Origin of the sequence: Algoriphagus boritolerans DSM 17298 = JCM 18970 (assembly GCF_900108085.1) — a bacterium.
GTDB classification, from domain to species: Bacteria; Bacteroidota; Bacteroidia; order Cytophagales; family Cyclobacteriaceae; genus Algoriphagus; species Algoriphagus boritolerans.
On record NZ_FNVR01000001.1, the window covers coordinates 178,055 to 235,725 of the forward strand.

Consider the following 57,671-nt stretch of genomic DNA (forward strand, 5'->3'; position numbering starts at 1 on the left):
TTTGATTCACCCGATTTTGGTTGGCGAAAATGTCCATGGCAGGTGCGGTGGTGGAGCCCTGGAAGATGGTGACATAGGCTGCAGGGGGCAACTCCGGAGATTCAAGATTGTCAAGACAGCTACTCAAGAGAAGGGATCCGGCTAGCAAGCCCGAAACCATTAGGATTCCCCTGCGGGTAATAGATTTGCTTAATGATGAAAAGCGCATAAGTGATGGGTTTAGTTTTTAAATACACCCCCAAGACGTAAAATGGCGTTTTTTCGCTTCAACTTCTTTCAAAAAATCCTGAAAATCTCTCAATTCAGGAAAAACAGATTCTGATCCAAGCACATATATTTAAGATTTTTTAAAGAAAAAAGCCGATAACTTGAATTCGAATACATCCTTTGAATCTAAGAATTCGGAAATTGCAATAAATCCTAAAAACCCTATGTCTGATTCCCTTAAGGAAATAAAAAGTCAACTGACTGCACTTCATCAATCCATGGCTGAGGTACAGGAGGAATTTGCGAGTCTGCTGAAAAGTATCCACCCTGTCAACCGAGAATCAGGGCTCAATTTCCTGAAATACCTGATTTTGAGAAAAACGGATGTTCGTGACCTGCAGCTTTTACTTCATGAGAATGGACTTTCCTCCCTTGCAAGTTGCGAAAGTCATACCCATCGTCAGATACAAGTAACTCTTCAGCATTTGGGGTCCAAATTTGGGGAACTGGATCCTTGTACCATGGAGCTTGGGACGAAAAAAATCGAAGAAAACAGTCAGCGTCTTTTTGGAGAAAAGTCCGAAAATTGGCCATCAGCCGTCATGGTAACCTTTGATGCTTCCTTTTTAAAAGAAAAAGACCTGATTTCAAAACTTCTGAAAAAAGGCATGGGTACTGCCCGTATCAATTGTGCACATGACGATGAGTCTGTCTGGCAGGAAATGGTCGATAGAATCCGACTGGCCAGTAAGGAAACCGGGATTCCCTGCAAGATCCATGTGGATCTGGCAGGTCCGAAAATCAGAACCAAATTACTTGCTAAGGGTAGGAAAAAGGGTAGGGTAAAAATAGAAAATGGCCAAACTGTATGGCTTTCCAATACCTCAAAGGGATTCAGAGCCAAGGATACCGTAATCAGTCCTAATGAGCCTGGTGTGATTGAAGGTTTAAAACCCGGCGATCGGGTTTTTATAGATGATGGATTGATCCTGGCCGTGGTAGAAAAGGCGGAAAAGGATAAGGCAGAACTCAAGATCACACGGATTTCCTCCAAAAAGCCATTTATAAAAAACGAAAAGGGTATCAATTTTCCGGATTGCTCACTGCAGATTTCTTCCCTTACCGATTTTGATCGGGAATGCCTCAATTTTGTCTGCGCCAATGCGGATACTGTTGGGTTTTCTTTTGTGCGCTCCGCTCATGATATTGCCGACTTACGTCTTGCACTACAGGAAATTGTAGCGGATATTCCTTTTATAATCCTTAAAATAGAAACCCATGAAGCGGTCAAAAACCTTCCTTCATTGCTTTTGGAAGCAATGAAGGATGAAGTTTGTGGAGTGATGATCGCAAGGGGCGATTTGGCTGTGGAGATTGGATTTGAACGACTGGTGGAGATTCAGGATGAGATACTCTGGCTTTGTGAAGCGGCTCACGTTCCGGTGATTTGGGCAACTCAGGTGCTGGAAAATCTACATAAATCAGGGGTGGCCACACGGGCTGAGGTGACGGATGCCGGACATGCAGCCCGAGCTGAATGTATTATGATCAACAAAGGCATCCACACCATCGAAGTCCTCAAAACACTCCGAGATATTTCCCAGCGTAGTGTGGCCCTTCGTATCAAAAATCGGCTCGTTTTCCGTCCATTGAATATTGCGAAAGATTTTTTTTAAAAATACTAAAGGGAGATAGATAGGCTTCGCGAAATACGCTATGCGAAATAAATACCTCGTTCCTCGGTATGAATTATGCCCCCTGCTGTCGCGAAATAGGCTTGGTGAGAAAGACTCTCGGTTGCCAAATCATTTCTATCTGCGCAGCATATTTCAGTTGTATTTCACCTAGCATATCTCCATTTTATCTCGCAAAGCCTATTTCAATAGTATTTAGTTATTCACCTTCGTTGTATCAGGCTTTGCTTTAGGCTTTAAGATTAATCCTTTCAGCAGCGTTTTAGCTTCATCCACTGCCTTACCTGCGGACTGATTGACTTTTTTCTCCAATTCCTTCTTCACACTGTCCTGTGCAAGTTCAGCTTTTAGTTTGATTTCCTGCTTGATACTATCCTGTGCGGCCTGAAACTCTTCTGTGGCCTTTGCCTGTAGGTTTTGCTTCTCCGAATCAAACCTCGACTTCAAGGCATTGGTCAACAGGGTCTCGATACTGTTACCTCCGGCCAGACTGATTTTTGGCTGATTGTACGTGCCGGATAAGTTTATTGCCAAAGGAATCAAAGTCGATGCATTGGTTTCAGTGCCAGATAGGGTACTCAAAATCGAATTAGCCTGTGCACCGAATTGTCCTGCAGGCACTTGCATGTTTAGCAGATAATTGATCGAACCGTCAAAACCTGCAGTTCCTTGGATGTTGGTTTCATAGTCCCAAAGTTTCAGGTCGAAAGGTTTGACTTCTATTCTTCCATCCTCGATCACAATGGGAATGGAAAGATTTCTAAGTTGGATAAGATTAGCATCTTTGAGGCGGGTCAAACTAGTGATTTCTGACAAAATTTTACTGTCCTTAAGCGCAGCTTCCGCCACTTTCAGAATTCCCTGTACATCGATGGAGGAAAGAACCGGCATCATGTTCTGGGACAATAAGCCCGAAAAACTGATGTTGGTCGATACTTTTCCTGTGATTTCACTGGCAATGGGTGCAAAGGCTTTGACAGTTTCCAGACTTTGAAAAGCCTTGGCTATACTCAGTTCGGAAATGTCCATAGTGAAATCAAACAGTGGGGCTGCCAGATTTCTTGGATCGTAGTTTCCGTTCAGTTTTATTCGGCCATCCAGCGTTTTCATTCCTGTTTCTGAGAAAGAAAGGACTCCGTTTCTCAAAATCATGTTTCCGCTGACCTCCTTTAGATTCAGATTTTCATAGATCACCTCATCGGCCACCATACTCATGCTGAAGTCGATGTTTTCGGGAAGTGGAATGACTTCCAACTCGGTACTGTCAGTGCTTGCATCGCTGCTGCTCATCCATTCATTTACATCAAATCTTGTGCTTTTCAGGGCGAGTTGCCCTTTCAAAACTCCTTTGTCAGAAAGTAAATAATCCATGTAATTGGAGAGGAAGCCGGTAGCTTCCAGCGGGCTTTTTCCCAGTTGGGATCTGAATTGGGTAAGGTTTGCCCGCTGTGGGTTGAAGTCCCCATGAGCCTCAAGGATCCTAACTCCCTGAGGATATTCCGTGGAAGAAAAGAACAAATCCCGGATGTCCATCGTGCCGGAGGCCTGCAGACGATCGTAGCGCTCTTTTTCGACATCGGCGTAGGAACCCGAGCTTTGGAGATCTGCCTTGATTAAGCCTTCAAGCTGGGTGTCGGCAATCGGGAAAATTGCAGTCAGTTTCTTTAAATCCACTCCGCCGTTTACGGCACCATTCCAGTTGAGTGCTTCAAAATCACTGATTTTCAGGTTTCCTTCGATTTTTTCACCCTCCAGGTCAAAACCAAAGCTGCTGATATCCATCAGGAAATCCTGCATCGTTCCTTTCTGATTCAGGATCGTTGCCTTTGCATGAAGTCGCTCCAAAGGAACAGGGTAGTCTGTGTTTTGTATGAAACCATTTTCCAGATTTAAGCGGATATCCATACTTGGTAGGACTTTCAGCGTCGAATCATAGCGCCCTTTCGCACTGGCATTAAAATCCAGAATACCTGCCAGTTGGGTTTTTTCAATAGGAAACACAGCCGTCAATTCCTTCAGGTTAAGCCTTCCGTTTAATTTCCCTTCCAGGTCATAATCCCGGAGATTTGCGAGTTTGAAATCCCCTGACAGCGGATTGGAACCCACATTCATGGAAAAAATCGGAAGGGTAACACTGGTGTTCTCGATTTGAGAACTTTCATTTTTAGCCTGAAAGCTCAAATTGATGTCCTTCACCGGAAGCGGCAAGTCCGGATATTGAAACATCCCGTCTTTCACCTCCAAATTCACATCAAAAGCCGGATAGGTATCCTCGCCGTAGAGCCCTTTGACAAAACCTCCAAAAGAAAGTGTTCCTGTGGTATTGATGGAAGAAAAGCTCTCCGTGTAAATCCCCGGAACGAGCGAAAGGATGTTTTTGAAATCCGTCTGTTCGGTGCCGAAAGTAAGGTCGAGTGCGATTCCTTCTTCAGGCAATCCAATGATACCATTCAGGTCGAAAAGAAATTCATTGATTCCGAATTTGCTCTCAGCAAGGGTGAATTTCATTTGCTCCAAGTCTACCTGCAGCAATGTTTCCCCTCTGAATTTTTTATTGCTCAGGTAATGAACACCATCATAGTTTAAATCGACGATTGTCGCCTTGAGCTGTAATGGTAGATCGTAGACATCCATAGTAAATTCACCACTGCCTTTAGCCTCGATTTCTGCCAAGGCCATGACAAACTTCAAAGACCTGTCATCGTAGATTAAGTTGACATTGTTGATCTCGATCATGTCAACTCCCAGTTTGAAATTACTGGCTACCTCAGGCTCAGTGGAGGTGGATTCTTTTGTGATATCGTAGTTGGCACGACCATCTTCCAGCACTTTGAGGTAAAGATCGCCGCCGTTTAAGTGAAGGCCGGTTAATGTTGGATAGTCATCAAAAAGGATAGATCTCAGGTTGAAATCCAGGGAAAGTTCGTCCGCATGAACCAAAGTGTCATTTTCAAATGGTTCCAAACCAACAATTCCGAAATCACCTAGACCCGCACTGACAGCCGGGAAATTCCGAAACAAGCTCAGTGAAATTTGATCCGGATCATAAAAAATCTTTGCATTAAAAGCTTGGTCCAGTTCCTGATTGACACGGGCTATGATTTTGTCCTTGAATAAAAAGGGAATGGCCACAGCGGTCCCAAGGAGTAAAACCAGAATTCCCAGAAATATAACGATGAACTTCTTCATAAGTCTCTTTTCACTTTTACAGATTAACAACGGACGAAGGTTGGAATTAATTCAGTGGAGGTATGCAACGTCCGTTCCTTTTTGTTGTAGGAAGGGAGATTTTAAAGAAAATTGGGGAATTGAAATAGAATGCACTGTCCAAGTGTAGGTTTCACTTACATCGTTTTATTTTATAGACTCTATGTGAGGTGAATGCAAATCGTTTAATAGATCTACTTCAATTCCTTTTTCAGGAATTCCATGACCTTGATACGTACCTCATTTGAGTCAAATATCTGCCCAAAATGCGGTGCATTCGGTACGATGATTAGTTCATTTGGTACACCTTTCAATGTGAGCCAAGAGCTGAGTAATTGGGAATGTCTTGGATCCACACTCTCGTCTTTTTCACCATGGATAATCAGAAAGGGTGGATCATTTTTATCGATGTAAGTGATGGGACTTGCGATTTTTGCCAAATCCGGACGTTGGATCGGAGTGGCACCAATCAGCAAGGATTCCGGGGATTTTGGATCGATGGCACCCGGGAAAAGTGTGAGGTCCATTGGACCATAAAAATCTATCACGGCTTTGATCTTAAAAGACTTCGTAGGTTCTGACATGAAAAACGAATCAATCTCGTCATTTCTTGAAAGTCCTACCATCGAAGCAAGGTGTCCCCCTGAGGAAAATCCCATCAAGGCAAATCGATCGGTATCAAAACCATATTCCTCTGCTTGATCATAGAGAAAAGAAATGCCAGCGTTAATATCAATTACCTGTGCAGGAAAAGGCGCCTGTGAACTCCATCGGTGATCAATAGAAGCCAATGCATATCCTTGGTTGATGATTTCTGCAATGGTCTGCTTCATGTAACCCATGTCTGCATATTTATCATTGACTAGCCAACCTCCGCCATGAACCCAAATCACCAACGGGACTTTAGCGGATGCATTCGGAGGTAAGTAAATATCGAGCAAGTGTTTTTTGAGCGTGTCATTTGAATAGGGAATATTTCCGTGGAGTTTAGTTCCTTCCGGAAAAAAATCCATGACCCGATTGGGTTGGGAAAAGCCAGGGTTTGCCAAAAAGCCGATAAAGGCCGTTGTAAAAAGGAAGAATTGTTTCATGGATAGGGTTTTAGGTTTAAGTTAATTTTTGGAAAAGATAAATTTTCTTCTCCGTATTCCCTTATAGCTTTTGATGAATTACAATTTTTCGAAATAGCCCTAAGGGTAATATTTTGCATTTTAATGTTCTGGGTGTGCTAAATCGTGACTTGAAACCTACCAGCCTGCCCAATGTTAAAAAACTTCATGCGTCAGATTTTTTCATTCAGCTCCTTTTTTAACGATATATGGCCTTTCGGGGAATCAAACAAAAGAAGCCCGAGATTTCTCTCAGGCTGCCTGTATTAAAATTGAATTTTCATCGCTAAGTCACATTATTGCCCTACATCTTCAAATTCTGCATCTCCAGCTGAGGAGCAAAAGGCTGCTCGTAGTAGCGCTTGCCAGTCGCTTTGTATAAGGAATTGGCCAAGGCAGCAAACACCGGAGGGAAGAACGGTTCGCCCAGTCCGGTCGGATCTTCTTTGCTGTCAACAAAGTGAATTTCAATGGATTTTGGAGTTTCTTTTTGTCGGATCATGCGGTATTTGTCGAAATTGGTTTTCGTTGGTACTCCGTTTTCAAAGGCCAATTCCCCGAAAAAGGCATTGCCAATTCCATCTACAATCGCTCCTTCGCCCATATTGGTGGCTGCATCCGGATTGACTACTATTCCGCAGTCCACGGCGGCATAGACTTTTTCGACTACAGGTTTGGAATCTACAATTTTGGTATCCACCACCTCTGCCACGTAAGAATTGTGACAGAAATAGGCCGAGACGCCCCGGTGAACACCTGTAGCCGGAGTGTTCCAGTTGGACTTTTCGCGTACAAGTTCGAGCACGCCCGCATAGCGCTTGGCATCGTAGTCGTTATTTTCACCTACCGGATTGATCTCAGCCCGCTTGAGCAATTCCAAACGGAATTCGATCGGATCTTTATCCATCACTTCTGCCAATTCATCCAAGAAACTTTGCTCAGCCCCAGCGATAAAATTAGATCTTGGGGCTCGGAAGGCTCCAATGGTGATGTTGGATGGGATGTCCCAGCTTTCTGCCAAGTAATTGTCTAATGCTCCCGCTGGGAAGCGGTTGGCATGTATTGGGGATTCAGGAATTCCACCGGCCTTCACATGCAGCGCCAGCAAATTGTTGTTTTCATCCAAAGCCGCCCGGTAGGTCGCAGAATAAGTGGGTCGGTAAACTCCTGCCGTCATATCATCTTCCCGGGTATAGACCATTTTGACAGGGGCCTGGATTTTTTGGGAAATCAAAGCCGCTTCGGTCATGTGATGGCTATAGGCTCTTCGACCAAATCCGCCACCCATCCGGGCAAGGTTGATCTGAATATTTTCTTTGGGAATCCCTAAGGCTTGTACCAAAGTTCCCATAATCATTTCAGGAGCTTGTGTAGGTCCATAAATCACAGCTTTGTCACCTTTGACATCTGCAAAGCAGTTCATCGGCTCCATGGTGTTATGCGCCAAAAAAGGAGCGGAATAGGTTTTTTCGATGATCTTGGCAGCTTTTTTAAACATTCCCTCCGGGTCACCGTCTCGTCTGACGACATTTCCCGGTTTGGTGATGAATTCCTTCATTTGCTCTTTGTGGCGATTGGTGTTTTCCAAACCCGATAGGACAGTCACTTTTGTATTTGGGCGACCACCAAATCCTCCCACTTCAAAACTGGATTCAGATGCATTCTCCCATTCCACAGCTAAATTTTTCTTTGCCTGCATCACTTCCCAGGTGGAATTGCCTACGATGGCGAGAATTTCAGGAAAAGTAGTCGTGTCAAAGAAATTTCGCTCGTAATCTTCTTTAAATAACCGGATAGGGAATACATCCACAATTCCCGACATCCCGGCTATAGAACTTTTGTCAAAGGACTTCAACTTCATTCCAAAGGCGGGAGGATGCACGATAGCCGCATACTTCATTCCTTCTACTTTGTGGTCAATACTGAAAAGCGGCTTACCGGTGACAATCTTTTGAGCATCTACATTCTTTTTGGAGCTACCGACGATTTTGAAATCTTTGGTTTCTTTCAAAGTCACTTGTTCCGGCAATTCCATTGTAGCGGCTAAAGAAGCCATCTCTCCGTAGTGGGCTTTCTTGCCACTTCCCTTGTGTTCCAATACGCCAGCAGATGTAGTGATTTCGGTAGGGGATACATTCCAAGTTTTTGCAGCAGCAGCAACCAACATGGCGCGAGCTGTAGCACCGGCAGTTCTAAGGGGTTTCCAGCCTTGACGGATGCCTTGGCTACCTCCTGTAAATTGACGATCGAATCGCTCAGGATAAAAATCCGCCTGCTCTACGATCACTTTTTTCCAGTCTGTATCCAACTCTTCTGCCAAGATCATCGGCATCGAAGTCTTGACATTGGAGCCAAATTCCGGATTTGGTGAGAAAAGTGTGACGGCTCCGTTTTCCCCGATTTTGATGTAGCTGTTGAGCTCAAACCATTCCTTTGGCATCGCCAAAAGCTCTTCCTCGGTGATAGGCTTGCATCCTGCCAGCCAGCTAAAGCTCAATACCATGCCTCCGCCCGCCAAGGCTGAGACTTTCAAAAATGACCTTCGGTCCAATTTTTTATCTAAAGTTGCCATAGTTGTGTTGAATTAAAGGTTTTGAGAAGCAGTTTTCACAGCAGCCTTGATTCGGGTATAAGTTCCACAGCGGCAAATGTTACCATTCATTGCATTTTCAATATCCTCGTCAGAAGGATTTGGATTTTGCTGTAGCAAAGCAGCCGCTGTCATGATCTGACCAGCCTGGCAATACCCACACTGAGGCACATCGTGCTCCATCCAGGCTTTTTGTACCGGGTGATCTCCTTGTTCAGAAAGTCCCTCAATCGTGGTAATCGAGGCTCCTTCAGCTGCCGAAACGGGTAGCTGACAGGATCGAACTGCATTGCCGTTCATGTGTATGGTACAGGCGCCACACTGAGCGATTCCGCAACCAAATTTGGTTCCGACTAAATCCAGGTGGTCGCGAAGCACCCAAAGCATGGGGGTGCTTGGATCGACATCGACCTGCTGGGAAGTTCCGTTGATGGTAAGATTGAAAGTGGCCATAGTTGTTGAAATTAGAATTTAAATTTAGGGATTTCCGATGGGGTCACCTTACGGAAATCAAACAGAAAGCTTTATGAATCAAATGGTTCTGCGGGGAAAGCCACAGACCTGCCTGCCGCAGGCAGGTGCATAGATAATTCTCTTGTTGTGGTCTGTGGTTTTACATACCACTTGGTTAATCAGGCTGGTCGTGAATCGCAACCTTGTTTTCAACTAAGTTCAACCCCATTCGGGGTTGTTGTCCTTCGTTTACATTCATCCTTAGGTTGCACCTAGGGCTATTGAAAGGTTCGACGGATTCACCGTCGGTTTTTCAAAACTGGAATAATTCATTTTTAAGACCCCGGAAAGGGGTCAAACTTCTCAATAGCCACGGGTGAAACCCGCGGTTGAGATCAAAATTAAAATTTCCCTTGACCCTGAAAGGGTCGAACTTTTCCATTTTATTTTTATCCTTTTTCGCCCAAGTGAATGTCCCCACTCACTTGCATTGTTCATGTTTGGGAAGCACTAACCGAGGGAAAAATTCTAAGGATATAAGTTCGGAACTGTAAATTTAGAGCAGCACTACATTAAAGTTTGACGGGTTTTATAGGTTTGAGTTTAAACTAAAAGGTTTTAGGTTCAAAACTGTCAGGTTTCGCCGATCTTACTTCTCAATCTCATGCGTATCCCGCACGCTGCTGAAAGTCAAGGCTAGCATTTTCCAAACCGAGCCTTCTTTTTGGTAGACTTCCGTCACGGTAAACTCAGTCACGACATCACTGCCTCGGACATTGGCCGTCAGGGTAATTCGATTCCAGACGATGGCGGTATTTCCCACGATCTCGATCGCGGTATCTTTTATGTCAGCTTTCTTGTACCAAATGCTGCCCGTTTCAATGATTTCGAGTTCGCGTGCAGTCGTCCAAGTCCCACTCATATGGACAAACTTTGCCTGTGGGTGAAATAGAGGTGTGAGTTTGGCGATGTCTTTGTCGGCCATCCACTGCCACTTTTCCAGAGAGAGTTTTTTGATTTCCCGCTCAGGGGAGGACTGAGCGAAGGTGAAACCTACGTTGAGAAGAATCAGAGCGAATAAGAAGAGTTGCTTTTTCATTTGTATAGGTTCAATTTTTGGTAAGGCTATTTTATGTTAGTACCTATCCCGGAAGCACCCAGACTGGTACTGAGGCCAAGTTAGATGTGATTTCAAAAACAAAGCTGGTAAACTTCACCTCGATCTACTAACCGGAATCAAACAAAAGCTTATTGAAATCAAACATGAATTGAGTCTGGAAGCTAGTACTTTAAGGAGGGTAAAGTTTTTTTCGATTCTTGTACTTGGGTATCTTTATCTAGGCCTTGGTTTTCCATCCAATTGTTTGAAAAACATAAGTTTTCATTTGATTAAAATGAAAGGAAAGTAAGAGACTTTTCTGACTTTTGTGCCGAAATCATACCTAAATCACCCCATGTCAACCAATTCTATTCCTTCAGAATCAATCGGTTCCCGGTTTAAGCCGAGTGTTCCAAAGTGTGCAAGCCTCATTTTGATCTTCGTAAGCCTAATATTCAATTCCTACACTTTTGCGCAAGAGAACACTGTGGAGCAGCCCAATAGACAAATCAGTGGGGTCATCACCGCGACCAACAATGGGGTTTCGATTATTCCATCCTTCACTTTGGGCAGACCTGCGGTGTTTTTTGATCTCAGCATGGGAGGGGAGCGATTTTCCTTTGATCCGATGCTGCGTTTTGGGATGGACGGGAAGCCATGGAACTTCGTGCTATGGGGCAGGTATAAAGTGATCAAAGACAGCAGGTTTACCCTTACGATTGGAGGACATCCGGCATTCCTTTTTCAGGAGGTGGACATTATGGTCGATGGCAAGCCACATAAAATGATGGTAAGCAACCGATACCTGGCGGGGGAGGCAGTGACCAATTACGAGTTTTCTGAAAAATTCAGCATGGGACTCTATTACCTACGTGGAACTGGAGTTCAAGTCCTTGGTGCTCGAAATACCGATTTTCTGGCTCTCAATTCTCAGATTTCCAATCTCCAGCTGGTCAAGGATTTTAAACTTCGAATCAATCCGCAGCTTTTCTTTCTGAAAGTGGATGAAAATTCCGGTTTCTATGTCAACTCCGCGCTGACCTTGAGCAAAGGGGATTTTCCAGTGGAATTCCAGGGGTTTTTCAATCAGAAAATCAGATCCGAAGTAGCTGGCGATGATCTGGTGTGGAATATGAGTCTGCTTTACAAGTTTTCAAACACCTTTTCTAAAAAATAATTCTGATGGAAAAAGCTGAATCCCTGGAGGAATTTTACAAGCGAAAATTCAATTGGATTCCTGAGAACCTGAAACAGGACTTAGGGCATTTCAACCTGTTCAATTTGGAACCTTACCTGGAGGGAAAAATGAAAGCCGTTCCTTATCGGCGAAGGGATTTTTATAAAGTAATGCTGTTTAAAGGGGCAAGCACAGTCCATTATGCCGACCGGGTTTATGAAGTTAAAAAACAGGCGCTCTCCTTTTCCAATCCGCTGGTGCCGTATAAGTGGGATCACCTGAGTGCCAACGCTTCGGGAAAGTATTGCATCTTCAACCCCCATTTCTTTATGAATTTTGGCCAAATCCAACAATATGAGGTGTTTCAGCCCAACGGAACCCACGTTTTTGAATTGACCGATGAGGAAACCAAGAAAGTCGAGGATATATTCAGTCGGATGCAGGAAGAATTTGATTCTGAATACAAATACAAGTACGATTCTCTTCGAAATTTGGTGTTTGAACTCATCCATTTTGGGATGAAGCTGCAGCCGGCTGCAGTACAGCAGATTCAGCACGGCAATGCCTCATTGCGAATAGCTTCCATTTTTCTCGAATTGCTGGAGCGTCAATTTCCAATAGATGAGATCCATAATTCGATTCAACTCAGGGCGGCCTCGGATTTTGCCGATCAGCTCAATGTCCACGTCAACCATCTGAATCGTGCAATCAAGGAAATGACCGGAAAAACTACCACCCAACTCATCGGTGAGCGAATCCTTCAGGAGGCAAAGTTGCTGCTCAAACACAGCTCTTGGAACGTGTCGGAAGTTGCTTATTCCTTAGGTTTCAACGAAGTGACGCATTTCAATAATTTCTTCAAAAAGCAACTGAATCAAAGTCCGACCCAATTCAGAAAAGGAATTTCGAGTTAAAAATAAATAGATAGATTGGTTAACAAGAAAGCCTGGATCCGATGGGTTCGGGGTTTTTGATTCTTCACAGGGAAAATTTAAAGTCAAAATTTGGAAAATAGATAAGGCATAAATTCAATTAGAGTTTCATTCCAGTCTTTCTATTCTTAATATCGCATATGCTTCAAGACAGCTTCGGACGTATTCACGATTACCTGAGGATTTCGCTCACGGATCACTGCAATTTTCGTTGCAGTTATTGCATGCCTGTGGAGGAAATGGAGTGGATGCCTTCGTCCAAGCTGATGAGTAAAGATGAGATTCTAAATCTTGCAGAGACTTTCATCTCGCTAGGAGTTAAGAAAATCCGGTTGACAGGCGGAGAACCTTTGGTCAGAAAAGAATTTCCGGAAATTTTGGAGCGACTTGCTTCTTTTCCTGTCGAGCTCACCCTGACCACCAATGGTGTTTTGATCGATAAACATATCGAAAACCTGAAAAAAGCAGGCGTCCGATCAGTCAATGTCAGTTTGGATACCCTCAATCGGGAGAAGTTTTTGAAACTCACGCGACGGGATCAGTTTGATCAGGTGTGGAACAATATTTTACTCCTCCTGCAGGAAGATTTTCGGGTCAAAGTCAATGCTGTTGCCATTCATGGAGTGATCGAGGAAGAAATCTGTGATTTCCTGAAGATCACCGAAAAGCTCCCGCTTCATGTTCGTTTCATCGAATTTATGCCTTTTGCAGGCAATCACTGGCAAAGCAAAAAGGTAGTGACCGCCGCCCAAATGTTGGAATTAGTAAAGAAGGACTTGGAAGTCATCAAGCTGGAGGATAAAAAGCACGATACCGCCAAGAAATATCAAGTGCCGGGGTTTGCAGGAACCTTTGCCTTCATTACCACGATGAGTGAGCACTTCTGCGGAGAGTGTAACCGAATGAGACTGACTGCCGACGGCAAAATCAAAAATTGTCTTTTTGGCAAAGAAGAACTGGATTTGCTAGGGGCTTTGCGAAAAGGGGAAGCGGTGGAATCACTGATCCGTTTGGCTGTCTCACGAAAGCATGCGGCTTTGGGGGGTCAGTTTTCTCAGGATTATTTGCAGGCAAATCCCGACTCCATCGAAAACCGCAGTATGATCAATATTGGAGGTTAATATGAAGGAGTTTATTACCGTCACTGAAGCTAAAACCATCCTCAAATCACAAAGAATAAAGGGAAAAACTGCTGTTTTACCTTTAAGTGAGAGTTTAGGAAAATTCACTTCCTCAGCTGTTTTGGCGCCAATGGATGTCCCTTCCTTTGATAACTCAGGCATGGATGGCTATGCGATCGCCTGGGATGAAACCGGGGAAGGAAGAGAAGTCACAGAAGTCATTCAGGCGGGTGCCAATCCTGATTTTGTGTTGGGAAAAGGTAAGGCTGTACGGATTTTTACCGGAGCCCCGGTTCCTCAGGGTGCTGATACGGTGATACCGCAAGAACACATCACAAGGACTGATAACATGATTTTTTTTGATTCCGCTGTTTTTTTCAGGGGAGCAAATGTCCGTAGAAGGGGAGTACAATGTAAAGTGGGATGGGAAGTAGTCCCCTTGGGAACCAAAATATCCCCCGGAACGATCGGGTTACTCGCTTCACTTGGCATCACGGAAGTCGAGGTATTCCCAAGTCCAAAAGTATCCCTGATTCTTACAGGAGACGAAATTATTGATTTGGGTAATCCACTTCAGCCAGGTCAGATCTACAATGCCAACGGACCTGCTTTGATTGCTTATCTTGAACTGATGGGGATTGCCGATTGCCAAATCTATAAAGTCAAAGATGAGGAAAGCGAGGTAACAAGGATAGTTAGTGAAGCATTGGTTAATTCAGATTTTGTGTTGCTCACAGGAGGAATTTCGGTTGGAGATTTTGATTTTGTCAAAGGAAGTTTGGAAAAGAACGGGGTAGAGCAGCTCTTCTATAAACTAAAGCAGCGACCCGGAAAGCCACTTTTTGTAGGAAGAAAGAGTGAAAAGCTGGTTTTTGCCTTGCCTGGAAATCCTGCTTCTGTCTTGTCTTGCTTTATCCAATATGTCAAGCCCTCTCTATTGGAATGGATGGGGAATCCGGATGCCTGGACAGAACCGCAGCTTTTTCCTATTGAGAAGGATTTTGACAAAAAAGTTCCCCTTACTTTTTTCCTGAAGGCCAAAGTTCAGGAGGGAAAAATCCATCTTCTTCCCGGTCAGGAATCCTTTAATCTTTTGCCTTTTGGTGTGGCAGACGGATTGGTGGAAATCCCCCAAGACGCAGAACATCTCGAGGAGGGGAGTTCGGTGGCTTTTTATCCCTGGTAACTGAATGGGTTTCTGGGATATTTTCCTTTATTTTCTGATGCCCTTTGCGGCATTTATGTACGCTTCCGTAGGTCATGGTGGGGCGAGCAGCTACTTGATGATTTTGGCTTTGCTGGGATTTGCTCCGGAGGAGATCCGGCCATCGGCGTTGATGCTGAACATGTTCGTTTCGATGATTTCCTTTTTGAACTATCGCAAATCGGGAGTTTTTCCCCTCAAATTGCTCCTGTCTCTGATTGTTTTCTCGATTCCTTCAGCCTATCTGGGCGGAACGATTTTGTTGGAAACAGGGATTTATAGACAGATTTTGGGGGTCTTGTTGATTTTTCCCGTGCTTAAATTTGCCGGTATATTTCCGGTCTCTGAGAGCTCCAAATTGGAACAAAAATGGTGGATGACTCCGATTCTTGGGATTGGGATAGGTTTGCTATCCGGGATGATAGGGATAGGTGGAGGAATTATCCTTTCACCGATTATTTTGATGTTGGGTTGGGCGGGAGTGAAGGAAACTGCCGCGCTGAGTGCGCTGTTTATCTTTCTCAATTCTGTTGCAGGTTTTCTGGGAGCTTCCGTATTTCATATTGAATTTTCGCAGCAACTCAGGATTTTGCTTCCACTCACAGTGGCGGGAGGAGCCTTGGGAGCCTATTTGGGCGCCCAAAAGTTCAGCCCAAAAGTCCTGAAGTATTTATTGGCCTTTGTGTTGGCTTTTGCAGCGGTGAAGTTGATTATTGGATGATTTTTCACCGCAGAGGCAGAGAGAGCGCAGAGATTTTATTCATAAATAGTATATCTAATGACCCATTCAGCCGTAAAGTTGAATATCAAAAAAATCCCGCCGACCTGACTTCCGTCAGGCAAGTTTTCCGAAGAAAAAGCCAAAAACCTGTCTTCCGGTTGGGAGATTTCCGTAGATTTTTTTCTATGAAAATCTGTGATCAGATCTGTGTCAATCTGTGTGGGAAAAAACATACGAAACCTTAACTTAGTAATTGAATTAAATCAAAAATGCCCACAACAATTCACATCAAAGCTTTTGGAATGGTCGCCGAGAAAATCGGGACAAACGAAATGTCTATTGATCATATCGGGGATTCCGTCAAACTGCTGGATGCTTTGCTTGTTAAATTTCCCGAACTTAAAACCGTCAAGTTTAGCTTGGCAATAAATAAAATGCTGGTCAGCGAAAATCAGAAAATCCCTGAAAATGCTGAAATTGCGCTCTTACCCCCATTTTCAGGAGGATAATATGAGTCGATTCGAAAGACAAATTATTTTGACAGGTTTTGGCATTGAAGGTCAGACGAAACTCCGTAATTCCTCCATATTACTCATTGGTGCAGGAGGATTGGGTTGCCCGATATTGCTTTATCTCGCCGCTGCCGGAGTCGGGAAAATCGGAGTAGTGGATGGGGATTCAGTGGCTGTTTCCAACCTGAACCGGCAGGTGCTTTTTGGGGAAAAGGATCTGGGAAAAAACAAAGCTGAGGCGGCTGTCCGTCAGTTTTATGAAAAATACAGCGGGATCAAATGGGAAGTTTATCCGGAATTTATCGGCGTAGAAAATGCGCAGGAGTTGCTATCCGGTTATGATTTGATCATCGACGGATCAGATAATTTTCCCACTCGATATCTGGTCAATGATGCCTGTGTTTTGCTCGGCAAGCCTCTTGTCTTTGGGGCTATTTATCAGCATGAGGGGCAGGTATCCGTGTTTAATTATGGACAAAATGCCTGCAATTATCGGGATGTATATCCGCAAATGCCCGCTGCTTCGGAAGTTCCCAATTGCTCAGAAACAGGTGTGTTGGGCGTGCTTCCGGGAATAATCGGAAACCTGATGGCTTTGGAAGCGATCAAGGTTTTGAGTGGATATGGAAAGCCGCTGGTAAATAGGATGTTGTTTTTTAACAGTCTCAGCTCCCAAACTTATGAGGTGGAGATTTCTCCAAATCCTCAAAGTCGTGAGGCGATTCCGGCCTCCCTGACTTCCTTTGAATTGATGGATTACGAGTTGGCCTGTGAGGGAGTCAAACAGTTGACCTGGGATCAGGCTATGAGTAAAATGGGGATGGATATTGCCTTTGTGGATGTCCGTGAGCCCGGCGAAATGCCTCCATTGGAATGTACAGGGCTGATGAAGATTCCACTCTCGGTTCTAGGGGATCAACTCCTAAAACTGGAGGATTTCGAGGAAATATTGTTTTTTTGCCAAAGTGGGATCCGAAGCCAAAAGGCTGCACAGCAACTCCAAAATGAATACCCGGAAAAACGGATTTATTCCATTAAAGGTGGAATAAACGCCTTGAAAACCAACTAATCAGATCATGGAAAAAGAGCGCAGGCCTAAAAATATATTTGTTCAGGGACCTATTTCACCGGAGTCTATCGCCAAATCCATCGCCAATCACGGCTCAAAAACGGACATTGGAGGGCATTCCATTTTTTTGGGGCAAGTCAGGGCTGATGCCAAGGCGGAAGGCAATGTGATTGCTATCGATTATTCGGCTTATGAAGCAATGGCTTTGGAAAAAGCCTTTGAAATCCGGGAGGCCGTTTTTGCCAAATACCCATTGAACTGCATGCATATTTATCACAGCCTGGGTGAAGTTAAAGTCGGGGAACTTTGCCTGTTTGTCTTTACCTCTTCCAAGCATCGCAAGGCGGCCATGGATGCCTGTGATGAACTTGTGGAGCGAATCAAGGCTGAATTGCCTGTTTGGGGCAAGGAAATCCTGGATACTCAAGGTCACGTCTGGAAATTAAACACCTAAAGTAAAAATGCCCATTCAGGGCATTTTTACTTTAGGATCTTAAGGCCAACAGCTTCGATTCCGGCGATATTTTCCTGGCGCATATACTGAAGGTATATCAGTCTGCTCGTGCTTTCTGAAATCTGAAAAGGCAACGTATCATAAAAAGTAAAGGTGTTGCCGAAACCATTTCCTTTCGGTTTGCCAGTTTTAGAGTCAAAAAGCGGGATATTGATCAATTTGTTGTCCAATTCGATCCCGGATGAATCCTGACCGATCACACGGATATATAAATTGGAAAAGGGGAAATCTTCTGTAAATCTTACCCCAATTAAATTTTTACCGCTTTTTTCCTTCAAATCACTGAGGTCAAATACAATACTGTCCCTATCATTCCAAGAAGAGGTGTTGATCGAATGAAATTCCTCAAAAACCCGATCCCCTGAACAGGAACTTGCTACTATCAATACGACTAAACCGATCCAAGTAGTCAGCTTATTCATTGCCATCATTATTTGGCCCTTGATTTCTTCTTGGTGGAAATTTACGATTACCCTGCGTTTTATTTTCTACTGCCTTGCCTACCTGATTTTGTGCTTTGGGACCGACCTCCTGATTTGAGTTTGGCTTGGGCCGATTTCGGTTTTTGTTTCTTTTTTTCCTTGCTTCATTACCTTCCCTTGAATCTTGTTTTGGTGCTGAAGGCTGCGCTTTTTGAGGAGAAGGGTTTTCGGCAACATTTCGACGATTCTGAGCTTTCGGAGTCTGTAGTCTCTGTGATGGGGTAGGTAGAGTCGGAGTTTGCCTTGGAGCGTCACCTGCGTTTTGCCCTTCTCCCCGAGGCTTGTTTCGTGACTTTTTCTTTTTCTTTTTGGTAAACTTCTTGTCCAAAAGTTCCAGTTCTCGTGTGGATTGTGCCGCGAGGTCAACCAAGTCTGAAGAATTGTCCACTTGGAGATTGAAGACTTTTATTCCTTTTTCGTTTAATTCCTGAATTTCCCTGACACGATCACAGCTGATGCTTTGCCAGTCGTTGTCGTTGTTGTAGCTGAACCACATCAATTTTCGGAAAATGTCTGTTTTCTGCAGTTTTGCAGGGCCTGATTCTGTCAACAGTGGTTTTTCTACCTGAGGGATGTCTTTGATCGCATCCATGTAGGTGTCCAATTCATAATTGAGACAGCATTTGAGGCGGCCACATTGACCGCTGAGTTTTCCGGGATTCAGTGAAAGATTCTGATACCTTGCGGCAGCGGTAGTGACGTTCTTGAAATCCACCAACCAAGTTGAGCAACACAGTTCCCGTCCGCAAACGCCAACTCCTCCAAGTCTTCCCGCCTCCTGACGGAGTGAAATCTGACGCATCTCTACCCGGATTTTAAATTCCCCGGCAAGTGATTTGATTAGCTCTCTGAAGTCAACCCGATCTTCTGCAGAATAGTAAAAGGTGGCTTTGGAATTATCCGCCTGATATTCCACATCGGACATTTTCATCTTCAGATTAAATTCTTCTACGATCTGTCGGCATCTGTAAAGCGTCGGAATTTCCCTGTTTCGGGCTTCTTCCCACTTTTCCATATCCTTTTGATTGGCAATCCGGTAGATTCGGGTGATGTTGTCATCATCACGAACTTTTCGCTTCTGCATTTGTAGCCGAACCAATTCTCCCTGAAGCGATACATAACCAATATGATGACCACTCGGGACATCCACTACTACCGGGTCCCCGGTAGTGAGGTCTAGGTAATCCACATTCCGGAAATACTCTTTACGACCTCCTTTGAATTTGACTTCGACAATATCAAAATTGTCAACCTGTGGAATTCCCATGTGGGAAAGCCAGTCAAATGAGTTCATTTTATTGCAATCGCTCGTGCCGCAGCTGCCATTGTTTTGGCATCCACCGGTACCTCCTGAGGAGGTGGAGCAGGTATTACATCCAGCCATAGTATATTTTTAGGGCTTTCGCCTCGTTTAGTTCTTTGGGTTTAATTAAATCCGTTTCTAATTTTTAAAAGCTCCTCTCCCATGCAACCTTCAGCACATCGGTAAAATCTCAACAGGCAGTTTATCCATCCACAGATTTTTCCGGCAGGTTAGCTCGATTTCATCAATTTTAAGATATCCTGACCGATATCTTTTCTGTGATATGCCTTGTTCCAGCTTATTTTTCCCACGGTCTCGAAAGCATTTGCCAAGGCCTCATTCAGCTCGCCTCCAAATCCCGTCACGGCGATCACCCGACCTCCTTGGGTCACCAGTTCTCCTGCGGAATTTCTAGCTGTTCCTGCATGAAAAATCACACTTCGCTCAGTGGCTGAAGGTAGCGAAATCGGGAAACCTTTTTCATACGATTCAGGATAACCGCCACTTACCATCACTACTGTGGTGGCGTATTTCGGAGATATGTTGAGCTTGTATTCTGATAAAGTCCCGGTGGCAATTCCCTTTAAGAGGTCGACAAAATCGCTTTCGATGCGCGGTAGTACCGCTTCGGTTTCAGGATCACCCATCCTAACATTGTATTCAATTACCGAAGGTTCTCCTCCATCATTCATCAAACCAATGAAAAGGAAGCCTTTGAAGTCTATGTTTTCTTTTTCCAGCCCGGCAATGGTCGGTTTGACGATCTTTTCCTCGACCTTTTTCAGGAATTCTTCATCTGCGAAAATCACGGGACTTACCGCGCCCATTCCACCGGTATTCAAACCTGTATCGCCTTCACCGATTCGCTTGTAATCTTTGGCTTCCGGCAAAATCTTATAGCTTTTACCGTCAGTTGCCACAAAAACCGAAAGTTCGATCCCTTGGAGGAATTCTTCCACCACTACTTTTGAAGAGGCATCTCCAAATTTGGCTTCGAGCAACATTTCTTTCAGCGATGCCTTCGCTTCTTCCAAAGTCAGGCAAATCAAAACTCCTTTTCCTGCTGCCAAACCATCGGCTTTGAGTACGATTGGAAGTTTTTGTTTCTCCAGATAAGCCAATCCAGCTGAAATCTCTCCTGCGGTAAAGGTCTCATAGGCTGCTGTAGGGATATGGTTTCGCTGCATAAAACGCTTGGAGAAATCCTTGCTTCCCTCCAGGGTAGCACCAAGTTGAGAGGGGCCTACGATGGGTAAATTAGCAGTATCCGGTTTGGATTGAAGAAAATCGACCAGGCCTTTGACCAAGGGTTCTTCAGGGCCTACGACTACCATATCGATGGTATTTTCCAGAATGAATTGGTGAATGCCAAGAAAATCAGTGACTGAAAGTGGGATATTATGTGCAATTTCGGCAGTTCCGGCATTTCCAGGAGCTACAAAAAGCCGGGAGCATTGAGGACTTTGTACGATCTTCCAGGCGAAGGCATGCTCTCTTCCTCCGCTACCCAATAAGAGTATATTCATTGACTTGTTTCGTTTTTAATTGGCATGCTCTGAGATAAACTTGATCCGATAGACCCGCAGTTCGTCTTCTGCAAAATCTTCTTCTCCCAGTTCTTCCAGGGCAGCTTTTATATGATCGCTTTCTGCATTCATGAAGTAATCGTGAAGGATGTCTTCCCGTTCCTCATCCATGATGTGATGAATGTAGTAGTCGATGTTAAGTTTAGTTCCGCTATAGGTGATTTGCTCGATTTCCTGAAGCAATTCACCCATGGTAATATTGAGATTCTCTGCGATCTCATCCAGGTCGATTTTGCGGTCAATCTGCTGGATTATCGAAATTTTCACCTTGGATCGGGTTCCGGCGGTTTTTACAACTACCTCTGCAGCTGTTTCAATTTCGTTTTCTTCTACGTAGTTAGAGATAAGTTTGAGAAAAGGCGCACCAAACTTGGTTACTTTTCCCATTCCCACGCCGTTGATTTGCGCAAGTTCTTCTTTTGTCGTAGGATAGGTGGTAGCCATCTCCTCCAGTGAAGGATCTTGGAAAATAATGTAAGGAGGAAGGTTTTTGGACTTGGCTACACGCTTTCGCTCTGCCTTGAGCAGTTCAAAGAGCTTCTCATCATAAGCGGCAGCTGTATTGATCAGCATATCCTGTCTCTCTGCTTCAGATTCCTTTTCGAAGTCATGATCCTTAAACAAATCTACCGAATAAGGCGAATCCATGAAATCCAATCCTTTCTGTGTGAGTCGAAGAATCCCATAGTTCTCGATGTCTTTTTCCAAAAGCGCAGTAATCATGGCCTGCCTGATAACAGAAGTCCAGTGTTTTCCGGATTCTCCTTTTCCTTTTCCAAAGACGTCAAGCGTGTCATGCTTATAGCTTTCGATGTATTCGTCCATCTCTCCCAAGATCACTTTGACCAGGTGGTCCATACTGAATCGTTCGTTGGTTTTTTGGACTGCCTCTAAGGCTATCAAGAGGTAATCCATGCCTTCAAACGTCTCTCTTTCTCTCTTGCAATTATCACAGAAACCGCAATCCTCATTAAGGATCTCTCCAAAGTAATTGAGAATAAATTTTCGCCGACAAACTCCGGTTTCGGCAAAAGCCGCCATCTCCTGAAGCAGGAGTTTGGCATTTTCTCGCTCAGTTACGGCTTTATCCTTGTTGAACTTGTCCAGCTTGACGATGTCCTCCTGTCGGAAAAACATCAGGCAATGTCCTTCCAGGCCATCCCGACCTGCCCGGCCTGTCTCTTGGTAATATCCCTCAAGTGACTTGGGCACATCGTAGTGAATCACATATCGGACATCCGGCTTATCGATTCCCATTCCAAAAGCAATAGTGGCTACGATCACATCCAATTCTTCATTGAGGAAGTCATCCTGGGTTTTGATTCGAACTGAAGAATCAAGACCCGCATGATAAGGGGCGGCATTGATCTGGTTTACTTTCAGCAGTTCGGCGATTTCTTCTACTTTTTTTCTGCTGAGGCAATAGATAATTCCTGACTTTCCTTTGTGTCCTTTGATGAATTTGATCAGCGCCTTTTTGGATTCATTCTTCAACTTAGGCCTTACCTCATAGAAAAGGTTGGTTCGGTTAAATGAAGATTTGAACAAATCTGCCTCTTCCATTTGAAGATTGCGCTGGATATCCTGCTGTACTTTTGGTGTAGCCGTGGCAGTCAGCGCTATAATCGGAAGATTTGGGGCAATTTGTGCGATGATAGACTTGATTCGTCGATATTCAGGTCTGAAATCATGTCCCCATTCGGAGATGCAATGTGCCTCATCGATGGCCACAAAACTGAGATGCGCCGATTTAAGAAAGGCGATATTCTCTTCTTTGGTCAAAGATTCCGGTGCTACATATAGTAACTTGGTGATTTTCTTCAGAACCTCGCTCTTCACCTTTGTTGCCTCAGCTTTTGTTAAGGTGGAATTAAGAAAATGGGCATTTACTCCCACTGCATTCAGCTGGTCCACCTGATTTTTCATCAAGGCAATCAAAGGAGAAATCACAATAGCTGTTCCCTCCGATACTACCGCCGGGAGCTGATAGCACAGCGACTTGCCAGCCCCGGTAGGCATGATCACAAATGTATTTCGTTGATTCAGCAGGTTGTCTACGATGAGTTTCTGGTTTCCCCGAAACTGGCTGAATCCGAAGATTTTCTTAAGATCTGCTTTTACTTTTTCTTCCACGAGAAGAATTGGCTTAGTAGGTGAAAATTGCCTGTAAACAGGAATGAACGATTAGTTTTTTACCTTTGTACAAAATTAGTGATTAACGCAGGTAAAATTGAAATTAGCTAAAAATATTAGAAATACAGCCACTCGGGTTTTGCAAAATGAAGCAAATGCCATTTTAAATCTGATCGATGGGTTGGACGGTGATTTTGAAGCTTCTGTGGAGCATATTCTGAATTCCAAAGGACGCGTGGTGATTACGGGAGTTGGCAAAAGTGCCATCATTGCAAATAAAATAGTTGCTACGTTGAATTCTACCGGGACACCTGCACTTTTTATGCATGCCGGAGATGCGATTCATGGCGACCTTGGGATGATTCTGGAAAATGATATCGTTATCTGTATCTCAAAATCCGGTAATACCCCTGAGATTAAAGTGCTTGTTCCCTTATTGAAAAAGCTGGGATCGATCTTGGTAGCGATGGTATCCAATACGAATTCCTACCTCGCAGAGCAGGCAGATTTTGTGCTCAATGCCACGATTGGAGAAGAGGCCTGTCCGCACAATCTGGCGCCTACAACGAGTACCACGGCTCATTTGGCTTTAGGAGATGCCCTGGCAGTTTGCCTGCTTGAGGCTAGAGGATTTACTCCCGATGATTTTGCCAAATATCATCCTGGTGGATCCCTGGGCAAACAGCTATATCTGAAAGTAGGGGATGTGCTTTCGAAGGGAGTGATTCCTGTAGTGGCTGAAGATGCAGGCGTGACTGAGGTTATTATTGAGATTTCGGGAAAAAGATTGGGCGCAACAGCGGTAATTGATGCGCAGGGAAAATTGACAGGCATCATTACCGATGGCGATTTGAGACGGATGCTGGAGCGAACGTTGGATATCCAGGGGCTTCAAGCCAAAGACATCATGACTATGAACCCAAAGACTATCTCAAAGGATGAGTTTGCCATTCGTGCCCTGAATCAGATGCGTAATCACAATATTACACAATTAGTGGCCATGGATGGGGAAAAAATCGCGGGATTTGTCCATATTCATGATCTGATGAAAGAAGGAATAGTATAACCCATCATGCAGGATAAACCCTACGTCGTGATTATGGCGGGAGGAATCGGATCAAGATTCTGGCCCTACAGCAGAAATAATCGCCCCAAACAATTTCTGGACATCCTAGGTACAGGCCGTAGCTTGCTCCAGATGACTTATGACAGATTTCGGGAAATCGCTGAACCGAAACAGTTTATTGTGGTCACCAATCAAAATTACCTGGACATTGTTCGCGAACAATTACCGGAGTTGAAGGTGAGCCAAATACTGACAGAGCCCCTACGAAGAAACACAGCTACCTGCGTAGCCTATGCGGCCTATAAAATCCATGCTTTTGATCCCGAGGCGATGCTGATTGTCACTCCGGCTGATCATTTAATTTTGCAGGAAAAGAAGTTTATAAACACCATTTCCAGAGCTCTTCAAGCAGCTCAGGAGGCAGGAAGGCTGATTACCATTGGGATCAAGCCCAATCGGCCTGAGACGGGATACGGCTATATTCAATACCTGGAAGGTGACAATGGAACTCCAGCTTTGAAAGTGAAAACTTTCACTGAAAAGCCAAATTCCAAACTCGCAAAGACATTTTTGGACAGCGGGGATTTTGTCTGGAATTCGGGAATGTTTGTTTGGAAAGTGACCAGTTTACTGGATGCGTTCTCGGAGAATATGCCTGACGTCGCTGAAGTGTTTGAGGATGGAGATTCACATTTTGGTAAGCCAACAGAGCAGGAGTTTATCAATAGGGCCTACTCCATGGTGAAAAATGTATCCATAGACTATGGAATCATGGAAAAGTCAGACAAGGTCTATGTCATTTTGGGAGACTTTGGTTGGTCAGATTTGGGTTCTTGGCATAGCATTCATGAATTGCAGGAAAAAGACGAGAACAACAATGTGGTCGAGGCCAATGCTTTGCTCTATGATACCAAAAATTCCTATCTGAAAATGGACAGTGAAAAACTGGTAGTGGTGGAGGGGCTCGACAATTACCTGATCAATGAAACCGATAATGTCCTCCTGATCTGCAAGCTTGGTGGGGAAAAGAAATTCCGGGATTTTGTAGCCAATGCCAAAAAGAAAGGGGAAGACTTTGTTTGAATTTAGTTATCTCAATTTTTCATAGCATTAGGTTTTTATCTTGTATGATTATCTTCAATGACACCACTAGGCAAATTAAATTAGTAGATATGAAGGTCAATTTTTGGTAGCCTAAGATCCGAAGGATCGTAACAATTCATAACCCCTAGTGTAGCTGGGTGCAAAGTCAATATAATAGAAAAAGAGCCCTGAAGGGGTGACATGGTGAAGTTTCACCCTTTCAGGACTCAAAGGAGGGGGATTTTCAATGGCTACCCTGCACTTCGTACAGGGTCATGAATGGTTTGGCTCCTTCGGAGCTACTTAAGAAGGAGAATTGAAATTTTGTAAAAATATCGACTTCATGAATCTTATCCTGCTTTCACTTTAGTGCTGATGCAATTGCGGATATACATATTATCTTGTTTCAACGTTCAATTCTCAATTGCTAAAAATCAAATTTCAAGTTTTGAAATAAAGCAATTTGAAAATTGCTCATTGCTGATTGCTCATTTTTTTCGCTGTCTGATCGCCTCATAGATCGCAATACCTGCTGAAACTGACACATTCAAACTCTCAATATGGCCTGCCATTGGGATTTTTACTTTGTCGTCCACAATTCCAAAAATTTCCTGAGAAATCCCGTCTTCTTCTGATCCCATGATCAAGGCCACAGGAGAAGAAAAATCAGCCTCATACATCGTTTTTTCGGTTTTCTCTGTGATAGCCACCAGAGTCAAGCCCATTTTCTGCAAATCTCTGCAAGTGTAAAACAGATTTTTCACTCTAGCCACAGGCAGAAAATTGAGTGCTCCGGATGAGGTTTTGATGGCATCGGAGTTGATTTGAGCACTTCCTTTTTCCGGAATGACGATGGCATCCACACCGGCACATTCAGCGGTTCGGGCGATCGCACCAAAATTTCTCACATCGGTAATATGATCCAAAACCAAAATCAAGGGCGATTTTCCCTCCGCAAAGCAGTTGTCGATGACATTATCAAGCGATGCATAGACGATGGAGGACATCTGGGCGACGACACCCTGATGATTTTTACGGGTGATACGATTGAGTTTCGCATCCGGAACTCTGACGACAGGGATCTTTTCTGCTTTGCAAAGCTGAAGTAATTCCTTGATCAGGTCGCTGTTCAGCTCTTTCTGAACGAGTACTTTGTCGATTTCCTTGCCGGCATGAATGGACTCCATGACTGCTCGGGTACCAAAAATAAAATCTTTTTCGGCGGCTCTTTTTTCGATTAGAAAGCCATCCTTCCGCTTCTCCATTGGGAAATGTTTTTGAACCAAACCGGCTGATAAGCGCGAGATCTGTTCAGGGTGTAGAAATGTGGGCTAAGTATTGTTTTAGCCCGCGCAAAGGTAAACCTAATTTTCGAGGTTGCGTCCATTCCTGCATAGGACCAGACCTCACGGTCCAGGTAAAAGTTTACTTCCTGAGGAGGTCCCATGACGATGTAGACCATTCCCCGATCCGTTTTCCAGCCTTCTTTGAAGTCGGTGAATAGAATATTTGAAAACTCAACCATTCGGAAGTAATTGCGAATTAGCTCCTTGGCTGTTTCAGGATTTCGGGCCAGATTGATCCAATATTCATCCAATGCCCTTTTTTTATCTTCTGCCAAAAGCAGGGCTTCGTGTTCTTTTCGGGTGGAGATGTAGGTGACCATTTGTACCATTTCTTCCCAGTCCTTGACTTTGGGAAAGGACTCATGGGTTGTCTTCAGTAGAAGTCCTGTGGAAGCAGCGGTATCAGTTTGGAAAAAATAATACCCCTCTTCATTTAGATCTTTTGGGATGTTGGCCAGAAAATCGCCCATATTAATTACGTTGAGTTCCTTAGGAATGTCTGCCGGTCTCGTTTCCATGGGAGGAAAAGGAACATCAAACTTCATAGGATAAAAGAACGAATGAATTGTGGGCGATTTTACCGTTTTGAAGAGCAAGGATTCACCCTTATTCAGGTAGTTTTGGTCGAAAGGGATTTCATTGGCATAGTAGGCTCCAAAATCCGGTTGATCCAATACATAGGGGCTTTTTAAGTCGGTATGAAAGACGTATTCATCACCCTGTCGGGTATCCAGGACCGTTAATAGGGCTATTGCTGTTTTCTGGCTTTGTGGGATTTCCACCGTTTTTTCAAAAATCCAATGTCTTTCAGAATTAGCGGTGAGGTCATTTTCGGTGAGTAGATTAGTTTGATCGGAGAGAATTTCCTGCTCGTAGGAATTCAAGATAGCATAGCTGAAACTGAAATTGTTAAACGCAGGGTTTTCCTCGATTTTTTCAATCACAAACTGCACTTTAAAACTTTCCTCGCTGGTTTTGACCGGGATGATTTTCAGCCCCAATCTGGAATAGAGTGAGTAGCGCAGCGCCTGATCAATGGAGGAAAGAGTTTTTTGAGCTAGTGCTAGGTTGACTGAAAATAAAGAAGTGACTACCAAAAGGAGAATTGAGCAGCGGATTCGATTCATTAGGTCTTGATCTCGGTTTTTAAAAATTAGACTTACTTTTGCCAAAATACTAAAATTTAGAATGGCTACCTATACAACGGAAATCGCTTCGGACAAGTTGATCAGCGACAATCCAATTCATCAGCGTCTTTTGAAAGCCTACATCGCGGCTAAGCCTTGGATAGCAGGAGACTTGTTGGAAGTCGGCTGTGGTGAGGGGAGAGGAGTGGAGGAGCTTTTGCCCCTGTCGGATAGCTACATCGGTCTGGATAAAATCGGAGAGGTGATCGATATGCTGAAGGCTAAATTTCCCGGAGTGGATTTTCGTCAGACCGTTATTCCACCTTTTGTCGATTTCAAAGAAAATTCTTTTGATACCATTGTGAGTTTCCAGGTAATTGAACATATCCCAAATGATAAACTTTTTCTTCAGGAAATCTATCGAATGCTGAAACCGGGAGGTAAAGCGATCATTTCTACCCCAAATATTACCCACACGCTCTCCCGCAATCCCTGGCACGAGCGGGAGTATAAGCCCCAGGAATTGATCGATCTGGCGGCCGGTATTTTCGATCAGGTGGAGGCCAAAGGTATAGGCGGCAATGACAAAGTTTGGGCTTATCATGATGCTAATCGCAAGTCGGTTCAGCGGATCATGCGTTTTGATATTTTTGATCTTCAGTACAAGCTCCCGGCTGCTGTTTTGAGAGCTCCTTATGAGATTCTCAATCGGTTGAACCGAAATAAATTGCACAAGCAACAGGGGAGATCCGTAGTGGAAATCACGCATCAAGACTATCCGCTCGTGGAGGATCCTGCAAAGGGTTTGGATTTGTTTTATGTCCTTTGGAAAAAGTAGGTTTTTTGCTGCCAAGACACTAAGACATGAAGTTTGTTAAGTTTGGTTCGTGATTACTAGCAAAGAAAAAATATATTAAAGTTTAAAAAGGTAAAAACTCAGAAATTCAAGGAAAGACCTTTAAAGTTTTGAATCACTTGCGGACTTTTTTTAGAAAATCTGTGAGAATCTGTGTCTTTTTCTGCGTAAATCTGCGGGAAAATTTTAATCACAAAAAAGGCGAGAATCAAATCCTCGCCTTTTACTTTTTATTATATATCGCAATTACCTTCTTTCCAAAACTCCAGGTTCGGCGCTTTCAGTTCCGATCAGACTTTCCAGTCTGAGTTTTAGCGTTTGAGCTTCTTCTTGATAGCCTCTTTCTTCCAGCAGAGGGATGAAGTATTTGACCATTTCGATAGAGATCATCATGTCTCTGTCATAGCCTCGGTCTTCCCTTTGATAAAACTCGATCATGTCGAGCGATCGCTTGGAGATCTTATCGATGATGTCCAGTGCTTTTTCGTCTTCACCCACTTCAAAGAATAACGGTACCGACTGTCCGCTGCTCAGGTCATACGGCATCGCCTCATGAGGGATGGTTTCCAGACCATAGTTTAGCAAAGTAGCAGCCTGCTCCATTTTGTCCTCATCCAACAGGGCCATGGCGATGGTATTAAGCGAACTTCTGTGGTTGGAAGCAAATCGTCTGTATTCCTCGTCCAGGTAAGCGTTCGGGTCATTCATTCCACGGAAGGCAAAATTCTCCATGTAATTCTTATAGGCAAGGTCCGTATTGACCAATTCTTCACGGATGAAGTCCGGCTTTCGAATCGGCAAAAGTCGATACGTCATTCCTTCCATGACCACATGATCTTCTATATTAATTCCAATGGAAGAAAGTGAGGTGTTATTGAAGTAGATCGGCCGCTCCCAGTTGTTGCTCACAATCAGGTCTATCAGCATCAACGTGCCTTTTGTGACGTATTGGCCTTTTACCTGAAGGTTTATTTGTGGGGTAAACAGCTCCTTGAATTGAGGCGGTACTAGCTCATCATTAGTCGCGAAGCTACTGTCCACTTCCAGGATCAAATTGCGGGAAGGAACCATATTGACCACACTTTTTCCTCCTGTTTTCATTTTAAGCAGATCTGAGCCTGAGTTTAGAAGCTTAAGGTATTCTGAAGCGGAGATGGCATTCAGGTTTTCCTGCTCCATGACATAAAGCACGTCATTGGTTCCTTTTTGGTAGCGCTCAGGTATTAATGAAAATGGAAGCGGCTCAGACTCATTGACCGGTCGGGTCATCTGCTGCACGTACCAATCCGTGTCGAAATAGCTCAAGACAATGACGCGGACGTCAGTTCGGAAATTCTCCACTTCCTGCACGTACCAAAGCGGGAAGGTGTCGTTGTCGCCACCGGTGAAGAGAATCGCGTTAGGAGCACAAGAGGCCAGGAAGTTTCGAGCCGAATCCACAGAGAAGTAGCGTCCCTTTCTGTTGTGATCGTCCCAGTTTTGTGCGCCCATAAGTCCAGGTACAGGCAGCGTAATCAAGGTCGCAATGACTGCTCCAGTCGAGAGGTTTTTGGTCGCTTTTCCAATCCCATGTGCGATTGCCAGCACGCCCAGTCCGGCCCAGATTGCAAATGCATAGAAACTACCGACGTAGATGTAATCCCGCTCACGTGGTTCGATAGGGGGGGAGTTGAGATAGAGTATCAATACTACACCCATCATCAGGAATAGCATCAGATTGACGTAGAAATATTTCGGGTCTTTTTTGGCCTGAAAGAAAATTCCGATCAATCCAAGGATCAGAGGCAACATCAAGTAGTTGTTATGTCCCTTATTTTCCTTGATGTAATCCGGGTATTTGTCGCCAAAGGCATCTGTCAGACCAATCCAGGGAGCATCCATGAAATCACTTTCCCTACCTGAAAAATTCCACATGAAATAGCGCCAGTACATGTGTCCCAACTGATGGCTAAACATGAAGTAGAGGTTGTCTCCGAAGGTCGGTTCTTGACCTTCTCTCAACCCAAGCTTTGATCGATAGATTCGCTTGTGATTTTCCTGAGTGGAGTAGATTCTTGGTAGAATGGTCGTCTTGGCAGGATCGTAGGTATTTTTCAGTTCGTAATCGACAATCTCATACTTGTCTTTGCCTTTCATGTAGATCGGATCTCCCTCTACCTGATCGACGAGTTGCGCGGTGAAGTACTGTCCGTGAAGCAGGGGACGGTAACCATACTGCTCCCGCTTTAGGTATGAGACAAAGCTGATGACATCTTTTGGTGCATTTTCATTGATGACCGGATCCTGATTGGATCGCACGATGATCAAAGTATAGCTACCGTAGCCAATCAGGATAAAAACCAAAGACAGCAAAGCCGTATTGAGGAGTACTTTTTCTTTTTGAATCGAGTAGCGAATGGCAAATACCAATGTACCGAGAAAAAGAATGATGAAAAAAATGATACCCGACCCAAATGGTAATCCCATGCTGTTGACAAAGAAAATCTCGACGGAGGCTGCGAGGCTTGGAAGTCCGGGGATGATCAGGTTATTGATGATGATCAGCGCAACTCCGCCAAGGAACATGGCATAAATAGCCCCTTTCAGTGTAGCATTTTGGTATTTTTTGAAATAATACACCAAGGCCAAAGCCGGCAAAGTCACTAAGTTTAGTAGGTGAACGCCAATTGAAAGACCTACCAAATAGGCGATAAAGATCATCCAGCGGTTTTCCATTTGTGGATCCTTGATCACTTCCCACTTCAGAAATGCCCAAATCACGATCGCAGTGAAGAAGGAAGACATCGCATACACTTCCGCCTCCACAGCCGAAAACCAAAAACTGTCGGAGAAAGTATAAATCAGCGAACCCACAATGGCGGATCCCATCAGTGCGATGGTTTGGCCTTTGGTTTCTTTACCCTCTTCGATTGCAAAGATTCTTTTTCCAAAAAGTGTAATCGACCAGAATAGAAACAGGATGGTAAATCCAGAGAACAAGGCGCTGCCGATATTCATCCAATAGGCCACCTGAAGACCATCTCCCATCGCGAAAAACCCAAACATCCGATAGACGAGCAGCATCAAAGGTGCTCCCGGAGGGTGAGGCACTTGAAGCTTGTACGAAACTGCGATAAACTCTCCCGGATCCCAGAAACTTGCGGTTTGTTCCACCGTGAGAATGTATACCAAGGTCGCAACGGCAAAAATTACCCAGCCGGTGACATTATTGATCTGCTTATAATTGAGCATTAAACGGAAAATTAGTCGGGGCGAAAATATGAAAATTTACTCCATTTCAGGTTTTTTTAGCACTTTTTAAAAGTTCTGAACCACTATGCAAATCTGTCCTGTGACAAAAATTACTGTGTAATGTCACGGCAGTATTTATTTTTGATGTGTATTTCAACTAGCAGTACTTATGAGCACGCAACCAAAAACATTTCAGGAACTTATTGACGGGGAAATTCCCGTCCTGGTAGATTTCTTTGCTACCTGGTGTGGTCCTTGTAAAATGATGCAGCCGATCCTGGAAGACACCTCGCGTCAGCTTGGGGACAAAGTGAAAATTGTCAAAGTTGACGTGGATAAAAATCCACTTGCTGCAGGTAAATTTCAGGTCAGGGGTGTTCCCACTCTCATTCTCTTTCACAAGGGAAAGACAATTTGGAGACAGTCAGGAGTAGTTCCTGTTCATCAATTGGTGCAGGTTATCAATTCAAACCTGATGGCAAATGCCTGATCTCAATGTGACAAAAGTCATTTTGAATTCAGTTCTCGGAGAATAATTTTGAATGAGTTTGAAGAAGCAACCAAAAAACCAAATCATAAAATGAAGATCGAACAAATCTATACCGGATGTCTGGCACAAGGTGCATATTACATTGAGTCCGACGGCGAAGCTGCGATCATTGATCCATTGAGAGAAGTTCAGCCCTACATTGAGAAAGCTGATCGGAGAAATGCAAAGATTAAATACGTTTTCGAGACGCACTTTCACGCAGACTTTGTCTCCGGTCACCAAGATCTCGCCGCAAAAACAGGTGCTGATATTGTTTTTGGGCCAACAGAAATGAAGATGGGTTTTGATGCTGTAATAGCAAAAGATAATCAGGAGTTCCAGCTTGGTAAAGCAAAAATCAAGGTAATCCACACCCCCGGACATACCATGGAGTCTTCCTGTTACCTGTTATTTAATGAAGAAGGAAAAGCTGAGGCAATTTTCACCGGGGATACCTTGTTTATCGGAGATGTAGGACGTCCGGATTTGGCTCAAAAAGTCATCCCTGACCTGACTCAGGAAAAGCTTGCCGGTCATCTTTATGATTCGTTGAGAAATAAAATCATGCCTTTATCGGATGATTTGATCGTCTATCCAGCGCATGGTGCAGGCTCTGCATGCGGCAAAAATATGAGCAAAGAGACTTCGGATACCTTGGGGAATCAGAAGAAAACCAACTATGCGCTTCAGCCAATGAGCAAAGAGGCCTTTATCAAAGAAGTGTTGACTGGATTGACTCCTCCTCCTGCCTATTTTCCTCAAAATGTGATGATGAATATCCAGGGCTATGACAGCATCGATGTAGTGTTGGAACGAGGAATTCATCCATTGACTCCGGCTGAATTTGAAGCAGCCGCCAATGAGACAGGAGCGCTGATTTTAGACACCCGTGATCCTCAGGTCTTTGCCAAAGGATTCATCCCTAACTCGATCAATATCGGCATCGACGGAAGTTTTGCCGTATGGGTAGGGGCGATGATTCCGGATCTGAAGCAGGAAATCCTGGTGGTGGCAGAAGAAGGTCGTGAAGAGGAAGTGGTTACCAGACTGGCACGAGTAGGATACGATTATTGCTTAGGCTATTTAAAAGGTGGATTTGACGCATGGAAAAATTCACCAGACCATGAAGTGGATTCGATTACTTCGATCACCGTGGACGAATTGGCCAAAATCAAAGAAGGTGATGCCGAGGCGCATATTCTGGATGTGAGAAAGAACTCAGAGTTTCTGTCAGAGCATGTCCTGGGTGCAGAAAACGCCCCTTTAGATTACATCAACGAAAGCATGCTGAAAGTCGATAAAAACAAAACGTACTATGTGCACTGTGCCGGTGGTTATCGATCCATGATCTTTAATTCGGTACTTCGGGCTAGGGGATACGACAATCTGATCGACATAGCCGGAGGCTTCCAGGCGATCAAAGCTTCTGAGAAGTTTAAGATTTCGGACTACGTCTGCCCAACTACGCTTCTATAAGGTAAATAACCGTTTATTCCAGTGAAAATGGCAAGCTTTCGGGCTTGCCATTTTTAATTTAAAGATATCCGATGTGATCAAAGTCACATGATTTAGCAGCCCAACATGGAGAAATTTGCACTTGCTTTCAAAGCGACGGCGTCACTATTAATCTTACTCTTGTTAGGTGGGATTGCGGCCTATTCACAACATCAGGAGAAAAACACCCATGATTCAACTTCCAATGAAATGTTGTTCGGAGATAAGTTGAAAACAGGAACTTTCGAATTTCACCTCAGATCCTATTTCATGCATACTGAAAATCAAGCCGATTTGCTGGATTATTCCACTTGGGGTACCGGCGCTGGTTTGGGTTATTTCAGCCCGAGATGGAAGGGCTTGGGGATTGGGTTTAGTGGGTTCTTTGTCTTCAGACACTTTGAAACTAATCTGACCCGTGTAGATCCTGCTACCGGATTGCGAAATCGGTATGAGCTGACCCTCTATGATGTGAATCATCCTGATAACCGACATGATATGGACCGCTTGGAAGAGTTCTTTATTTCTTTCGAGAAAGAGAAGGTTTCCGCTTGGTTTGGAAGACATCACTTCGAAAGTCCACTGTTGAATGCCTCTGACAATAGAATGCGTCCAAATTTATTCAGTGGTTTATCTGTGGATTATCGGCCTGGAAAGGTACGATTAACAGGAGCTTGGTTTACGCATTTGATTTCGAGAGGGTCGCTTGAATGGCTTTCTGTAGAAGAATCGGTAGGGCTTTACGATACCGGAAGAAACCCTACAGGTTCGGATGAAGACTACCACCACCACCTTGGCTCCAAAGGAATCGGTGTGGTTGGTTTGGAGTATGAAAAAGAAGGGCTTCAGCTCAAGTCTTGGACTTACCTGGCGGAGGGGATTTTCGCTACCTCCTTTGCGGAAGCTACAGGGAATTCATCGATTAAGAATGGAAGCAGGTTTCTCTATGGGATTCAGGGATTTTACCAGTCTTCGGTCGGTGGCGGGGGGAATCCCGAGGTATTTCGTGCTTACACATTACCGGGTGAAAAAACCTTCGGAGGGGGTTTGCGAACTGGAATTCATTTTGGGCAATCGGAGCTTACTTTAAATTACCTGGGAATTTCAGATACCGGCAGATTTCTGTTTCCCAGAGAGTGGGGAAGGGAAAAGTTCTTTGTGAGTATGCCGAGGGAGCGATTTGAAGGAATGGGAGGCGTCCATGCTTTGGGAATTCTGTATGATCAAACCTTCATTCATGAGAAAATGAAAATTTCACTGGGAGTCAGCCACGTGCAAACCCCGGACCTGGAAAATATTGAATTGAATAAATACGGCTTGCCAAATTATTATCACTTCACGGGATTAATTGATTATCGATTCAGTGGTCTCTTCAAAGGACTTGATTTGCAGTTTTTGGTGGCGAATAAGAAAGAAGACCGAGACAGGAAGATTCCCCTTGAGTATGTGATTAATCGGCTGAATATGACCAATTATAATTTGATTTTGGATTACAGATTTTAACTAAAAAAAGAAAATAACTAAATACCTATGAACCGATTTATTGAATGGATTTCTCAGCCTTGGCCCTGGTACGTGGCAGGGCCGATGATAGGCTTGACTGTACCGGCACTGTTGATTTTGGGAAATAAGACCTTCGGGATATCATCCTCACTTCGTCATATCTGTGCGGCCTGCGTGCCAGCAGGTATACCTTTCTTTTCCTACAATTGGAAAAAGGAGGTTTGGAATCTTCTGTTTGTCCTGGGAACAGCCATCGGAGGCTTTATCGCGATGAATTTCTTGGCTAACCCTGATACGATCGTTATTTCTGAAGCGACGCAGTCCGATTTAGCTGCGTTGGGCATTACTGATTTTAGTGCTTTGCTACCGGCTGACATATTCTCTTGGAGCAATCTGTTTACAGCTAAAGGCCTGTTATTCTTCGTTGTTGGAGGGTTTTTGGTCGGTTTTGGTACCAGGTATGCGGGAGGTTGTACCTCAGGACACGCAATTATGGGGATCAGTTCTCTTCAGTGGCCATCTTTGGTGGCAACCATTTTCTTTATGATTGGTGGCTTTCTGATGACGCATGTTCTGTTGGAGCCTTTGATGAAATTAGTTGGTTTTTAATTAGATAGATATACTAAATTAGTAGTTAAAAAATATGAAAGTAGCAGAAAAAACAGCAATACAGGATCCGCATTGTGTGGCTCCCAATCTCAGTCAAAACCGCGATAAAGGCCTTGAGCTTCTAAAATACCTGATTCTTGGGACCATCTTCGGAATTGTCTTTGTCAAAGCAGAGATTATCTCATGGTTTAGAATTCAGGAAATGTTCCGTCTACAATCCTTCCACATGTATGGAGTGATTGGATCTGCGATTGTGACGGGGATTATCTCCATCCAATTGATTAAGCGGTTGAATATCAGATCTATTCATGGAGAGCAAATAGTTATCCCGGATAAAGTGTTTAAAAAAGGACAAGTTATAGGAGGATTTATTTTCGGCCTCGGCTGGGCCTTGACTGGCGCATGTCCGGGACCTTTATTTGCCCAGATCGGAAGTGGGTATACCGTCATATTGGTTACCTTAATTTCCGCCCTTGCCGGTACTTGGGTCTATGGAAAGTTTGCTGACAAGCTTCCAAATTAAAAAAACTTAAAGACACGAGCCACTTTCGAAAGGAAGTGGCCTTTTTAGTTAAATACTTTTTTGATGATGATTCTGATGAAAACGATAATCGTTATCAGGATGACCCCTACAATCACAAATTCCATGAGCTTTGTTTTCGGGCAGAACCAGCGGAAAGGGATAATAGTTTTTGCAAATTCAAAAACAGCCCTAAAACCATTCGATTATTTTTAAATTTGGCCGCCTATTAAACTTTCCCATTACAATGAATTACCTGTCTAAACGCCGCACAGCTCTTGGATCCATGTTTTTTTTCGTAGGACTTTGTTTCGCGAGCTGGGCTGCGCGGATTCCTGATATTCAGGCCAAATTTGACCTTTCGGAAGGGGAACTGGGCACCATGTTGCTTTTCCTCCCCTTGGGTTCCCTCTTTGGACTTCCTTTGGCAGGTTGGGCAGTTCATCAGTTTGGAAGTAGAAGAGTGATCATGGTTGGCAGTTTTGCCTACGCCATGACTTTACCTTTGATCGGCTTTAGTCCCACTATTTTATTTTTGATTCCTGTACTGATCACCTATGGATTACTAGGTAATGTGATGAATATCTCACTGAATACCCAAGCACTGGACCTGGAGGATCAAATGGGAAAAAGCATACTGGCCTCTTTCCACGGACTTTGGAGTACAGCCGGATTTGTGGGAGCTGGATTGGGAGCAGGGATGATTTTTCTGAGTTTTGCACCCGAACTTCATTTCACCATTGTGACTGGGATTTCGATTGTGATTATTCTTACTGCTCAACGTTTCATCGTCAAGGACCGAAAAGTATCAGAAGGAGGAGGTTTGGTTCTGAAGCGGCCGGACGCCTTGCTTCTGCGCATCGGAGTGATAGCCTTTCTGGGAATGATGTGTGAGGGATGCATGTTTGATTGGAGTGGGGTTTATTTCAAAAAAGTAGTTATGGCAGATCCTTCGCTGATAGCGCTGGGGTATGTTGCCTTCATGGGATCGATGGCATCCGGAAGGTTTATCACAGATAAACTTGCAGCGCGATATACCAAAGTGGCTGTCATACAGCTTAGTGGTGCCTTGATTTTTATCGGATTAGCCTTGTCGGTAGCTTTCCCCAATATTTGGGTGGCAACGATTGGGTTTTTGCTGGTTGGCTTTGGGATTGCATCCATCATTCCGCTTTCTTACAGCATCGCAGGGCGATCCAAACTGTACAGTCCCAGTGTTGCATTAGCTTTGGTGTCTACGATTTCTTTCTTTGGATTCCTGTTGGGACCACCTTTGATCGGATTTATTGCTGAACTGTTTGATTTGAAAACTTCCTTTGCCCTAATTGCCGTCAATGGGATAGGAATCACTCTGCTTTCAAGTTTTAGGAAACAGGTTTTTTTGATTCCTCAGAAAATCAAAATAGCTTCAGCTTCATGATAATTCCGGAGAATCTCCAGTTTCAACTTCCTTATGAAGTGGGTTCTTTTCAGGTACAGCCTGACGGAAAAATCAGCCTGACTTCCTTGGCTGATTTGCTGCAGGAGATTGCCTGGAAGCATGCGGATTCAGCTGATTTTGGGAGAAATCTTCAAGAATCCAATCAAATGTGGGTGCTAGCCCGACTCGAAATCAACCTACTGGAATTTCCCAAATGGGGACAACAAATCCAGCTCTTCACAGGTGGTCGGGGAGCGGATAAATTATTTGCTTTTCGGGAGTTTTTGATTTTGGATCATAATGATGAAGTGTTGGCCCGAGCCATGTCTTCCTGGTTGTTGCTGAATTCGGAATCCAAACGAATCCTCAAACCGGAATCGGTTCTGCCATCCGAGCTTTTTGATCCGACAAAAAAGCCGGATTGGCAACCGGGGAAGATTTCCATTTCCGGGGACTTAATCGCCACGGAAACGGTGCAGGCTCGATTTTCCGATTTGGATCTCAACTATCATGTGAACAATACGAGTTATATTCGGTGGGTGGAAAATTTACTTTTTGATCAAGGAGTGAGACCTGACTCGCTTGCTATAAATTACCTTTCTGAGTGTGTAGCGGGAGACCGGATTTCAATAAGGCTTTACAGAAGCGAATCTTGGTTTTCGGTGGAGGGCAAAGTGGGGGATAAGCTTGTTTTCACTGCCAAAGTATGATTTCTCCACTCGAATAGTTCCTCGGAATTGGTCCTTTTCAGGCATTCGACCTGATGCTTTTGGTGTCATGTGACCACTGTCACAGTTTTTGAATTCAGGAAATCGTGATTTTTGTATATTACCGTTGACTAAAATTCCATGATGCAGCCATTCATCAAACTGATCACTTTGCTAGTTGCTTTATTAGGTCTAGCCACAGCCTTAGTTGGAGTGATAGGTTTTATTGTGTTTTTATCTTACTCAGGCATCCAGCTGCCAAGTCTTGCAGGTGAAGACAATGCCGTTCCTCAGCCTGTTGCCGAAGTGCCGATCCCCAAAGCCCTGGCTGATCCGGCAGGAATGTGGAGGGCCCCGGATTGGCCATCGGTAGATTTCGAACCCAATGCTGCGGATATTAAATATGGGAAGGAACTCGTAGCAAATACATCCGAATACCTTGGTCCAAACGGGAAGGTAAAAGCAATTTCCAATGGAATGAATTGCCAAAACTGTCATCTCCAAGCCGGTACAGTTCCTTTGGGAAATAACTATGGGGCTGTAGCGTCAACCTATCCCAAGCTGCGGGCTCGATCAGGAACGGAGGAGGATATCACCAAGCGAATCAATGACTGCTTTGAGCGGAGTCTAAACGGTCAAGCGCTTGCCAAAGACTCAAAAGAAATGATCGCTATGGCTGCCTACATCAACTGGTTGGGTAAAGATGTGCCAAAAGGGGAGATTCCAGCCGGATCCGGAATTTATGAAGTTCCTGCTATGGATCGTGCTGCTGACCCGATTAGGGGCAAATTGGTTTATGATAGGCAGTGTCAAAGTTGTCATGCAGCGGATGGTCAAGGGATGCCCCGACCGGATGGGAAGGGGTATATCTACCCACCACTTTGGGGGAAAAACAGCTACAATCACGGAGCAGGCTTGTTTCGGCTATCCAGATTTGCCGGCTTTGTGAGGGCTAATATGCCTTTGGGGGCAACTTTTGAAAATCCAATGATTTCTGATGAAGAAGCTTGGGATGTAGCTGCCTATGTCAATAGTATGGACCGTCCTGTAAAAGATTTGTCACAAGACTGGCCTGATATATCAAAAAAACCAGTAGATCATCCATTCGGGCCATTTTCTGATGAATTTACCGAAGAGCAGCACAAGTTTGGTCCGTTCAAACCCATCCGTGAAGCCCGGGCAAAATCCAAATGATCAACCGAATTCCGCTTCTTATTGGCTTCGTTTTTGGCTTGTTTATCGATGGATTGGCCCAAAATGAGGAAAAGAAAGTCAGTGTCAATCCGGATTTTCATTTTCGTTCCTTCTGGATGAATACGCATTATCCCGGACAGGATTATAAGGAAGATTATGCCTTGGGAATGAGCTTTAATCTAGGGGCAGTGTTGAATTATGATCAAAAATGGAAGCTTCATCTTGGCTACCGGACTTTCGCCAATATTACCAGTTCGGAAATAGGGGGACCTGACCCCAGGACGGGACAGCCCAACCGATACGAGACTGGGCTTTTTGATCTTTTAGATACAGAAGATAAGTTTTTTGGAAAATTGGAGACGTTTTCGCTGGAATACTCGACCAAAAAAATTGGAATTACAGCAGGCAGGATGGGAATCAATTCAGACTGGATCAATGCACAGGACGGAAGACTTTCTCCTACAGCGGTTGAAGGCATTAATGCATGGTTTGCACCCGATTCTTTATGGAAATTTTCAGTTTGGGGAATAGGAAAATTGAGTATCAGGGGCAGCAGCGAATGGCTCGCGGTAGGGGAAACTGTGGGGATTTATCCAGTTGGAAGAGCGATTACAGGTAAACCTGCACAGTATTTTGGAAACACTGAAAGTGACTGGCTGGGGATTTGGGAAGTAGACAGGAAACTGGGAAAGGACGCCAAAATTCATTTTTCCAACACCCTTGCTGACAATCTTTTCTCGACTTATTGGGCAGGGTTTGAGAAAAACCGAAAAGTGGAATCGGGCATCTTCACCTTTGGTGTGCAGGGTGGTTTTCAGCATGGATTGGGCCAAGGAGGGAATGCTGTCTTGGATTGGAAATACAAGGATCCGGAAGATCGGAATTATGCGGTTTCTGGAAGATTAGGTTGGAAAAACCCAAAATGGATCACTCACCTTAATTATACACACGTGGGAGGTAAAGGCCGATGGCTGAATCCTCGGGAATGGGGAAAAGATGCTTGGTATACCTTTGTCCCAAGGGAACGAAATGAAGGATTTGAAGCCGTGGATGCAATGGTGATCTATGTTGAGTATCGATTTGGGCAAACACCAATTTCTATTTATGGCCATCTAGGTTTCCATTGGCTCTCTGATACCAAGAATGCGGCCGCAAACAAATATAATTTTCCGAGCTACAGCCAATTTAACGGAGGATTGAAATACCGACCAAACAAGCATAGAAATCTGGATTTCCACTTCCTGATTGTGAGTAAAGAGCCTTGGGGAAGGAGTGAATTGACACCAATTCAGATCTATAATAAAGTAGAAATGCTGCATTTCAACGGTATTGTCAACTGGAGATGGAATAGATAATTTGGAACAGGATTAGGAATTTTGGTTTCCTATCGCCACCTTTGTCGTATCGAATAAATGTTTTCGATACTTGGTGACAAGTCAGCAACGGTGATACACCTGCTTAAGTAGCAAATCAAGAGTTCTCCATTACAGGTTTTACTTCTTTTTCTTCTACTTTTTTAATTCATCAAATGACTCCGGTTATTTACAGAATTAAAACCTGCAGTTTACAAACTTTAAGAGAACTTTAGATTTCATTTACCCTAAATACCTTTCCTATTAAGACGATCCGATTTTCGGAATCAGAATTATCTGATTTCTCAATAACTCTAAAGAGCAGAGTTAACAACTACTTCAAAACAACCCAAAAATCAAAATTTGCAAATGGAGAAATGATCATCAAGACCATTGTCATGGTGTCACTCTATTTCACTCCCATCATTTTAATTACGACAGGAGTTGCAAATCAAACCTGGCAACTCTTTGCTTGCTATATCCTTAGTGGTTTTGGAATGGCTGGAATCGGGATGGGCGTGATGCATGATGCTATTCATGGATCATTTTCCAAAAACCCTACTGTCAACAGGCTCCTCGGCTATACGCTCAATATGGTAGGGGCAAATGCGACAGTTTGGAAATTACAACACAATGTGCTTCACCATTCCTACACGAATATTTCAGAAGGCGATGATGACATCAACGCACCGTTTTTCCTGAGATTTTCACCCAATGCAGAAAAGAACTCACTGCATCCTTATCAGCACTGGTACACCTGGTTTTTCTATGGATTGTCGACTGTTTCTTGGGTGACTTCCAAAGACTTCGTTCGTTTGACCCGTTATTACAATATGGGATTGCTGAAGGGTAAAAACGTCTACAGAAACTCCGTATTAAAGATTATTGCCTGGAAGGTGGTGTATTTCGCCTTCATATTAGGCTTACCTATCGCATTTTCCCCTTTTGGTGTGGGGGAAATTTTACTGGCCTATTTAGTACTCCATTTTATCACAGGTTTGAGCATTTCGCTGGTCTTCCAGACGGCTCACATCATGCCAAATGTGGATTTTCCTGAATTAAATGAGCATGGTATGATTGAAGGTGAGCGCATGCTACACCAATTGGCTACTACTTCTAATTATTCCGAAGGAAGCCGGGTTTTTGCCTGGATGATCGGAGGATTAAATCATCAGGTAGAGCATCACTTGTTTCCCGATATCTGTCATGTACACTATCGGAAAATTGCACCGATTGTAAAGGCCACTGCGGCTGAATACAACATCCCTTATCATACAAAAAAGACATTTTTTCACGCTTTGAAGTCGCACTTTGAAATGCTCCGTTTTCTGGGCAATTCTGAGATGGTACCTGCCAAAGCTTGATTTACCAAAACATGAATAATACCAGAAAAAACACAGTGCCTTCCAACTCTTCCCGGCCAGGGAATATGGACAGAAGACAAGTGAAAAAGAAAAAGGAGTCCACATTGGATCCAAGGCTTTTTGTCAAAAAAGCCAAACCAAGCGGTCAGGCTGGTTTTCGTACCGAAAAATCATTTGAGACCTTAAACCTAAATCCGAGACTTTTGGCCAATATTCTGGCAAAAGGCTATCAAACGCTGACCACAATCCAAGAGCAATCCATTCAGCCCCTGCTCGAAGGGCGCGACATAATGGCGATTTCTAAGACCGGTTCCGGTAAGACTGCTGCTTTTTTGATTCCGATCATTGAGCATGCATTGAAGGATTCCAGAAATTATACGGCTTTGGTGGTCACTCCGACCCGGGAACTGGCCCTTCAGATTGAAGAGGAGTTCAAAAGTCTGGTGGTAGGATTACAATTGTATTCGGCCACATTTATCGGTGGAACCAATATCAATTCTGATTACAAGCAGCTGGAGCGGAAGCTTCAGGTGGTGGTAGGCACTCCGGGGAGACTATTGGATCTGTCTGACAGAAAGCTGTTGAAGCTGAATCAAGTCACTACCCTCGTACTCGATGAGTTTGACCGGATGCTAGACATGGGATTTGTCAACGATGTGAAGAAACTGATAAACCTGATCGGAAAGCGTGATCAGACCCTGCTTTTTTCAGCGACTTTGGAGCCAAATCAAATGCAGCTTATTTCTGCTCTTTTGAATAATCCCATCGAAGTAAAGGTGGAAAACTCGGGTGGAACCAATGAAAATATCGAACAGCAAACTATCCAGGTGCCGGCTGGTGCTGAGAAGTTTGACCTCCTTTCCGGACTTTTCAAGAAGCCTGAATTGGATAAAGTAATCCTGTTTACAGAAACTAAGAGACTGGCCGACAGGCTGGCGAAAAAGTTGAATCAGGTCGGCATCGCTGCAGGACAGATTCATGGAGATAAATCCCAGAATTTTCGAAACAGAATGATCGAAGATTTCAAGAAAGGGAATATACGGGTGCTGGTAGCTACTGATGTGGCTGCGAGAGGAATCGATGTAGCTGATGTCTCTCATGTGATCAATTATCAGCTACCGATGACCATGGATGCTTACATCCATCGTATCGGCAGGACTGGACGGGCCGGCAAAGTCGGTCACGCCATCACTTTTGTAAACTAAAAACTGGCTAATGTCAAAAAATCAAAACACGTTCATTAAAAAGCAAAAGGCAGAGCTGAAGAAGCGGAAACAAAAAGAAAAACTCGAAAAAAAGCTGGATCGCAAACACCAGCCTAAAGACGGAAGCCTCGACAATATGATCGCTTACGTTGATGAGTTTGGAAACTTTTCCGATACTCCTCCTGAACCGCCAATTGTCAAAAAAACAAATTCAACACAATCCAATCAAAACCGAGTAAAATCAAATCAAAATTTAAGAAATCATGAATGAAGGAACAGTAAAATTCTTTAACACTACCAAAGGCTTTGGATTCATCACACCAACAGACAACAGTGAAGACGTATTCGTACATCACAGTGGCTTGGTTCACGAGATCCGTGAAAATGACAAAGTGAAGTATGACTTGGTACAGGGTAAGAAGGGCATCAACGCCGTAAACGTAAAAGTTGTAGGTTAATCAACTTTGCTACCTAACATCAATCCCCGCAGGCTAACCGGCGGGGATTTTTGCTTTTAAGAGGCTTTGATTTCGTTAATTAATTTTTCTCCTCTTTCAAATGCTGTAATATTTGTCAGTGTAATTTTGGCAATTTGCTCCAAAGCCTCTTTTGTCAGAAAGGCCTGATGTCCCGTCACCAGGACATTGGGAAATGTCATCAGTCGTGCGATCTGCTCGTCCTGCATGATTTCTTCCAAAAGGTTTTTGAAAAAAATATGTTCTTCCTGTTCGTATACGTCGATTCCCAAATAGCCAATTTTATGATTTTTGAGGGCTCTGATGACCGCTTTGGTATCTACCAATGCTCCTCGGCTGGTGTTTATCAGCGCCACGCCATCTATCATCTTGGAGATCGTTTTTGAATTGATCAGGTGTCGTGTCTCCGGGGTAAGCGGGCAGTGCAGCGAAATAATATGACTCCTCGAAAGGACCTCATCCAGTGGAAGATAATGTACTCCCAATTCTTTCATTTCTTCGCTTTCTGCGATATCAAAAGCAAGAATTTTACAGCCAAACCCTTTAGCAATTCGGCAAAATGCCTTTCCAATGGCGCCAGTTCCAATCACACCGATGGTTTTACCATGAATGTTGATCCCAGTCAGGCCTTCCAGTGAAAAGTTGTTTTCTCTGACCCGGTTGTAGGCTTTGTGAGTCTTTCTGCTCAAGGTTAAGATCAAGGCAAATGCATGTTCCGCTACTGCTTCCGGACTATAGGCTGGAACTCGAACGACACAGATTCCCAGGCTCGCAGCCGTTTCCAAGTCGATTTGATTATAGCCTGCGCAGCGAAGTGCGATTAATTTAATTTTCAGTTGATCTAATTTCTTTAGAATGGTGGCATCAATTTGATCATTGACAAAAGCGCACACTGCCGAATAGCCCTCAGCCAAATACACGGTATGCTTATCCAGTTTGGCTTCAAAGTACATGATCTCATGACCCGAGCCTTTTAAAAACAGATCAAAACTATCCCGATCGTAGGATTTTGCACTGAAAAAGGCAATTCTCATTAGTAGCAGATTTGAAGGTGAAAAGGGTGAATTTGACCCAGTTCTTTTATTTTTTGCTCAATAAAGCCAAATTCTTTTTAGTTTCGGGAAAAATCCCTCCATGAAAAAATTAAGCTATCTCGTTCTGTTTATTCTTATTTGGTCTTGTAATCAGCCCAAATCAGTAGAAAGCATTGAAGAAATTTTACCTGAAACTCAACCTATTTACCAAGAAGTAGCTATGCCTGATTCCGTCCTCCGACATGTAGTCCTATTCGGATTTAAAGAAACCTCCAAGCCAGAAGATATTCAGGGGGTAATTGATGCCTTCAAGGCTTTGCCCTCACAAATCTCTGAAATCAAAGGATTTGAGTGGGGTATCAATTCCAGTCCTGAAGGCTTAAACCAAGGTTTGACTCATGCCTTTACCCTGACTTTTCACTCTGCTGCTGACCGTGATGCTTACTTACCTCACCCAGCACATAAAGTTTTCGGAGGAATTTTAGGGCCGCATTTGGACAAAGTCACCGTGGTAGATTATTGGACTAAGCCCTGATTAGTTGTCATAGGGTAGTGCAGAACCGTCAGTTTTCCCTGATTCGCTCGCGTTGATTACCTCAGTGACGACAAATACACTCGTTCCTCTCCAGGGGAGCATTCCGTTGTATTCTTGGTAGCGCAATTCCAGGTGTTTTCCTGAATTGCGCTCCAAAACTGCGGCAACTTCCGGATCAGTTACGCTAAACCTAAACTCATTGCTTTGCAAGGCTCCTGAAGTCGGACTTTGAAAGCCTTCCTGTACCATCCGGCCTTCCCAAGTCTTGAATATCACCCCTTTTTTCACAAAATAGTTGAGGCTGCCGGCTTTTACCCCCTCACCGAATACAAAATAGAATTTCCACCAAAAAAAGATTCCGAGTACAAGCACAAGAATCAGACCAGCGATCCAACCAAATTTTTTCATAGCTCAAGTCAAAATTAATTTGACTAAATATAATGCCGTCAAAATTCAAAAATGAGTCTTGGAAAAAATAAACCTGTTGAATTTAAAATAGTTTCTAAGTGATGCAGCAGTCTATTTTCGATCCAGACTATTCTAATCTTCTGCCTTTTCAGGGAGAAACGGTTTTTTACCCTGACTTTTTCTCGAAGGAAGTGTCTGATTATTACTTTAAAATCTTGATTGATAGTCTGAATTGGCGTCAGGAGCCCATTCGTATTTTTGGAAAAATGGTCATGCAGCCACGTCTGACGGCCTTGTATGGAGATGCGGGTCGCCCCTATGGCTACTCGGGAATTTCCATGATTCCCCATCCTTGGACAGCCGAATTAAATGAGATGAAAGATAGACTTTTGGATTTTACCGGAGTGGAATTCACCCATGTTCTCTGTAATTATTATCGAAATGGACAGGATAGCATGGGTTGGCATCGGGACAATGAGGCTGTTTTGGGGAGAAATCCAAGTATTGCCTCCGTCACTTTTGGTGCAACGCGGATCTTTCAGATCCGACATTATGATACAAAAAATCATAAACTTGAAATCCCCCTGACTCACGGAAGTCTTTTACTCATGACCGGAGAAAGTCAACATCATTGGGAACATCAGATTCCAAAGACAAAAAAAATCCTGGAACCGCGGGTAAACCTGACTTTTAGAAGATTGATTTAATTTTTCAGTAAAAATTTAGCCCAGTTTTATCAAAAAAAAGGCTACCGATCACGATAGCCTTTTCAAACAATCAATCCACTAACCATATATAATCTCCGTAGCCGGCTGCCTGCATCTCAGATTTAGGGATGAATTTCATCGCTGCCGAATTCATACAATATCTTAGGTTAGTAGGTGCAGGACCGTCATAGAACACATGTCCCAAGTGACTGCCACCCAGTTTACTACGTACTTCTACCCGGGACATTCCCAATTCTTTGTCGATAGGCTTATCGATCACTCGTGCATCGATCGGCTTGGTAAAGCTCGGCCACCCTGAACCGGACTCGTACTTGTCTTTGGAACTGAAAAGTGGAGCACCGGAAACAATGCATACATAGATCCCATCTTCTTTATTGCCGTTGTATTCATTTTGGAATGCATATTCTGTCGCATTTTCCATGGTCACTTGATATTGAAGTGGAGTGAGGGTCTTTTTAAGTTCAGCCTTTGGAATAGCCTGATATTTTTTTTCACTTAACTCAGGCCAGTGAGCCTTGATGAAAGCATCTCTTCCGCTTCCATTTCTGTAAGCATAATATTCCGTGGGATTCTTTTTGTAATAATCCTGATGGTAATCCTCGGCTGCATAGAAATTCGTGTACTTGATCACTGGTGTTGCAATTGGTTTTTTGAAACGACCTGATTTATCTAGTCTGCTTTTTGAGTCTTCGGCTACTTTCTTTTGCTCGGCATCATGGTAGAAAATAGCTGATTCATACTGCGGACCCCGATCATAAAATGAGCCGCCGACATCAGTCGGATCGTACGTTTGCCAGAAAATATCCACCAGTTCAGCATAGCTGATTACCTCCGGATCAAAAGTGATTTGTACCGATTCTTTATGGGAGGTTTTTCCGGAGGATACTTCCCCATACGTAGGATTTTTTTCTTTGCCACCGGCATAGCCGGAAATGACAGAAATCACCCCGTCCAGATCCTCAAATGGAGCTTCTACACACCAAAAACAACCTCCAGCAAAGGTCGCCAATTGGGTTTTTGAGGAGAAAACAACATTCTTCTGCTCACCTGAGGAAGAGTTGGAAACCTCCTTTGATTCCACGGAAGTATTTCCGCAAGCCATTAGCAGGCTGACTAGTAAAGTGATCATTATCATGGGTGTTTTTTGCAAATTTTGCATCTGGTACAGATTCTATAAACTTAAATTATTTTTCTTGGTCAACTTTTTATCTAAAGATAAACAAGCAATCGGATGCTTCTGTTCGCAACCTACTCTTAAAAGCTCTTAATTCATTTAAAGCTAGATACGGGACCGAAACAAAACCGGATTGTCGCCTGGATTACATTTTCCTAATCGATTTCGACCAAATTCTAACCAAATGCCTTGGATCCTGAATTACGACGGAAAATCACTCTTAGTCCTGCTGCTTCTATTCTCTTCTATTTCCGTGGCACAGGCTCAGCTAAGTTCCGGATTTGGCTTGAAGGGCGGACTAAATTATAACACAAGCGGGAAATGAACGAGGGCAACTACACATTTGAAATTTTTTTAGGGAAGGAAGATTTCAAAAATAAGCAGTTGATACTTGGACTTTCCTTTTTGACTCCGGGTAAAATGGACCAAGTAATTCCTCTATCATCTTCTTCTAAAATGGAGTATTTCTATTTTCTCTGATTTCTTTATCTTGACGGAACCAAAATTAGCTGTCTGATTTATGATCAAGAAAATAGGGGCACTGGGGCTGTTGGGGCTGATCCTGTGGAGTTGTGCCAAAAAAGACGAAGATCCCTTCGCAACAATCCGACCTGAAGAAAGTCGTTTTACAAAAATCACCCTTGTCGAAAAACTCAATGAGCCTATGGAATTGGAGGTTTTGGATAATTTCGACGTGTTGTTTATTGAGCGTGCCGGAAAGATCAGAAGGTACGTTTCCGAAACTGGAGTGGTCGAAGAAGTCGGTTTTTTAGACGTATATGAGCAGGCAGAAGACGGTTTGTTGGGATTAGCCAAAGATCCAAAATTCACTGAAAATCAATGGATTTACCTTTATTATTCACCAGCTGGTGAGTTGGAGATTAACCTGCTTTCAAGATTTACGCTGGTCGATGGGCTCTTGGATAAATCCACCGAGAAAATCCTGTTGGAAGTCCCTGTTTTTAGGGGGTGCTGCCATTCGGGAGGCTCTTTGGAGTTTGATTCCAAAGGGAATTTATTTTTGAGTTTAGGAGATGATTCGACACCCTTTGAATCGGATAGTTACAATCCGATAGATGAAAGATCCGGTCGACCCGCCAATGTGGATGCGCAAAAAACGGCCGGAAATTCCAACGATCTGCGAGGTTCAATTATTCGAATCACGCCGCAACCTGATGGAACTTATACCATTCCTGAAGGCAATCTTTTCCCGGTAGGAACACTCAACACACGGCCTGAAATCTATGTCAAGGGGAATCGAAACCCTTTCCGGATAGGGGTGGATCAGCGAAATGGCAACCTATTCTGGGGTGAAGTAGGACCCGATGCATCCATCGATAGCATGAGACGAGGCCCCAAAGGACACGATGAGTTTAACTTGGCTACCAAACCCGGTTATTTTGGCTGGCCGTACTTTGTCGGAAACAACAAACCCTATTGGAAGTACGATTTTGAGAAGCAGCAGAGCCTTTATGAATTTGATCCCGCAGCTCCAAAAAACACTTCGCCCAATAATTCCGGTATGAAGATCTTACCTCCGGCAACTCCCGCTTTGATTTGGTACCCCTATGATGAATCAGAGGAGTTTCCGATGCTGGGAACAGGAGGGAGGAACGCCATGGCCGGCCCGGTTTACTATAGGGAAGATTATGATGCTTCTGAGGTTCGTTTTCCGGGCTATTTTGATGGGAAGGCCATCTTTTATGACTGGATGCGGAACTGGATTTTCACGGTTTCGCTGACCGAAGATTTCCAATACGATACCATGGAGCGATTTATGCCTTCTACCGTTTTTGATAAGCCTGTTGATATACAGTTTGCCAAAGATGGGTCGCTTTATGTGCTGGAATATGGGACGTTTTGGAGTGCCCATAATGACGATTCAGGGATCTACCGAATTGAATTTGCCTCAGGGAACAGAAAACCAAATGTGAAGGCTTCGGCAGACAAATTAGTCGGCGCAGTACCTTTGGTCGTTAATTTTTCATCCGAAGGTACTTTGGATTTCGATCCCGGAGATCAGCTTTCCTTTGAATGGGATTTTGGAAATGGGAAAAAGGCCACTGAGCCTAATCTGGTATTCGAATTTGAAAAACCGGGAGTTTATCCCGTTAAACTGACCGTAAAAGATCAGGATGGAGCAAGTTCCGAGGCAGTTTTGGAAGTAAAAGTTGGGAATGAAGTGCCAAGTGTTGCGATCGATTGGGAAGGAAACAAAAGCTTTTACTTCGGTCCTGAATCGGTGGCTTATCAAGTCAATGTAAGCGATCTAGAAGATGGTGAAATAGATTCATCCGGAGTGAATTTCAATATTGATTATTTGGAAGGAGGATATGATCTCATCCAGATCGGCCATCAGCAGGAGCAAATTCATCCGGGAGAATCCTACATCATCCAAGCGGGATGCAAGGCCTGTCATGCGGTCGAGAAGGAATCTGTCGGGCCAAATTATACCGCTGTGTCCCAAAAATACCTGAATCAAGCCGATGCCAAAACCTATCTGACCGGAAAGATCATCAACGGTGGCGGAGGAGTATGGGGAGAGCGTGTCATGCCTGGTCATCCGCAATTGGAAGCCGAACAGGTAGATAAAATGGTAGCGTTTATTTTGGGTATTGCCAATCCACAGGCGGGAAGGGGTACTTTGCCTCTTTCAGGAAACTTTAAGTTGGACAAAACACAAAATCCGGAGGGGTATTATCTCATTCAGGCCGGATATGAAGATAAAGGAGCTAATGGAATACCTCCGCAAAAGGCACTGGAGCAATTGACTTTGAGGAATAGTTTGGTTCGTGCCGCTTCAGCCGATCAACTTCAGGACGTGGCCAAAGCCAATGGGCCTCAATTTCAATTTGTAAAGTTCACAGCGAAAGAGGCTTGGATCAAATTTGAAAAGCTGGATCTAACCGATATTTCTTCCTTGGAGCTTGCTTTAAATCCGGGTAATACCAAAGGAAAACTCCAACTACGACTGGGAAGCCCCGAAGGAGAAGTTGTGGGAGAAACTCCGCTTTTAAGCAAAGAGGATCGGCCGAAAGGCTCAGATGGTCAATATTTCCCTGTGAAGGTAAAGTTGACGGCAAAGCAGGATTTTCAGGATCTTTATATTGTATTTCTGCCTGAGGAGGATGTTTCCATTTGGAATACGTTCAATTTGAATACAATCCAATTTGTCAGATAAAATCAACTGCCCAAAATCACTCGATTTCGGGCAGTAAATAGATCCATATTTCTAACTGAAGATCCAGAAGTGAGGTTTGGATTTTTCCGGTTTGGTAGGCGATAAATCCTTTATTAAAAAATCCCATTTTCAAACAGTTGCAGGAATTGGAATTCAGCATTTTCTCCCAAAAATGAATTTTGTTTTCCTGCATTTCAATAATTCAGAACTTGCTTGTCTGCTTTTATCCGAGTGACAAAATCAGATTGATAAAATTTATTCTGGAAGACCCTAATCATGCTTCTTTGGTCTCTTGACCCAAACAGCAAAGGATTTAGGAAAGTGGTAAGAAAGCTGACCATTAGATTTTTTCTACTTTATCAATTTGGCGAAAAATGCCTTCAATTTCACGGCTTCGGCATCGTCTACTTTTTTATCCTCAAGCACAGCTGCGATCAGAGTAAAAAGCTCATCGAAGGGGGCTGATTTTTTCAGGTGTTCGTTCTTTTCCAGCCATTGATTCAACTTGTAGATTTCATAAGTATTGACATCGCCACTCGCCAGAATACCTTTGAAAATGCCATTCAAGAAATACATGTTTGGAGCTACTTCTTGATCTTCCCCATTTGCCTCCAGAAATCTGGTAATGATGGTTTTTAACGCTTCGATCTCTTCACTATTTACCTTTCCGTCATCGATTATAGGTTTGATTTCTCTGTAGAGCTTTTGAAATAATTCCAATTCGCAAAGAGGTTCATTTTCCAGACACCAACTTTTCAACGCCTCGTACTCGTTTTTGGTGACTACTCCGTCAAGTGAAATTCCATAAATCAATCCTGCCAGCTGAAAAGCCGCATTTCTTATCTCTTGGTTATTCATGCGTTTTTTTTTTAAAAAATTTACAACCATTCCATCTAAATATTGTCATTTGTAGACAATAAATTGTATTTAATGGTATGAATTGATTGAAAAGTGCAATCAACTACTTAAAATTCATAGTGAAAACGGTCTTTTCTCCAGGGATGGATATGGCTTGTAAACTTCCTCTGTGTAGGTTCATGATTTGCCGTGAAATAGCCAGCCCAATGCCTGATCCGGTCTTTTTGGTAGTATAAAAAGGGACAAAGATCCATTCTAAAGCCTCTGGAATAATTCCCGCACCATGATCTTCTACTTGGATCATAGTCCCCATATCGCCCTGGCAAATGCCCCGAAGGATTATGGATCGATCTGCTTGATTTTGGACAGATTCGCAGGCATTTTTTATCAGATTGATGAGAATCATGGAGATTTGATCCGCATCACAGAGCACCTCGGTTTCTTCCGGTAACAGTTCCGTTTGAATGTCAATTTGATTGGATTTTAATTCCTCCCGCATCAGCCCGGTGACATTTTCAAAAAGATTCCGAACCTGTACCAATTCCTTCTTGGGTTCCGGGATATTGGTGTAATCGCGGTAGGCATTGACAAATGTGACCAAACCTCTACTCCGGTTTGCAATCGTATCCAAACCTTCCTGAATATCCTTAAAACCGTCTTTTTTAATCAAAAATCCCTCCTGCTGCACGTAGCTGTCTTCATCAAGTATTGTACGTAGCGAGTCGACCAAACTCGAAATTGGCGTGATCGAATTCATGATTTCGTGTCGGAGCACCTTGGTCAGGTTTTGCCAGGCTTCGAGCTCGTTGGACTGGAGCTCTGCATTGATGTTTTGTAAGGAAAGCAGGGTCCAACTTTTCCCTCCCATTTTAAGGGCAGCGGATTGTACGATCAGGTGTAAGTTAGCGTTTACCTTAAACGAAATCCGTTGCCCGGGTTTCATCTCGACCACTTCTCTCAGGAGTTTGGGAGATAGTTTCCCCAAATCTTTGATGTCTCTGAATTGAGGGATCTGAAGTAAATGTTTTGCAGCATTGTTGATGATGCCGATTTTGCCTTCGGTATTGAAGGAAATTATTCCTGTATTGATATGCTGAACGATGACCTGCAGGAAAAGCATCTGTTCTTCCTTTTCCGCCCGAGTTTGCTTGAAGACTTCCATGACCTCATTGAATGCCATGTTTACTTCCCGAAATGAGCCTCCCATTTTGCTGTCGGAGGTAAAAGAGGAAGAAAAGTCCATAAACCGAATGGAGTCCAGAAAGCGCGCAAGCTTATGGTTAATCGAGTTGACATAGTAGATCATTTCCCCGGTCAGGAATCCAGTCACCAAAAGCAAAATACCCGGTGCCAGCCAAAGTTCCTGCACATAATGCAGCCAAATGCCTAAAAAAATACTAACTACAATCAGAATAATGCGCAGGGAAATTCCGATCGAAAATCGCTTATAAACCATATTTCTCCAGTCTTCGATACAGGGATGAACGAGTTAAACCCAACTCATCCGCAGCACGGGTGATGTGACCATTGTGCTTTTGAAGGGCTTTGCGAATGAGGATTCGCTCCACATCCTCGATGTTTAAATGTTCCAAACTCACTGATTCTTCCTTTTGATCGGGTTGAGCCATCTTTTGCAAAAACAAATCTTCCGGCTGAAGCACACTGTGATTGCTCATGATCACCGCCCGCTCGATGCTGTGCTGTAGCTCCCGGATATTGCCCGGCCAATGGTATTTAGACATCCGTTTGATCAGAGGTTCAGAAGCCTTGCGGATATCTTTATTGTATTTTTTGGAATAAAAGGAAATGAAGTGATCTGCCAAAACTGGAATATCCTCGATTCGCTCGCGCAAAGGAGGTAGTTGGATTTCGATCGTATTGATTCGATATAGTAAATCCTGACGGAAACTATTGTCATAAACCATGTCATGTATCGGCATATTAGTCGCAGAGATCAGCCGGATATTGACATCAACCGGCCGATTGGCGCCCACTCGGGTAACTTGGCGATTTTGCAGCACTGCCAAAAGTTTGGCCTGAAGGGATAAAGGTAAGTTGCCGATTTCGTCGAGGAAAAGCGTACCCTTATGCGCTTGTTCAAATCTTCCCGCCCGATCTTCTTTTGCATCGGTAAATGATCCCTTTTTATGACCAAAAAGCTCAGATTCAAAGAGGGTAGTAGTGATTGAGCCTAAATCAACTCCGACAAATGCCTCCCGGTTCCTTCTCGAATGTCGGTGAATCGCGCGTGCGATCAGTTCCTTCCCGGTTCCGTTTTCACCCAAAATCAAGACATTCGCATCCGTATTGGCCACTCGCTCTATGGTTTTAAAAACCTTTTGCATCGCCGGGCTTTGACCGATGATGTCTTTGAATTTATTGTCCAAGTCCTGTTGAAGGGTGTTTTTCTGATCAGTAAGCAAGTTAATTTCAAGCTTTTTTTGGCGAAGATTTAGTGCAGAATTGAGTGTTGCGAGCAATCGTTCATTTTCCCATGGTTTGAGGACAAAGTCCGTTGCTCCTTCTTTGATTGCTTTCACTGCGAGGTTAACATCTCCATAGGCTGTGATCAAAACCACCACTGCTGATGGATCCAATTCCAAGATCCGGTCCAACCAATAGAACCCCTCCTGACCCGAACTCACATCTTTGGTGAAATTCATATCAAGCAAGATAACATCGTAGCTTTCATTATGTGTCAGAATTGGGAGTAAGTCTGGGTTGGTTTCGGTATCCACCTGAGCGAAATGGCGCTTTAAAAAAATCTTTGCTGCTTTTAGCAGGTCTTCGTTGTCATCGACGATGAGGATTTTACCAAATTTTTGATCATTCATAAAATTGGGATTTTGAGGTCTTTTATTAATTGCAAGCCTTTAACTCCCTGTTCCAAAAGTTTGCCGATTTTTAATTGTTCGGGAAATGAAGTGAAAAGTGCCATTTTCGGACGATTTCAGCCGTTTTTGGATTCTTAGATTCCTAGAAAAAATTAGGAAAAAAAATCCGCCTTTGATCCACTTTTGTTCGGTGGCGGACGAAATTGTTCGAGACTTGAAAAATCAATTTTTGGCAAATCGTGATTTTGAGTACCCAAAGGCTATTTTTTGCATGGCACATCATTTGGCATAAAGGACTCTAGCCAAGTAGGGCATTTTCAAGCAATGGATAGAAAATTAGAAAAGAAAACCTGGACCCCCCGACGAATCGCGGCCATCTTTGGTGGAGTGGTTTTATTGGGAGGAATTATTTACCAAATAGGATTTGCAGATCACCGATCCACGATGAATGTGGATAAGGACAGGCTGAGTATCGCCACAGTTTCCAAAGGGGAGTTTACCGATTACATTTTGGTATCGGGTCAGATCGAACCTGCACGAACCGTATTTTTAGACGCGATCGAAGGAGGAATGGTCAATCAAGTCATCCGTGAGTCTGGTGCTTTGCTCAAAAAGGGGGACACCATTCTCGTCTTGACCAACTCAAATCTCCAACTTGACGTGATGCAACGGGAGACCATGCTCTATGAGCAAATCAACAACCTTCGGCAGACCCGACTTCTTCTCGATCAAAACGACCTCAATCAACAGGGACAATTGGCTGAAATCGATTATCAGATCAGCCTGCTTGAGCCACAATACAAGCGCTTTAAGGAATTGCACGAGAAGAAACTCGTCTCCGACAGGGAATTTGAAGAGGTGAAGGAGCAGTATGAATACAATGTAAAACGAAGAAAACTTACTTATACATCCTACCGCAATGACTCGATTGCCAGGTCTTTTCAGCTCAATCAGCTTCGGCAGTCCGAAGGCAGAATGAATGCATCGCTAAATGGGGTTGGTAATATTCTGAACAACCTCGTGATCACTGCACCAATCGCCGGACAATTGGCTACTCCTCAGCAACTGGAAATCGGACAGGCGATCAACCCCGGTCAACGTTACGGACAGATCGACATTCTGGATGAATTCAAAGTCCGTGTACCGATCGATGAACTTTACCTTCCTCGAATCAGTCAGGGACTAAGGGGGAAATTTACGCTCAGCGGGCAGGATTATGAACTGGAAATCTCCAAAATCTACCCAACCATCACCAACGGACGCTTTGAGGTGGACATGGTATTCCCGGGAGAAAGTCCCGAAGGAATCCGAAGGGGTCAAAGTGTACGGATTCGTCTGGAACTCGGTCAAAGTGAGCAAAGCTTGCTACTTCCAACAGGAGGATTTTTCAAAGATACAGGAGGTAACTGGGTCTTTGTCTTGAATCCATCCACTGAAATAGCAGAAAAACGTACGATCAGATTGGGTAGAAAAAATCCTGAATTCTACGAGGTCCTTGAAGGCTTGGTCGAAGGTGAAAAAGTTATCGTCAGCGGATATGAAAATTTTGGAGACAACGAAGTTTTGGAACTTAAATGAGTTGGTAAAGCAACTGTTTAGGTGTCAATAGCATCCTACAAACAAATAAAATTTAAAAAGTAAAAAATATACATCGGTCATCGGTCATCAAACAACACTATGCAAAACGTAATCAAAACCGTCAACCTTCGCAAGCTCTATGCTACCGAGGAAGTGGAAACCACCGCGCTGGATGGCATCCAAATTGAAATCAAAAAAGGCGAATTCGTAGCCATCATGGGCCCTTCAGGATGTGGTAAGTCCACCTTGTTGAACATCATTGGTCTATTGGATAACCCTGATGGTGGAGAATATTACTTTTTGGATAATGAGGTGGCCAAATTTTCTGAGCGTCAGCGTTCTGCTTTGAGAAAAGGTAACATTGGTTTCGTCTTCCAGTCCTTCAACTTGATTGATGAGTTGACTGTCTTCGAAAATGTGGAGTTGCCCTTGCTTTATCTGAAGTTTCCTTCTGAGGAGCGTAAGAAAAAAGTAGAAGAAGTCCTCACTCGCATGAATATCATGCACCGAAGAAATCACTTTCCTCAGCAGCTATCCGGTGGTCAGCAGCAGCGCGTGGCTATTGCCAGAGCGATTGTCGCCAAGCCATCCGTGATTCTCGCCGATGAACCTACCGGTAACTTGGACTCAACCAATGGAGAAGAAGTAATGCGTCTTTTAGAAGAACTCAACAACGAAGGAACCACCATTGTGATGGTAACGCACTCTCCGCATGACGCCAACTACGCACACCGAATCATCAATCTATTTGATGGAAAAGTGGTGACTGAGAATATCAGGGAGCAGTTTCATGTGTGAGCAGGGAAGTAAGGAAGCAGGGAGGTTAGGATGTTTGGTGGGTTGTCAGGCCAATTGAGCAAGGGTTAAGTCTTGGGTTCTTTAGGTTTTGAAGCTCTCTTGACTACCAAAGTTGCTCTGAATGCACCGATACTATTCATCAGGGTAAAAGCTTGGCTGTAAAATGAGGAGAATTCCTCCTCATTCAAGTATTTCCTCCTTTTTGCCTTGTGCAGGCAAGTGACCACTTCGGCCAATGATCTCAAGGAATACCCAATGAATTTCCGGAATTCTTTGTGGGATTGGCCAGTGGAACCTTCTGCAATATTTAAGGCTATCGAGTCCGCAGCTCGCCGTATTTGAGAAGTC

At 43.8% G+C, this 57,671-nt stretch carries 53 protein-coding genes (2 of these 53 running past the window's edge); 31 read left to right on the forward strand and 22 right to left on the reverse strand.

Features of this window, described 5'->3' with window-relative positions; genetic code table 11:
• Positions 1-208 carry the 5' end (the start) of a DUF4397 domain-containing protein gene (locus C4S61_RS00745; protein WP_103922885.1) on the reverse strand. The gene continues 521 nt to the left of window position 1, outside the view, so 208 of the gene's 729 nt are visible here — the first part of the coding sequence; the start codon lies at positions 206-208; the stop codon falls past the left edge of the window.
• A 223-nt stretch (positions 209-431) separates the two neighbouring features.
• Here C4S61_RS00745 and C4S61_RS00750 point away from each other — a divergent pair, with 223 nt between their 5' ends.
• Entirely contained in the window at positions 432-1,883 is a 1,452-nt protein-coding gene (locus C4S61_RS00750; RefSeq protein WP_103922886.1) for a pyruvate kinase, read from the forward strand.
• A gap of 213 nt (positions 1,884-2,096) precedes the next feature.
• Here C4S61_RS00750 and C4S61_RS00755 read toward each other — a convergent pair whose 3' ends face one another.
• The 5 genes from C4S61_RS00755 to C4S61_RS00775 all read right to left on the reverse strand — a co-directional run bounded on the left by C4S61_RS00755 (position 2,097) and on the right by C4S61_RS00775 (position 10,359).
• Positions 2,097-5,090: an AsmA-like C-terminal region-containing protein gene (locus C4S61_RS00755; RefSeq protein ID WP_103922887.1), complete on the reverse strand. Its 2,994-nt coding sequence runs from the start codon at positions 5,088-5,090 to the stop codon at positions 2,097-2,099.
• 212 nt (positions 5,091-5,302) lie between these two features.
• The gene (locus C4S61_RS00760; protein WP_235009712.1) at positions 5,303-6,199 is read right to left on the reverse strand and encodes an alpha/beta hydrolase; all 897 of its coding nucleotides are present in this window, start codon (positions 6,197-6,199) and stop codon (positions 5,303-5,305) included.
• A gap of 322 nt (positions 6,200-6,521) precedes the next feature.
• A complete protein-coding gene (locus tag C4S61_RS00765) occupies positions 6,522-8,789 on the reverse strand; it encodes a xanthine dehydrogenase family protein molybdopterin-binding subunit (RefSeq protein ID WP_103922888.1) in 2,268 nt (755 codons plus the stop codon).
• A gap of 12 nt (positions 8,790-8,801) precedes the next feature.
• Entirely contained in the window at positions 8,802-9,260 is a 459-nt protein-coding gene (locus C4S61_RS00770) for a (2Fe-2S)-binding protein (protein ID WP_103922889.1), read from the reverse strand.
• Positions 9,261-9,909: 649 nt separating this feature from the next.
• On the reverse strand, positions 9,910-10,359 hold the full coding sequence (locus C4S61_RS00775; RefSeq protein WP_103922890.1) for a nuclear transport factor 2 family protein: 450 nt from the start codon (positions 10,357-10,359) through the stop codon (positions 9,910-9,912).
• A gap of 355 nt (positions 10,360-10,714) precedes the next feature.
• Between C4S61_RS00775 and C4S61_RS00780 the strand changes: the two genes are divergently transcribed.
• The 5 genes from C4S61_RS00780 (at position 10,715) to C4S61_RS00800 (ending at position 15,514) form a co-directional block, all read left to right on the forward strand.
• Positions 10,715-11,536: a hypothetical protein gene (locus C4S61_RS00780; protein WP_103922891.1), complete on the forward strand. Its 822-nt coding sequence runs from the start codon at positions 10,715-10,717 to the stop codon at positions 11,534-11,536.
• Positions 11,537-11,541: 5 nt separating this feature from the next.
• Positions 11,542-12,450, forward strand: coding sequence for a helix-turn-helix domain-containing protein (locus tag C4S61_RS00785; RefSeq protein WP_103922892.1), 909 nt, complete (start codon positions 11,542-11,544; stop codon positions 12,448-12,450).
• A gap of 158 nt (positions 12,451-12,608) precedes the next feature.
• Positions 12,609-13,589: a GTP 3',8-cyclase MoaA gene (gene moaA / locus C4S61_RS00790; protein ID WP_103922893.1), complete on the forward strand. Its 981-nt coding sequence runs from the start codon at positions 12,609-12,611 to the stop codon at positions 13,587-13,589.
• Between the two features lies 1 nt (position 13,590).
• Positions 13,591-14,775, forward strand: coding sequence for a molybdopterin molybdotransferase MoeA (locus C4S61_RS00795; RefSeq protein WP_103922894.1), 1,185 nt, complete (start codon positions 13,591-13,593; stop codon positions 14,773-14,775).
• A 4-nt stretch (positions 14,776-14,779) separates the two neighbouring features.
• The gene (locus C4S61_RS00800; protein ID WP_103922895.1) at positions 14,780-15,514 is read left to right on the forward strand and encodes a sulfite exporter TauE/SafE family protein; all 735 of its coding nucleotides are present in this window, start codon (positions 14,780-14,782) and stop codon (positions 15,512-15,514) included.
• A gap of 35 nt (positions 15,515-15,549) precedes the next feature.
• Here C4S61_RS00800 and C4S61_RS00805 read toward each other — a convergent pair whose 3' ends face one another.
• On the reverse strand, positions 15,550-15,747 hold the full coding sequence (locus C4S61_RS00805) for a hypothetical protein (protein WP_103922896.1): 198 nt from the start codon (positions 15,745-15,747) through the stop codon (positions 15,550-15,552).
• 36 nt (positions 15,748-15,783) lie between these two features.
• Here C4S61_RS00805 and C4S61_RS00810 point away from each other — a divergent pair, with 36 nt between their 5' ends.
• From C4S61_RS00810 to C4S61_RS00820, 3 genes are read left to right on the forward strand one after another with little or no spacing between them, the layout of a single operon-like run.
• Complete coding sequence (locus C4S61_RS00810) at positions 15,784-16,023, forward strand: MoaD/ThiS family protein (protein ID WP_103922897.1); 240 nt, start codon at positions 15,784-15,786, stop codon at positions 16,021-16,023.
• Positions 15,983-17,095, forward strand: coding sequence for a HesA/MoeB/ThiF family protein (locus C4S61_RS00815; protein ID WP_235009714.1), 1,113 nt, complete (start codon positions 15,983-15,985; stop codon positions 17,093-17,095). The genes C4S61_RS00810 and C4S61_RS00815 overlap by 41 nt, the downstream gene beginning before the upstream one ends.
• Before the next feature lie 7 nt (positions 17,096-17,102).
• Positions 17,103-17,549 (forward strand): molybdenum cofactor biosynthesis protein MoaE, encoded by a 447-nt coding sequence (locus tag C4S61_RS00820; RefSeq protein WP_103922899.1) that lies wholly within the window; start codon positions 17,103-17,105, stop codon positions 17,547-17,549.
• A gap of 26 nt (positions 17,550-17,575) precedes the next feature.
• On the opposite strand, the gene C4S61_RS00825 is transcribed toward C4S61_RS00820, so the two are convergent.
• The 4 genes from C4S61_RS00825 to recQ form a co-directional block, all read right to left on the reverse strand.
• Complete coding sequence (locus C4S61_RS00825) at positions 17,576-18,031, reverse strand: gliding motility lipoprotein GldH (RefSeq protein WP_160111185.1); 456 nt, start codon at positions 18,029-18,031, stop codon at positions 17,576-17,578.
• Positions 18,024-19,385: a PSP1 domain-containing protein gene (locus tag C4S61_RS00830; protein ID WP_235009743.1), complete on the reverse strand. Its 1,362-nt coding sequence runs from the start codon at positions 19,383-19,385 to the stop codon at positions 18,024-18,026. Before C4S61_RS00830 ends, C4S61_RS00825 begins: the two co-directional genes overlap by 8 nt.
• Before the next feature lie 239 nt (positions 19,386-19,624).
• On the reverse strand, positions 19,625-20,920 hold the full coding sequence (purD, locus tag C4S61_RS00835; RefSeq protein WP_103922902.1) for a phosphoribosylamine--glycine ligase: 1,296 nt from the start codon (positions 20,918-20,920) through the stop codon (positions 19,625-19,627).
• A 15-nt stretch (positions 20,921-20,935) separates the two neighbouring features.
• Positions 20,936-23,113 (reverse strand): DNA helicase RecQ, encoded by a 2,178-nt coding sequence (recQ, locus tag C4S61_RS00840; RefSeq protein WP_103922903.1) that lies wholly within the window; start codon positions 23,111-23,113, stop codon positions 20,936-20,938.
• A gap of 97 nt (positions 23,114-23,210) precedes the next feature.
• Between recQ and C4S61_RS00845 the strand changes: the two genes are divergently transcribed.
• Together C4S61_RS00845 and C4S61_RS00850 are read left to right on the forward strand one after the other, a co-directional pair.
• Complete coding sequence (locus C4S61_RS00845) at positions 23,211-24,179, forward strand: KpsF/GutQ family sugar-phosphate isomerase (RefSeq protein ID WP_103922904.1); 969 nt, start codon at positions 23,211-23,213, stop codon at positions 24,177-24,179.
• A gap of 6 nt (positions 24,180-24,185) precedes the next feature.
• The gene (locus C4S61_RS00850) at positions 24,186-25,262 is read left to right on the forward strand and encodes a mannose-1-phosphate guanylyltransferase (protein ID WP_103922905.1); all 1,077 of its coding nucleotides are present in this window, start codon (positions 24,186-24,188) and stop codon (positions 25,260-25,262) included.
• A 488-nt stretch (positions 25,263-25,750) separates the two neighbouring features.
• Here C4S61_RS00850 and rlmB read toward each other — a convergent pair whose 3' ends face one another.
• Together rlmB and C4S61_RS00860 are read right to left on the reverse strand one after the other, a co-directional pair.
• The gene (rlmB, locus tag C4S61_RS00855; RefSeq protein ID WP_103922906.1) at positions 25,751-26,527 is read right to left on the reverse strand and encodes a 23S rRNA (guanosine(2251)-2'-O)-methyltransferase RlmB; all 777 of its coding nucleotides are present in this window, start codon (positions 26,525-26,527) and stop codon (positions 25,751-25,753) included.
• Entirely contained in the window at positions 26,500-27,735 is a 1,236-nt protein-coding gene (locus C4S61_RS00860) for a GWxTD domain-containing protein (protein WP_103922907.1), read from the reverse strand. Before C4S61_RS00860 ends, rlmB begins: the two co-directional genes overlap by 28 nt.
• Positions 27,736-27,796: 61 nt before the next feature.
• Between C4S61_RS00860 and C4S61_RS00865 the strand changes: the two genes are divergently transcribed.
• The gene (locus C4S61_RS00865) at positions 27,797-28,573 is read left to right on the forward strand and encodes a class I SAM-dependent methyltransferase (RefSeq protein WP_103922908.1); all 777 of its coding nucleotides are present in this window, start codon (positions 27,797-27,799) and stop codon (positions 28,571-28,573) included.
• Between the two features lie 264 nt (positions 28,574-28,837).
• On the opposite strand, the gene C4S61_RS00870 is transcribed toward C4S61_RS00865, so the two are convergent.
• Positions 28,838-31,822 carry a glycosyltransferase family 117 protein gene (locus C4S61_RS00870; protein WP_103922909.1) on the reverse strand — a complete coding sequence of 995 codons (2,985 nt, stop codon included), beginning with the start codon at positions 31,820-31,822 and terminating at the stop codon, positions 28,838-28,840.
• Between the two features lie 169 nt (positions 31,823-31,991).
• Between C4S61_RS00870 and trxA the strand changes: the two genes are divergently transcribed.
• The 13 genes from trxA to C4S61_RS00940 all read left to right on the forward strand — a co-directional run bounded on the left by trxA (position 31,992) and on the right by C4S61_RS00940 (position 44,177).
• Complete coding sequence (gene trxA, locus C4S61_RS00875; RefSeq protein ID WP_103922910.1) at positions 31,992-32,312, forward strand: thioredoxin; 321 nt, start codon at positions 31,992-31,994, stop codon at positions 32,310-32,312.
• Between the two features lie 90 nt (positions 32,313-32,402).
• Positions 32,403-33,827 carry an MBL fold metallo-hydrolase gene (locus tag C4S61_RS00880; protein ID WP_103923147.1) on the forward strand — a complete coding sequence of 475 codons (1,425 nt, stop codon included), beginning with the start codon at positions 32,403-32,405 and terminating at the stop codon, positions 33,825-33,827.
• Between the two features lie 105 nt (positions 33,828-33,932).
• Positions 33,933-35,348 carry a hypothetical protein gene (locus C4S61_RS00885; protein WP_103922911.1) on the forward strand — a complete coding sequence of 472 codons (1,416 nt, stop codon included), beginning with the start codon at positions 33,933-33,935 and terminating at the stop codon, positions 35,346-35,348.
• Between the two features lie 27 nt (positions 35,349-35,375).
• On the forward strand, positions 35,376-35,957 hold the full coding sequence (locus C4S61_RS00890) for a YeeE/YedE family protein (protein WP_103922912.1): 582 nt from the start codon (positions 35,376-35,378) through the stop codon (positions 35,955-35,957).
• A gap of 34 nt (positions 35,958-35,991) precedes the next feature.
• The gene (locus C4S61_RS00895) at positions 35,992-36,480 is read left to right on the forward strand and encodes a DUF6691 family protein (protein ID WP_103922913.1); all 489 of its coding nucleotides are present in this window, start codon (positions 35,992-35,994) and stop codon (positions 36,478-36,480) included.
• 244 nt (positions 36,481-36,724) lie between these two features.
• Complete coding sequence (locus C4S61_RS00905) at positions 36,725-37,897, forward strand: MFS transporter (protein ID WP_103922915.1); 1,173 nt, start codon at positions 36,725-36,727, stop codon at positions 37,895-37,897.
• A complete protein-coding gene (locus C4S61_RS00910) occupies positions 37,894-38,607 on the forward strand; it encodes an acyl-[acyl-carrier-protein] thioesterase (protein ID WP_103922916.1) in 714 nt (237 codons plus the stop codon). Before C4S61_RS00905 ends, C4S61_RS00910 begins: the two co-directional genes overlap by 4 nt.
• A 138-nt stretch (positions 38,608-38,745) precedes the next feature.
• Entirely contained in the window at positions 38,746-39,798 is a 1,053-nt protein-coding gene (locus C4S61_RS00915) for a c-type cytochrome (protein ID WP_103922917.1), read from the forward strand.
• Positions 39,795-41,153 (forward strand): hypothetical protein, encoded by a 1,359-nt coding sequence (locus tag C4S61_RS00920; protein WP_103922918.1) that lies wholly within the window; start codon positions 39,795-39,797, stop codon positions 41,151-41,153. The genes C4S61_RS00915 and C4S61_RS00920 overlap by 4 nt, the downstream gene beginning before the upstream one ends.
• Positions 41,154-41,527: 374 nt before the next feature.
• Positions 41,528-42,514: a fatty acid desaturase family protein gene (locus C4S61_RS00925; protein ID WP_200820516.1), complete on the forward strand. Its 987-nt coding sequence runs from the start codon at positions 41,528-41,530 to the stop codon at positions 42,512-42,514.
• A gap of 11 nt (positions 42,515-42,525) precedes the next feature.
• Positions 42,526-43,719, forward strand: a complete 1,194-nt coding sequence (locus C4S61_RS00930; protein ID WP_103922920.1) for a DEAD/DEAH box helicase — start codon at positions 42,526-42,528, stop codon at positions 43,717-43,719.
• Between the two features lie 10 nt (positions 43,720-43,729).
• A complete protein-coding gene (locus C4S61_RS00935) occupies positions 43,730-43,990 on the forward strand; it encodes a cold-shock protein (protein ID WP_103922921.1) in 261 nt (86 codons plus the stop codon).
• The gene (locus C4S61_RS00940) at positions 43,983-44,177 is read left to right on the forward strand and encodes a cold-shock protein (protein ID WP_103922922.1); all 195 of its coding nucleotides are present in this window, start codon (positions 43,983-43,985) and stop codon (positions 44,175-44,177) included. The genes C4S61_RS00935 and C4S61_RS00940 overlap by 8 nt, the downstream gene beginning before the upstream one ends.
• 56 nt (positions 44,178-44,233) lie before the next feature.
• Here the strand turns inward: C4S61_RS00940 and C4S61_RS00945 are convergent, their stop codons facing one another.
• Positions 44,234-45,229 carry a 2-hydroxyacid dehydrogenase gene (locus C4S61_RS00945; RefSeq protein WP_103922923.1) on the reverse strand — a complete coding sequence of 332 codons (996 nt, stop codon included), beginning with the start codon at positions 45,227-45,229 and terminating at the stop codon, positions 44,234-44,236.
• Between the two features lie 100 nt (positions 45,230-45,329).
• On the opposite strand from C4S61_RS00945, the gene C4S61_RS00950 reads away from it, so the two are divergent.
• Entirely contained in the window at positions 45,330-45,764 is a 435-nt protein-coding gene (locus C4S61_RS00950; RefSeq protein WP_103922924.1) for a Dabb family protein, read from the forward strand.
• On the opposite strand, the gene C4S61_RS00955 is transcribed toward C4S61_RS00950, so the two are convergent.
• Complete coding sequence (locus C4S61_RS00955) at positions 45,765-46,172, reverse strand: hypothetical protein (protein WP_103922925.1); 408 nt, start codon at positions 46,170-46,172, stop codon at positions 45,765-45,767.
• Positions 46,173-46,273: 101 nt separating this feature from the next.
• On the opposite strand from C4S61_RS00955, the gene C4S61_RS00960 reads away from it, so the two are divergent.
• On the forward strand, positions 46,274-46,879 hold the full coding sequence (locus C4S61_RS00960; RefSeq protein ID WP_103922926.1) for an alpha-ketoglutarate-dependent dioxygenase AlkB family protein: 606 nt from the start codon (positions 46,274-46,276) through the stop codon (positions 46,877-46,879).
• A 70-nt stretch (positions 46,880-46,949) separates the two neighbouring features.
• Here the strand turns inward: C4S61_RS00960 and msrA are convergent, their stop codons facing one another.
• Positions 46,950-48,029 carry a peptide-methionine (S)-S-oxide reductase MsrA gene (gene msrA / locus C4S61_RS00965; protein WP_235009716.1) on the reverse strand — a complete coding sequence of 360 codons (1,080 nt, stop codon included), beginning with the start codon at positions 48,027-48,029 and terminating at the stop codon, positions 46,950-46,952.
• A gap of 229 nt (positions 48,030-48,258) precedes the next feature.
• On the opposite strand from msrA, the gene C4S61_RS21750 reads away from it, so the two are divergent.
• Both C4S61_RS21750 and C4S61_RS00970 read left to right on the forward strand, forming a co-directional pair.
• A complete protein-coding gene (locus tag C4S61_RS21750; RefSeq protein WP_160111186.1) occupies positions 48,259-48,399 on the forward strand; it encodes a hypothetical protein in 141 nt (46 codons plus the stop codon).
• 195 nt (positions 48,400-48,594) lie between these two features.
• Complete coding sequence (locus C4S61_RS00970) at positions 48,595-51,255, forward strand: PQQ-dependent sugar dehydrogenase (RefSeq protein ID WP_103922927.1); 2,661 nt, start codon at positions 48,595-48,597, stop codon at positions 51,253-51,255.
• A gap of 16 nt (positions 51,256-51,271) precedes the next feature.
• On the opposite strand, the gene C4S61_RS21755 is transcribed toward C4S61_RS00970, so the two are convergent.
• The 4 genes from C4S61_RS21755 to C4S61_RS00985 all read right to left on the reverse strand — a co-directional run bounded on the left by C4S61_RS21755 (position 51,272) and on the right by C4S61_RS00985 (position 54,947).
• Positions 51,272-51,448 (reverse strand): hypothetical protein, encoded by a 177-nt coding sequence (locus C4S61_RS21755; protein ID WP_160111187.1) that lies wholly within the window; start codon positions 51,446-51,448, stop codon positions 51,272-51,274.
• A gap of 158 nt (positions 51,449-51,606) precedes the next feature.
• Complete coding sequence (locus tag C4S61_RS00975) at positions 51,607-52,113, reverse strand: hypothetical protein (protein WP_103922928.1); 507 nt, start codon at positions 52,111-52,113, stop codon at positions 51,607-51,609.
• Positions 52,114-52,216: 103 nt separating this feature from the next.
• Positions 52,217-53,569 carry a sensor histidine kinase gene (locus C4S61_RS00980; RefSeq protein WP_103922929.1) on the reverse strand — a complete coding sequence of 451 codons (1,353 nt, stop codon included), beginning with the start codon at positions 53,567-53,569 and terminating at the stop codon, positions 52,217-52,219.
• Positions 53,559-54,947: a sigma-54-dependent transcriptional regulator gene (locus tag C4S61_RS00985; RefSeq protein WP_103922930.1), complete on the reverse strand. Its 1,389-nt coding sequence runs from the start codon at positions 54,945-54,947 to the stop codon at positions 53,559-53,561. Before C4S61_RS00985 ends, C4S61_RS00980 begins: the two co-directional genes overlap by 11 nt.
• A gap of 324 nt (positions 54,948-55,271) precedes the next feature.
• On the opposite strand from C4S61_RS00985, the gene C4S61_RS00990 reads away from it, so the two are divergent.
• Both C4S61_RS00990 and C4S61_RS00995 read left to right on the forward strand, forming a co-directional pair.
• On the forward strand, positions 55,272-56,525 hold the full coding sequence (locus C4S61_RS00990; RefSeq protein WP_103922931.1) for an efflux RND transporter periplasmic adaptor subunit: 1,254 nt from the start codon (positions 55,272-55,274) through the stop codon (positions 56,523-56,525).
• Between the two features lie 99 nt (positions 56,526-56,624).
• Positions 56,625-57,323: an ABC transporter ATP-binding protein gene (locus tag C4S61_RS00995; protein ID WP_103922932.1), complete on the forward strand. Its 699-nt coding sequence runs from the start codon at positions 56,625-56,627 to the stop codon at positions 57,321-57,323.
• A gap of 65 nt (positions 57,324-57,388) precedes the next feature.
• On the opposite strand, the gene C4S61_RS01000 is transcribed toward C4S61_RS00995, so the two are convergent.
• Positions 57,389-57,671, reverse strand: the 3' portion of a protein-coding gene (locus C4S61_RS01000) for a four helix bundle protein (RefSeq protein WP_103922933.1). 110 nt of this gene lie beyond the right edge of the window; 283 of the gene's 393 nt are visible here — the last part of the coding sequence; its start codon lies off the right edge, out of view; it ends in the stop codon at positions 57,389-57,391.

What these genes read in the sequence shown, in the direction of transcription:
- C4S61_RS00810 (WP_103922897.1), top strand. Translation starts at nt 15,784, where the DNA reads ATGCCCACAACAATTCACATCAAAGCTTTTGGAATGGTCGCCGAGAAA.
- C4S61_RS00770 (WP_103922889.1), bottom strand. Translation starts at nt 9,260, where the DNA reads ATGGCCACTTTCAATCTTACCATCAACGGAACTTCCCAGCAGGTCGAT.
- C4S61_RS00885 (WP_103922911.1), top strand. Translation starts at nt 33,933, where the DNA reads ATGGAGAAATTTGCACTTGCTTTCAAAGCGACGGCGTCACTATTAATC.
- C4S61_RS00915 (WP_103922917.1), top strand. Translation starts at nt 38,746, where the DNA reads ATGATGCAGCCATTCATCAAACTGATCACTTTGCTAGTTGCTTTATTA.
- C4S61_RS00870 (WP_103922909.1), bottom strand. Translation starts at nt 31,822, where the DNA reads ATGCTCAATTATAAGCAGATCAATAATGTCACCGGCTGGGTAATTTTT.
- C4S61_RS00955 (WP_103922925.1), bottom strand. Translation starts at nt 46,172, where the DNA reads ATGAAAAAATTTGGTTGGATCGCTGGTCTGATTCTTGTGCTTGTACTC.
- C4S61_RS00820 (WP_103922899.1), top strand. Translation starts at nt 17,103, where the DNA reads ATGGAAAAAGAGCGCAGGCCTAAAAATATATTTGTTCAGGGACCTATT.
- C4S61_RS00850 (WP_103922905.1), top strand. Translation starts at nt 24,186, where the DNA reads ATGCAGGATAAACCCTACGTCGTGATTATGGCGGGAGGAATCGGATCA.
- C4S61_RS00880 (WP_103923147.1), top strand. Translation starts at nt 32,403, where the DNA reads ATGAAGATCGAACAAATCTATACCGGATGTCTGGCACAAGGTGCATAT.
- C4S61_RS00795 (WP_103922894.1), top strand. Translation starts at nt 13,591, where the DNA reads ATGAAGGAGTTTATTACCGTCACTGAAGCTAAAACCATCCTCAAATCA.
- C4S61_RS00800 (WP_103922895.1), top strand. Translation starts at nt 14,780, where the DNA reads ATGGGTTTCTGGGATATTTTCCTTTATTTTCTGATGCCCTTTGCGGCA.
- C4S61_RS00780 (WP_103922891.1), top strand. Translation starts at nt 10,715, where the DNA reads ATGTCAACCAATTCTATTCCTTCAGAATCAATCGGTTCCCGGTTTAAG.
- C4S61_RS00750 (WP_103922886.1), top strand. Translation starts at nt 432, where the DNA reads ATGTCTGATTCCCTTAAGGAAATAAAAAGTCAACTGACTGCACTTCAT.
- C4S61_RS00960 (WP_103922926.1), top strand. Translation starts at nt 46,274, where the DNA reads ATGCAGCAGTCTATTTTCGATCCAGACTATTCTAATCTTCTGCCTTTT.
- C4S61_RS00925 (WP_200820516.1), top strand. Translation starts at nt 41,528, where the DNA reads ATGATCATCAAGACCATTGTCATGGTGTCACTCTATTTCACTCCCATC.
- C4S61_RS00905 (WP_103922915.1), top strand. Translation starts at nt 36,725, where the DNA reads ATGAATTACCTGTCTAAACGCCGCACAGCTCTTGGATCCATGTTTTTT.
- C4S61_RS00775 (WP_103922890.1), bottom strand. Translation starts at nt 10,359, where the DNA reads ATGAAAAAGCAACTCTTCTTATTCGCTCTGATTCTTCTCAACGTAGGT.
- C4S61_RS00970 (WP_103922927.1), top strand. Translation starts at nt 48,595, where the DNA reads ATGATCAAGAAAATAGGGGCACTGGGGCTGTTGGGGCTGATCCTGTGG.
- C4S61_RS00895 (WP_103922913.1), top strand. Translation starts at nt 35,992, where the DNA reads ATGAAAGTAGCAGAAAAAACAGCAATACAGGATCCGCATTGTGTGGCT.
- C4S61_RS00760 (WP_235009712.1), bottom strand. Translation starts at nt 6,199, where the DNA reads ATGAAACAATTCTTCCTTTTTACAACGGCCTTTATCGGCTTTTTGGCA.
- C4S61_RS00990 (WP_103922931.1), top strand. Translation starts at nt 55,272, where the DNA reads ATGGATAGAAAATTAGAAAAGAAAACCTGGACCCCCCGACGAATCGCG.
- C4S61_RS00995 (WP_103922932.1), top strand. Translation starts at nt 56,625, where the DNA reads ATGCAAAACGTAATCAAAACCGTCAACCTTCGCAAGCTCTATGCTACC.
- C4S61_RS00865 (WP_103922908.1), top strand. Translation starts at nt 27,797, where the DNA reads ATGGCTACCTATACAACGGAAATCGCTTCGGACAAGTTGATCAGCGAC.
- C4S61_RS00910 (WP_103922916.1), top strand. Translation starts at nt 37,894, where the DNA reads ATGATAATTCCGGAGAATCTCCAGTTTCAACTTCCTTATGAAGTGGGT.
- C4S61_RS00930 (WP_103922920.1), top strand. Translation starts at nt 42,526, where the DNA reads ATGAATAATACCAGAAAAAACACAGTGCCTTCCAACTCTTCCCGGCCA.
- C4S61_RS21750 (WP_160111186.1), top strand. Translation starts at nt 48,259, where the DNA reads ATGCCTTGGATCCTGAATTACGACGGAAAATCACTCTTAGTCCTGCTG.
- C4S61_RS00860 (WP_103922907.1), bottom strand. Translation starts at nt 27,735, where the DNA reads ATGAATCGAATCCGCTGCTCAATTCTCCTTTTGGTAGTCACTTCTTTA.
- trxA (WP_103922910.1), top strand. Translation starts at nt 31,992, where the DNA reads ATGAGCACGCAACCAAAAACATTTCAGGAACTTATTGACGGGGAAATT.
- C4S61_RS00825 (WP_160111185.1), bottom strand. Translation starts at nt 18,031, where the DNA reads ATGAATAAGCTGACTACTTGGATCGGTTTAGTCGTATTGATAGTAGCA.
- C4S61_RS00890 (WP_103922912.1), top strand. Translation starts at nt 35,376, where the DNA reads ATGAACCGATTTATTGAATGGATTTCTCAGCCTTGGCCCTGGTACGTG.
- purD (WP_103922902.1), bottom strand. Translation starts at nt 20,920, where the DNA reads ATGAATATACTCTTATTGGGTAGCGGAGGAAGAGAGCATGCCTTCGCC.
- C4S61_RS00785 (WP_103922892.1), top strand. Translation starts at nt 11,542, where the DNA reads ATGGAAAAAGCTGAATCCCTGGAGGAATTTTACAAGCGAAAATTCAAT.
- rlmB (WP_103922906.1), bottom strand. Translation starts at nt 26,527, where the DNA reads ATGGAGAAGCGGAAGGATGGCTTTCTAATCGAAAAAAGAGCCGCCGAA.
- C4S61_RS00985 (WP_103922930.1), bottom strand. Translation starts at nt 54,947, where the DNA reads ATGAATGATCAAAAATTTGGTAAAATCCTCATCGTCGATGACAACGAA.
- C4S61_RS00945 (WP_103922923.1), bottom strand. Translation starts at nt 45,229, where the DNA reads ATGAGAATTGCCTTTTTCAGTGCAAAATCCTACGATCGGGATAGTTTT.
- C4S61_RS21755 (WP_160111187.1), bottom strand. Translation starts at nt 51,448, where the DNA reads ATGCAGGAAAACAAAATTCATTTTTGGGAGAAAATGCTGAATTCCAAT.
- C4S61_RS00830 (WP_235009743.1), bottom strand. Translation starts at nt 19,385, where the DNA reads ATGAACTCATTTGACTGGCTTTCCCACATGGGAATTCCACAGGTTGAC.
- C4S61_RS00980 (WP_103922929.1), bottom strand. Translation starts at nt 53,569, where the DNA reads ATGGTTTATAAGCGATTTTCGATCGGAATTTCCCTGCGCATTATTCTG.
- C4S61_RS00935 (WP_103922921.1), top strand. Translation starts at nt 43,730, where the DNA reads ATGTCAAAAAATCAAAACACGTTCATTAAAAAGCAAAAGGCAGAGCTG.
- moaA (WP_103922893.1), top strand. Translation starts at nt 12,609, where the DNA reads ATGCTTCAAGACAGCTTCGGACGTATTCACGATTACCTGAGGATTTCG.
- C4S61_RS00815 (WP_235009714.1), top strand. Translation starts at nt 15,983, where the DNA reads ATGCTGAAATTGCGCTCTTACCCCCATTTTCAGGAGGATAATATGAGT.
- msrA (WP_235009716.1), bottom strand. Translation starts at nt 48,029, where the DNA reads ATGATCACTTTACTAGTCAGCCTGCTAATGGCTTGCGGAAATACTTCC.
- C4S61_RS00805 (WP_103922896.1), bottom strand. Translation starts at nt 15,747, where the DNA reads ATGTTTTTTCCCACACAGATTGACACAGATCTGATCACAGATTTTCAT.
- C4S61_RS00950 (WP_103922924.1), top strand. Translation starts at nt 45,330, where the DNA reads ATGAAAAAATTAAGCTATCTCGTTCTGTTTATTCTTATTTGGTCTTGT.
- C4S61_RS00975 (WP_103922928.1), bottom strand. Translation starts at nt 52,113, where the DNA reads ATGAATAACCAAGAGATAAGAAATGCGGCTTTTCAGCTGGCAGGATTG.
- C4S61_RS00940 (WP_103922922.1), top strand. Translation starts at nt 43,983, where the DNA reads ATGAATGAAGGAACAGTAAAATTCTTTAACACTACCAAAGGCTTTGGA.
- C4S61_RS00765 (WP_103922888.1), bottom strand. Translation starts at nt 8,789, where the DNA reads ATGGCAACTTTAGATAAAAAATTGGACCGAAGGTCATTTTTGAAAGTC.
- C4S61_RS00920 (WP_103922918.1), top strand. Translation starts at nt 39,795, where the DNA reads ATGATCAACCGAATTCCGCTTCTTATTGGCTTCGTTTTTGGCTTGTTT.
- C4S61_RS00755 (WP_103922887.1), bottom strand. Translation starts at nt 5,090, where the DNA reads ATGAAGAAGTTCATCGTTATATTTCTGGGAATTCTGGTTTTACTCCTT.